The sequence below is a fragment of the Lacimicrobium alkaliphilum genome, from assembly GCF_001466725.1.
Taxonomy (GTDB): domain Bacteria; phylum Pseudomonadota; class Gammaproteobacteria; order Enterobacterales; family Alteromonadaceae; genus Lacimicrobium; species Lacimicrobium alkaliphilum_B.
Genome location: NZ_CP013650.1, coordinates 2,475,173 through 2,532,563 on the forward strand (window position 1 = coordinate 2,475,173; position 57,391 = coordinate 2,532,563).

Below are 57,391 nucleotides of genomic sequence, written 5' to 3' on the forward strand. Positions count from 1 at the left end.
CAACGGCGAGTTTGACCTGATGCTGGCAGAGCCTCTGGCCTGGGTCATCACTAAAGGCGAAATCAGCGAGGTTCATCGCCATGACCAATGCATCAGCAGCGACGCCGATCCGCTGCAACTGGTTGAGCAACTGATCGCAGAATATTTTCCACAGCCTGAACAGGCAACTCTGAGCGACTTTCCCTTTAGTTGCGGTGCCGCCGGGTATTTTGCCTATGATTTAGGCCGACGTTTTGAGTCCCTACCGGTCACGGCAGAAGCAGATATTCAGGCCCCGGAGATGGCGGTAGGGATCTACAGCTGGGCCGTGGTCAAATCCCGCCAGAGTGGCGAAAGCTGGTTGCTGAGTCACCCAGACTACCCAGCTCCTGACGCCACGCTGCTTAGTCAGCAGGCCAGTCAGGCAGGCTCCAACAACCAGGCTTTCAGTCTGACCAGCCCCTGGCAGGCGAATATGACAGAAGATGAATACTGCCAGAAACTGCGCCGCATTCACGAATACCTGCTGGCCGGTGACTGTTATCAGGTCAATCTTGCCCAGCGTTTTACTGCAGGTTACAAGGGGGACGAGTGGCAGGCCTATCAGAAATTGCGCGAGGCCAATCAGGCGCCCTTCTCTGCCTTTATAAGGTTAGAAAACGCCTGTGTAATGAGCATTTCGCCGGAGCGGTTTTTATCAGTGCAGGATGGCAAAGTACAAACCAAGCCGATTAAAGGAACCCGGCCACGCAGCCTTGATCAAAAAGAAGACAAGGCCCTGGCCGAAGCGCTGGCCACCTCGGAGAAAGATCGTGCAGAAAACCTGATGATCGTCGACCTTCTGCGCAACGATATCAGCAAACATTGCCAAAGCGGCAGCGTAAAGGTACCGCAGTTGTTTGCAATAGAAAGTTTTCCGGCTGTGCACCATCTGGTGTCAACAGTAGAAGGCCGCCTGAAGAGTGATTCCAGCCCGCTGGATCTGTTACGTGGTGCCTTTCCCGGCGGCTCAATTACCGGCGCACCTAAAATACGCGCGATGGAAATTATTGAAGAACTGGAGCCGCACCGGCGCAGTATCTACTGTGGTAGCATAGGGTATCTGTCCGCCGATGGTCGTATGGATACCAGTATCTGTATCCGTACTCTGTTATGTGAAAATCACCAACTCCATTGCTGGGCCGGTGGTGGTATCGTACTGGACTCCGATGCCGGGATGGAATATCAGGAAACCCTCGATAAGGTAAATAAGATTTTGCCTGTGCTGTCGCAGCACAGATAAAGGACACTGAACTCATCAGAAGATGGATAAGACAGAGTTTTTACATCAATTTTATAATGTCAGACAGGTTTGCTACGAATCGGATTATCCGCTGAGTAAGCCGGGCTATCCGGCAGCCGTACTTATGCCCCTGATCAACAGAGAGCAGATGACCATGCTGTTTACCCGCCGTGCCAGCCATTTACGCCACCATGGCGGCCAGGTCAGTTTTCCCGGTGGTCGCATGGAAATAGAAGATAGCAATCTGCTGGAAGCGGCGTTAAGGGAAACCGAAGAAGAAATAGGCATCAACAGCGAACAGGTTGATATTATCGGCCAGTTGGGGCGCTATCGCACCATCAGCGGATTTGAGGTCACGCCCTATATCGGCATTATTGAGCCGCCCCTGAAACTGAAACGGGATCACAATGAGGTGGCGTCTATATTTGAGGTGCCGCTGAGTTACCTGATGGATAAGCGGAATCATCTGGTTCATTATGCCAATCGTAACGGCCAGCCCCACCCCATCTACTTTATTCACTGGCAGCAACAACATATCTGGGGGGCCACGGCGGCCTTTGTGCGTAATCTTTCTAATCATTTGGGTGAGTGAGCCCGTGAGTGAGGTGAGAGGCGTCAGGGGTGAGGAGGAGCTCAGAGTAGCCCGGATGTAGCGCAACGGAATCAGCCCCATGGCTTTTGAACAACAGTAAACTACAAACAGTGTCTACTTTTCTGGGGCATACCATCATTACCCCTTACTCCTCACCCCTCACCAATACAGATCACACATTTCTTTACACTCCATTAACTAATCTAATCTGTGTGATTACTTTTGTCTGTTTGTCAGTTGCTGCACAATTCGCCATCCTATAACAAATAGAAATGCATTAAGAGAACCCTATGATCAGCGTATTTGACATGTTCAGCATCGGCATCGGCCCCTCCAGTTCCCATACCGTAGGTCCAATGCGTGCCGCGAAGGCCTTTATTGAGGAACTTAAAAGCCGGGATCTGTTCGCACAAACCGACAGGGTCAAAGTGGAACTCTGTGGCTCCCTGGGACAAACAGGTAAAGGTCACGGCACCGGCAAAGCCGTTATTCTCGGCTTACTCGGCCATGATCCGGAAACCGTCGATGTGGACAGGGTTGAACAGATGCTCAGTGAAATTGAGCAAAGCCAGAAGCTTAATCTTAACGGCGAAAAGCTGATTAAGTTTCCCCGTGAAGGCGCCATTGTCTTTCATCGCCGCAAAACCCTTAAACTGCATTCCAATGGCCTGAGCTTTTTCGCCAAACAAGGGGATGAACTGCTTTTCAGTCAGACTTACTACTCCATAGGCGGCGGTTTTATTATCAAAGAAGAAGACTTTGAGGATGAAAAAGCCACCGCACTCAAACATGCTGAAAAGCCCGTGCCCTACCCTTTTGAAACCGCCGCGGAGTTACTGGGTCATTGTAAAGAAACAGGTATGCGCATCAGCACCCTGATGCTTAAAAATGAACAGGTTTTTCAGTCAGAGCAGGAAATCCGCGCCAAGCTCTGGCATATCTGGAAAGTCATGGATGCGTGTATCGAAAAAGGCAAACAGACCGAGGGGATCCTGCCGGGTGGTCTGAAAGTCAGACGCCGGGCACCGGATCTGTATCGTAAGCTGCAAAGTGAAAAAAGCGCCGATCCAATGGCGGCCATGGACTGGGTAAACCTGTTTGCCCTGGCAGTGAACGAAGAAAATGCCGCCGGCAGCAGAGTTGTAACCGCCCCCACAAACGGAGCGGCCGGAATTATCCCGGCAGTGCTGTGTTATTTCGATAAATTTGTGCGCCCTGTTGATGAGGATACTGCAGTACGCTACCTGCTGACTGCGGCAGCTATTGGCATTTTATACAAGAAGAATGCCTCGATTTCCGGTGCCGAAGTCGGCTGCCAGGGGGAAGTGGGCGTGGCCTGTTCCATGGCAGCAGGGGCCCTTGCAGAGATTATGGGCGGCAGTGTGAATTCGGTAGAAAATGCCGCCGAAATCGGCATGGAACATAACCTGGGTTTAACCTGCGATCCAGTAGGCGGCCTGGTACAGGTACCCTGTATCGAACGTAACGCCATGGGTGCGATCAAAGCCATTAACGCTGCCCGCCTGGCCCTGCGCGGCTCCGGTGAACACAAGGTGTCACTGGATAAGGTGATAAAAACCATGTGGGACACCGGCAACGATATGAAATCGAAGTACAAAGAAACGGCCCGCGGTGGCCTGGCGGTTAATATCATTGAGTGTTAGGGCCGTTTCTTTGAGCAGCCAGGGATGGCTGCCCCACAGACCTGATGGCAAGAAAAACCACGCTTTTACGCCCGCATTCAGGTCTGTGCACCGAGGCGACTTTTCAGGATGAAAATCGACGTAGAATAAGTCAACGGCCCGTGGTGGTTTAGCTGTTAATATTATCGAGTGTTAAAGATTTACCGCGGAGCCGCCAAGAACACGGAGAAAACAGAGATTGGAGATTCAAACCTCTGCGTCCTCTGTGACTCTGCGGTGAATATGGCTTTTACTGTGGTGGTAAAAAAAGCCTTCAACCACGAAAGACACTAAAATCACGAACAAATAACTATCTCTCGCAGAGCCGCTGAGACGCAAAGTTGTAGTGGCAAATTTATTCGCCTGATACCGCCAGCCAAATCTTACAAGCCGAATAAATTCGACCCTACTTCCGGGAGACGGTCATGCCCGAGTGTCGTTATCGGGTATCCAGTGACCTTTGAGAAAGCTAAATTTACCACCCCAGAGGCACACAGAGCACAGAGGATTGAAGGGCTTAATTCCCTTTACCTCTCTGCGACTTAGCGTCTCTGCGAGACGCTTAAGCTTTTATTTGTTTGATCTCGCTGAGGCGCAAAGAACGCAGAGATATTGAATAGTTAAACATTTTGACTTCGGCGTGCTCCGGGACTCCGCGGTGAAAAGCTTTAAAGCTGACGACTGAAATCTAATAGCTGATCACTTTCTTTACTCAGGTACACAGTGTTGCAGGCGGTGATTCATATCCTTAACCACCCGGGCCTTAAAACTGCCCTCACCTTGTTGATTCAGCGCTGCTTTGTAATCGGCGATATCCAGCATTTCCATATTCACCCGCAAGGTTTTAAACAGCTTAGGCCAGCGTTGACCGGGTACCTGAACATGATGCAGGCCGCCACTGTACACAAACAGGATCTTGCCACTCTTTAAACGGGAAAGAATATCCGCCACCCCGCCACGTACACTCATGGGATTACCATCTTTATCCAGGCCATTTCGGCGTTTCATCCTGCCCTCCGGCAATATAGCCGTGATGACATCCTCTCTGACATGAGAAAGAAAGTGCTGCCAGGACTCATCCTGCTGACGGGTAATAGGAATACAACCAGGCAAAAGTACCTTAAGGATTCGGCCTGTCATGGGTCGTTCAAGGGTGATATCTGCGCCGGGAACCACCACTTTGTGAGCCACCTGCCAGACAAACCGCCAGGGCGCGAAGCGAATAAACAGAGGTTCGAACAAACTGGTGTGATTCAGAAACACCAGCAGCCTGACATCATTCAGGGACTCTTCTTTCTCCTGGCTGAGCCAGTTAACCCTGCCACGATAAAAAAGATGGGCCAGTAGTTTAACCTTTGCCATCAGCAAAAAACTAACAAGTTTATTCATACTTAACCGATGCAACCTCGTTGTTGTTTTCAGACCATGTTAGCCGAATTGGGTTCTGCTCAAGGATTTTTTTTCACTGCCGATAGCTTTCATGTAAGCAATATATCTGAGGTAACCGATAGCATGAAACATTTAACCCAACTAAAGAGTCTGATGGTCGCAGCGCTGACTGTATTGCTGTCAATGGGGTTAACCGCCTGCATGCAAGGCTTTTCAGTCGCAGAAACTGCCGCACAAGCCCCGGCCTCGGATAATATTCCTGAGCTGGCACTGAAAAGAGTTAACCAGACATTTAAAACCTCATTTATGATGGGCGACTGGTACTATCAGGGTGCCACTGCGGTAAAAGGCGGAATTGATGCCTATATCCAGATCCCCAGTGAGCTGGACATGGATCCTGAATACCAGCGTAACTATCTGCGCCAGTCAGTCTGCCCGAAAGCAGACAACCATCAACTATGGAAAGAACTGTCAGGCCTGTCCTTATCGGTTCATCTGTACACCTTCAATAAACGATTCAGTGTTCACGCTACCTGCAAGAACCCACTGGTTTCGTGATTCCTGTTTTGAATTAAAAAAGGGACCTTGTGTCCCTTTTTTATTTATTGTCTTATCAGTTCAGCCACAATTCAGGCAGATACCGTATCATGCTGATGATGGTTTTCTTGTTAGTTTTGGTTATTCTTTTTGATGATAGGTGCTTTGGCGGTAGTGATACCAGTACGCATAAATAATTACTCACTCAGCGCGACGACAATGTTCTCTGACAAGGCATGATCCTGAAGGTCTGGTGGGTCTAAATCAAAAGACCATAACACAACCAGCGGGCATTTTAGCCTCTCCCGGAGGGAGCAGCCAGAAGAGCTTATCTGTGCGTTGGCGCTTCTTGACGCAGAACCACTATGTCTGTGAAGCGCCGCCATGCTCTAAGCCATTCTGACTCGCTCTGAGAAAGCAATTATCTATGCGGACTGGTATAGTTACATTTAGTTTCAGTTTATTAATGAGGATATGATGAAAATGCTCAGACTACTGCCAGTGCTGCTCTGTATTTTTCTGGTTACACCAGCGATGGCGCAGGATCGCGAGCAGGAACAGATAGATAAGACCAGGGCAGCGCAAAAGGCACGCCAGCAAGTGAATGGCAGGGTACTCAAAGTCGATCGCAAAAAAGACAACTACAGAGTCAAAATGCTGAAAAAATCCGGCCGGGTGGTAACCGTCGATGTGGATTCCAAATCTGGTCAGGTCAGCAGCAAGGAAAAGAAAAAGAATGGCCGTTAACCCAGGCCTGTAAATCAGGATAGTTTCCAGAGCACCATACAGTTTAAAAAACGAATACCAGAGCTGCCTGAAAAAGTCTCAATCAAGGCGTGGTTGCGCAGGAATAGTGGTGCTCTTTTAAGCAACCAGAACGCAGAATGAGGCTTTTTCAGGCGCTCCCGGAGGGCGAGGCCCAAAAAACGCGCATCCGGCGGCAAATTTTCTTGATTTAGGCCCACTAAACCTTCAAAAATTTGCCTTGCCTGCGCGCTTTCTGAACTCTCGCTGGTGTTGTTTATTTAAACTATATGGTGCTCTAATGCGTATATTGATTGTAGAAGATGACAGTCGCCTGCTCACTCAGTTAGACCAGTTGATGCAGCAAAATGGCTACAGCGTTGATCTGGCCGATGATGGCGAGAAAGCCCTTTACCTGTTTAAAGAGTACCCCTATGACCTGGCGATTATCGATATCGGACTACCGATATTGGATGGTCTGGAGCTTATCCGCCGTGTTCGCCAGCAAAAAATACTCAGTCCAATCCTGATACTCACAGCGCGGGACAGATGGCAGGAGAAAGTCGAAGGCCTGGAAGCCGGTGCCGATGACTATCTGACCAAACCTTTTTACAACGAAGAACTGCTGGCAAGGGCTAAAGCCCTGATCCGCCGTGCAGCGGGGCAACCTAATCCTGCGCTTGAGAAAGGGCCGATCCGGCTCGATACCCTGTCAGAAGAAGTGTTCGTCGACGGGCAGGCGGTAGAGCTGACCGCTTACGAGTACCGTGTACTCGAGTACCTGTTAATGAATCCGAACAAGATCATTTCCAAGACCGAACTGACCGAGCATATCTATGATCAGGATTTTGATCTGGACAGCAACGTCATCGAGGTATTCGTCGGGCGGCTGCGCAAGAAACTGGATCCTGACAACCAAATCAAACCAATCGAAACCCTGCGTGGCCGGGGTTATCGGATCAATCGTCAGTTATGACCAAATGGTCCCTCAAGGGCCGCAGTCTGGCCGCTGGGGTACTGGTGCTGGTGATCTTTTTTCCCCTCGTTGCACTGGTTCTGGAACAAGCCTTCAGCAATAGCCTCAGTCAGTCCATGGAAGAGCAATTGAGATTGCAGAACCTGGGCCTTATCTCTGAATTTGAGGTGATACAGGGTGAGATCCAGATGCCTGAGCAGCTGTTTAACAATAGCCTCAACATCCCAGATTCAGGTACTTACGCGCTGATTTCCATGCACAAACTGCCGCTCTGGGAGTCAGATTCCACCCTCAACTGGAGTCATATCCCTGAGTTAGACCGGCCTGATGTGGGGGAGGAAATGTTTGTCTCACGGCAAATTGACGGGATAAAGTTCTTTCAGTTCAGCTATACCGCAGAGTTTGAGGATAGGGATTTTATGTTTCCTGTTACCTTTCATATTCTGCAGGAACGGCGGCTGTTTGACAGAGAAGTCAGTGCCTACCGGGCAACCTTGTGGCAATGGCTTGGGCTGATTTCTTTGTTACTGATCGCCTTATTGGTGTTCAGCCTGTATGCGGCTCTGAGACCGATAAGCCAATTGGTAAGCCAGATCAGTGATGTGGAAAAAGGCAAATGTCACCGTCTTTCAGGAACCTTCCCGCCGGAGCTGGAACACCTGAAAACAAGCCTCAACCACCTGCTGGATTCCGAACTGCAACAGCGTCAACGCTATTACAATAGCCTCGGTGATCTGGCTCACAACCTGAAAACGCCACTGGCGCTGCTAAAAGGTAACGACCAGGTGATGCAAGTCGCCAACCAGCCCGTAGAACAAATCGACAACATTATCAGTCGTCAGTTAAAACGGGCGGTAGCCGGTGCCGGCAGTGGCTGGCAGCAGAAAGTTGCCTTGTCGGACTTACTGCAACAGATTATCAGTGCGATGAAAAAGGTTTACGCTGATAAGAAGCTTGATATTGAGCTGTTGGATGACGCGCAAGCTGAACTGGCTGCTGACAAAACCGATTTAATGGAGCTTTTCGGCAACCTGATTGATAACGCCTGCAAGGCTGCGCGCAGACAGGTTCGTATCAGCTTGCAACAAAACGATAAGGTACTGGTGTTAATGATTGAAGACGACGGTCCCGGAATCCATCCGGAACAACGCCAGCAAATCCTCAACCGCGGTACACGGCTTGACAGTTATCCCGGCGGCCAGGGCCTTGGTATGGCCATTGTCACAGATCTTGTCAATGCCTATCAGGGCAAACTGGAAATAGCCGACTCATCCTTAGGAGGTAACCTTTTCAGGATCAGGTTTAGCACTGATTTCACTGCCATCACCGAGTAACACCGCAAACCAGTTCCCACCATGGGTTGATTCCAGGGCTATTTTCACAATCATGGTCAGAGGTACCGACAACAGCATTCCAACTGTACCTAACAGCCAGCCCCAGAATATCAACGACAGAAATACGACCAATGTGGACAAGCCCAGCCCCCGCCCCATAAATTTAGGCTCAATCATATTGCCCATCAGCGTATTCAGTGCAATATAAAACAACGCCACCACCCCTGCCATTGCCGGGCCAAGCTGAACAAAGGCAAGCAACACCGCTGGCACTGCGGCGAGAATCGAGCCGATATTAGGAATATAATTAAGTAAAAACGCCAGAACCGCCCATAACATAAAATGATCCAGTCCCAGGAGGTAGAGCACCACTCCCACGATAGCTCCGGTTATCAGACTGATTAGTGTCTTTATCACCAGATAGTTTTTAACGGATGTCAGAAACCTGTCTACCTGTTTAATTTTTATGTCCGGATTCGCCAGCGCAATATGCACTTTTTTCGGTATGGTGTCCGCCTCAAACAGCATAAACACCACTGTCAGCAGAATCAGAAAGAAGTTAGTCATCACCGAGCCCAGGCTGGTAAGCAGATTGCTCGCCATGTTCATCGCCAGTCCAGGATCCAGATAGGATAATAACTGGGTTCTGTCTATCTGAATATTCAGGGTTGATAACTGCGCCGCCATCCATGCCAGTTCATTAGCCAGTTGGGATTTATACTCGGGTAAGTTAAGGGTGAAATCGTTCATGGATTGACCAACCAGTCCGGCCAGCATAAATCCAAATATGACAATAATCAGTATTACTAATGCTACCGATACGGCTTTGGGTATTCGGTACTGCGTCGCCCGCCGGATAATGGGATTACAGGCGATGGCGATAAACATCGATAACAGGAAAGGGACAACGATAGCGCTGGCGGCCTTAATGCCTGCCAAAACAACGATCAGGGAGGCCATCGTCAACAATACCTTGAGACTGGAGCTGCTCTTTATTTCCATTATTCACAAGTCAACCGTGTGTGCTTGTGGCAAAATTAACAGAAATACCTGAGGTTTAATACCAATATACCAATCTGTAGATTACCTCAGGCAGACAAAGGAAATTAATAAAAATGACACTAAACCCGGCCACAATCCGTATTAAGAACCTGCGCTTACGCACTTATATTGGGATTAAACCCGATGAAGTAGATAATAAGCAGGACGTACTGATCAATGTTAAAATTCGCTACCGGGCTGAACAGGCAACCAGTTCTGATGATATGCAGGACGCGCTGAACTATCGCACCATCACCAAGCGCATTATTGAACTGGTGGAAAACAACCGCTTTTCTTTGTTGGAAAAACTCACTTCAGAGATACTGGCGATTGCCGCAGAACATCCATGGGTAATCTATGCAGAGGCCGAAGTAGACAAACCTCATGCCCTTCGCTTTGCTGATTCGGTCTCTCTGTGCTTATCTTGTGGTAACAGTGAATAACACTAAGCAAGTGAGAATCTTATGCAGATCCTGATGACAGGCGGTACCGGACTGATAGGTTCAAGACTTCTGTCCCGCTTCCCGGAAGGCCATCAGATTACGGTACTGACCCGCAACCTGGCGGAAGCACAAATGGCGCTGGGGCGACGGGCCCGCTGGCTGTCCTCACTCAAATCTCTGAGTAATCTGGATGAATACGACGCCGTCATTAATCTGGCCGGCGAGCCGATAGCAGACAGTCGCTGGAGCACCGAGCAGAAAGAACGTATTTGCCAGAGCCGCTGGGAAATCACCCAAAAACTGGTGGATCTTTGCCAGGCGGGCAACAATCCGCCAAAAGTGTTCTTAAGTGGTTCAGCGATTGGTTACTACGGGCGCCAGGGTGATGAATTTATCAGTGAATATCACCAGGATTGCTACGATGAATTCAGCCACAGATTGTGTAAGAAATGGGAAGAGATCGCCCTGCAGGCTGAATCGGATTCAACCCGGGTCTGTCTGCTGCGCACAGGTATTGTGCTAAGCCGCAGAGGGGGAGCACTGGTCAAAATGATGCCCGCCTTTAAGTTTGGCCTCGGTGGCCCTATGGGAAACGGGCAGCAGTATATGTCCTGGATCCATATCAGCGATATGGTTGCCGCTATCCTGTTTTTACTTGAACAGCCCGATTGCCAGGGGCCATACAACCTCACGGCTCCCAACCCGGTAACCAATCAGGAATTCAGCCAGATCCTGGCTAAGGCCCTGCACCGCCCTTGTCTGTTCAGAATGCCGGCCTTTGTGGTCAGAATCCTGTTTGATGAGATGTCTGATCTGTTGTTATACGGTCAGCGGGTGCTGCCGAAAAGGCTACAGGAAGCCGGCTTTCACTTTCAGCATCAACATCTTGATGAAGCACTAAAAAGCCTGCAGTTACGCTGAATAAAAGCGCAACTGCAGCATTCAGGTTAAACCATACGCCTTAGCAACTGACTGGTGTTCAGAGACAACAACCGCCAGCAGCTTATGGCGCCAAGCAGCCCCACCACAACGGCACCGCTCGCCGGTGCTAACAACCAATACTGCCAGTGCACAGTCGTTTGCATATTAAAGACCTGGCTTTGCAAAAGGTACAGCGCCAGTTCATTCGCCACTGCAGCCATGGCTCCGGCCACAATACCGATAATGATAAACTCGGCAATCACGCTCATGCGGATCATCAGGCCTCTGGCACCGAGAGTTCGCAATATGGCCAGCTCCTGCTGTCGCTCATCCATGCTTGATTGCACCTGAGCCACCAATACCAGGGCCCCTGCACATAGCACCAGAACCAGAATAAACTCCACCGCCAGGGACACCTGGGAAACAATACTGCGCAACTGATTAATCCGCGCATCCACATCAAACAGCGTCACTGTGGGAAAAGGCGACATTAACTGTCCGAGCATGGCTTTTTGCTCAGTGGGTAAGTGAAAACTGGTAATGTAGGTAGGCGAGAACGCTTCCATGGCGGCAGGCTCCAGCACAAAGAAGAAGTTAGGCTGCATGGTTTGCCAGTTTACTTCCCGCAAACTGCCCACCTCTGCCCTGACCACCTCACTGCCGATATTAAAATGCAACAGATCGCCCAGCTTAATATCCAGCCTCTCAGCCACCTGAGACTCCACAGACACCTGATAGGGTCTCTCTTCGCTGGTACTGTCACCATGCCAGCTACCAGCCACAATACGATTTTCATGCTGCAGCGTATCGCTCCAGGTCAGGTTGGCCTCTCTGCCCAATCCGCGTCGACCACTTTCATCCTCTTCTTTGGTCACTTCGGTGCGAATGGTGTCATCATTGATGGCCACAAAACGTCCGCGCACCACCGGATAAAACTTCTCCATCTGCAGGTTGCGCTCGGAAAAATGAGACTCTATCACCGGTCGCTGCTGATCAGTGATATTGATCATAAAATAATTCGGCGTGCCTTCAGGCAATTGGTCCTGCCACTGTTGCACCATGTCATTGCGCATCACCAGTACTACCAGCAGTAACATGATGGTAATGGCAAAGCTGATCAGTTGTACCGAGTTATCCATGGCTCGGCGCTGGATCCGCGCCCAGGCCAGTTGCCAGGCACCCATGCGACCCTGCCCCAGCTTACGCCCCAGCCATATCAGCACCATAGTCACAGCTAACAGCACCAAGGCCAGCACCAGTCCGGTCATCAGCAAAATCAGACTGATTTTCAGATCGCCGCTGTAGGCCCACATCAGCATAAAAATAGCGCTGCCTGCGGCAAGAAACTGGGTGATTCTGGAGCCCATACTGGCACCAAGATCACGCCTTAACACCCTTAAGGGCGGCACTGAAAACAGCTTCATCAACGGATAAAGGGAGAACAGCATGGCACAAACCACACCAGTGAAAACGGCAATGAAAAATGGCCGCCAGTGCCAGGCATCCAGTGCCACCGGCACCCTTTCTGCAATCAGCTGGGCCACCAGATGCTGTGCACCAAAGCCAATCCCGGCACCTATTACAATGCCCAAAGTGGCGATAAAGACAATTTGCAGCAGGTAGATCTTTCTGACCATATTACCGGGCGCACCCAGGGTTTTCATGATCGCTACAGGATCGTAATGACGATGGCTGTAACGCTGCGCTGCAACGGCGATAGATACCGAAGCCAGTACGATGGCCAGCAGGCTGGCCAGCAGAAAATACTGTTCGGCCCGGCGCACAGAACGCCCCAGCGGCGAATCATCGTCTTTTACCGAACGCCAGTAATGCAGTTCCCTGTCCAGCTGTGGTTCCAGCCATTCATAATAGGCATCCAGTGCACTGTCTTGGCCACTGAACATAGTGTCATAATCTGTGCGGCTACCCGGCCCGCTGATCCCCGTCGCAGCAAGATCCTGCAGCGGCATTAATACCAGCGGATCACCGCCAAACACGTTAAAGCCGCCATCGGGCAATTCGCTGATCACGGCGCTGACAATAAATTCCCGTTCGCCAATCTCAACCTTGTCGCCCTTTTTGATGCCAAGCACCTGAAACAGGCGGGAGTCCAGCCATACTTCACCGGATTGCGGCAAGGTGGTCACAGCTTTGCCTATGCCAAAGGGTTCATCGGCGAGTTTAATGGTACCTTTGAGGGGATAGGCATTGTCCACGGCCCGCACATCCGCGAGCATCAGTTCGTCATTGGCAAATACCATTGAGCGCATCTGCACCCTTTGGGCGGTGTTCAGGCCCTCCTGCTTTGCCTTTTCCAGCCATTCCTGTGGTACCGGCTTGTCTGAGCCCAGCAAGCGGTCGGCAGCGAGAAACTCGGCGGTTCTGTCGGTCAGTGCCGTTTGCAGTCGCTCACTGAACAGAGATAACGACAAAACTGCAGCCACAGACAGAATAATCGCCAGCAGAATAACCGTAAGCTCTCCGCGACGGGCTTCATGGTGGAACAATCGCCAGGAAAGAGTCAGGGCTGTGCGGTTGTGATTAGCCGACATAGCGCTGCTCCGCACTCTGCTGTTCACCGGTATCTTCACTCAGGGTACCGGCATGCATCTGCAACTGTCTGTCACAACGAGAGGCAAGCTCGGTGTCATGGGTCACCAGCACTAAAGTCGTACCGGCCTGACGGTTAAGTTCAAACAACAGTTTTTCTACTTTATCACCATTAGCTGCATCCAGATTACCGGTAGGCTCATCGGCAAACAGGATCTTAGGGCGGGTGATAAAAGCCCGGGCAATCGCCACACGCTGCTGCTCGCCGCCACTGAGCTGATTGGGATAATGACTGGCCCGATGATCCAGCCCTACCTGTTTCAGGGCTTCCAGTGCCGCCTCCCGGGGCCTGGGCATGCCACTGATCTCTGCCGGCAACATCACATTTTCCAGTGCCGTCAGACTTTGTACCAGCATAAAGCTCTGGAAAATAAAGCCGACCTTGTCACCGCGCATTCTGGCTCTGGCCTCTTCATCCAACTGATGCAGGGGCTCATCGTCGAGATAAATTTCACCTTCAGTGACCTGATCCAAACCGGCAAGCAGACCCAATAAAGTAGATTTACCTGAGCCGGACGCGCCGACGATGGCAACCGACTCACCGGAGTTGACATCAAAGCTGATTGGCTGAAGGATCTGTAACTCGCCTTCGGTGGTATTCACTATTTTGGTGATGGCCCTGGTACGAATCATACTTTTTGGAGTCCCATTCATTGTGTTGTCATTTCTCAAGATTATCTTAACCCTTATACCCTTGTTGTTGTTTTCAGATCAACTCAAGGCAGAACAGGTCAGGTTACTGATTCTGGGTGACAGCCTAAGCGCTGCCTACGGAATGAAGCAAGAGCAAGGCTGGGTAACATTGTTACAGGATGCGTTTGAACCAAAGGGCATCAGGGTAATCAATGCTGCCATAAGCGGTGAAACCACTGATGGTGGTCTGGCCCGTCTGCCCCGCTTGCTGGAACAGCATCAGCCCAGCCACGTATTAATTGAGCTCGGCGGCAATGACGGCCTGCGCGGTTATCCGGTCAGTAAATTAAAAACCAATATCAGTGCCATGATCACTATGGCCAAAGACCGGGATATCAAGGTGATACTGCAACAAATGCAAATCCCTACCAACTTTGGCAGGCGTTATAACCAGATGTTTACCAACGCCTTTACAACCCTGGCAGAACAACATGATGTTCCACTCGTGCCTTTTTTCCTGAAGGACATAGCCCTGGATGACAAAATGATGCAAAAAGATCGCATTCACCCCAGTGTTGAAGCACAGCCGGTTATCGCCCGCTTTATGCAGGAACAACTGGAACCGCTGCTGGTCCGGTGAAAGACAAAAGGCGGTGACATGGTCTATTATTAACGAACGGTTAAACAAAGAGGTCAGTAACTATGGAAATCGGTTCAGCGGTTGGCAACAATGTACAGACAGTCCAGCCTCAACCTGCACAGCAACAGCAAACACAATTAGCAGATCAGCAGCAGCGTCAGGCAGAAGTGGAAGTGGCGCAGCTGGAAACTCCGTCTCAGGCACCTGACCCGGGCCAGAGAATCGGCAGTGTAATCGACACCCAGGTGTGAAATTTATCCAGATTAAAATGTGAAAAAGGCCGGTATTGACCGGCCTTTTGCTTTGCTATGGCCTGATATAACCCTGGGGTTTATCCTGGCTCAGAGTCAGATAGCGGTCTCTGAGTTTGGTCTGACGGGACTCCAGTCTGATTTCCTGACCGCGGATAATCACCTGTTCCGGTGCTTCCATCACCTGCAGAGGATCGCCTGACCAGATCACCACATCTGCCACTTTTCCGGACTCAAGGCTGCCATACTCCTGTTCAATTCCCAGCAGTCGTGCCGTATTGATGGTCAGTGCTGCCAGCCCCTGTTGCCAGGGTAAACCGTTCGCCACGGCGTTACCGGCATGCTGAGTGGCCAGACGCAGATTGTGAGTATCCATACCAATGGAAACACTGACACCTGCGGCGTCCAGTCTGCCGGCATTGGCCATCGTTGCACCAAGCTGATCAAAGCTGCCGGGCAGATTGGCTTCAGGATCCAGCACAACAGGTATTTGCGCCTGTGCGATGGCATCGGCAACCCGCCAGGCTTCGGTGGCATACAATAAGGCCAGTTTCAGCTGCGGATGGCGCTGTTTAAGCGCAATCACCTGAAGAATATCGGCTTTGCGTCTGGCATCGATAAATAGCGGCATCTCACCGGATACAACCGGCAATAAGGCGTTGACATCTTCCTTACTGAGCTTACCGTGCCACTCATCTTTCGGGGCGAGGACATTACCTTGTAAGGACATCGCCTCGGCCAGCGCATTTTCCAGCTTTGGCCATAATGCCGCGCGGCTGCCGCCGTTATCATCGGCGCCGCCGTTATCCACCGCAAGGGTCATAAAAGCACTTCTTTTAACCAGATTATTATCATCCCCCAGACTGAAAACACCGCCCTGGCCACCAAAAAGACTATGGGTACCAGACATCCCTGAAGCGGTGACGGTAAAGCCTTCAATGCGGCTCACCGGGATCAGAGTAGAATCCGGGTTAAAGGCATAGCTGACATCCAGCGCCGCACCATAAGGTGAGTAATCTTCACTTTTGGCACTGGCGTCTACCGTTCCTGCTGACATGCCCACTTCCACCAGCCCCAGGGAGGTATACGCGCCAATCAATCCGGGCGTGACAATCTTATCGGTCGCATCGATAACCCGGTAGCCCTGAGGGGCATCCAGTTGCTCAGAAACCGACTCAACCCGGCCATCTTTAATCAGTACAGTGCCTTTCTCCACACTGCCCTGCTCAGACATGGTGTGCACATAACCACCAATGATGGCAATATTCTCTGCCTGGGCAGAAAAACAGCCCAGAGCTGTAAGTAATACTATGGCTGCCTGTTTCATTTTACGTCTCCTTCACCGGGTTGACCCAATTCAAAATCCTGTACCGGCCAGCTGTCCGGATCCTGGCGATCATAAGCCAGGCCACCGTCAATATAGACCCGCTCGGCCTGTGCATAGGTAGAGAAAGGATCGGTACTCCAAAGCACCAAATCGGCATTTTTGCCCGTTTCCAGCGAGCCGGTCTGGTCAAAGATTCCCAGTGATTTCGCAGGATTAGCCGACAACCACTGCCAGGCTTCGGCTTTGGATATTTCAATACCGGCCCGTAAGCCGTCACCCAGGGCTTTAGCCGCTTCCTGGTTGAGACGCTGAATACCCAGATCATCATCTGAGTGAACAATGGCGCAGGCACCGCCGTTGTGAACCATGGGGACATTCTCACGGATGCCATCATAGGCTTCCATCTTAAAGCCCCACCAGTCAGCCCACATGGCTGAACAGACATTATTCTCGGCTAATAAATCGGTAATCTTGTAAGACTCTACCGCATGCTGGAAAGAGGCAATCTGATACTCAAATTCTTTCATCAGATCCATCATGATGGCCATTTCATCTGCCCGATAGCAATGCATGTGCACCATGATCTCACCGTCCAGCACCCCGACCAGCGTATCCATGGTCAAATCCCGTTTAGGTGCCTTAGGATTCTTGCCTGCCTTATGTTCGGCACGATATTTTTCCCACTGACGTTTGTAATCCTGAGCGTCTGCCCAGGCCTGACGATACCCGGCCACATTACCCATGCGAGTCGCCGGGCCACCTTTGTCGCCGTATACCCGCTTAGGGTTCTCGCCACAAGCCATCTTCAGGCCATAGGGCGCATCGGGAAACTTCATCGACTGTACGGTACGATCGGGCAGATTCTTGACCGTTATTGCACGGCCGCCCACGAGATTGGCCGAACCAGGCAGGATCTGCAGCGCGGTGACTCCGCCCGCCAGGGCGCGACTGAAACCCGCATCCTGCACCCAGATAGAATGTTCGGCCCAGACCTCTGCCGTGACCGGCTTAGTCATTTCATTCCCATCAGAATGAGAATGGGTACCAGGCGAAGGGTAGACCCCTAAGTGGCTGTGCACATCAATGATGCCGGGGGTAACCCATTTATCAGTGCCATCTATAATTTGTGCATTTTCCGGGATCTGAATATCTGCGCCTACGGCCACCACTTTTCCGTTCTCAAATAGCACAGAGGCACCTTCCACCATACCGCCCACACCATCGAGCAGGGTCACATTAGTGATGGCGGTAGCAGGTGATGGCAAGGGAGTGTAGGTACTGGGATAGGGATCTTTGTCTATTTCTACCAGCGCGGGCTGATCTTTACTCGCCTGCTGCCCGCAGGCAGCCAGCATGGCCGCCGATACAGCGGCGAGCAGAATTCGGGTTGAACCTTTCATATTGTTATTTTCCTCAAAGGTGCATTATTGGCAACTACGTGCTGTCGTTGCCGCCAACTTGTAGACTTCAATAGAACAAAATAATCAATATTGATCAATAACAGTGCGACAGAGCGGCATAAATTACCGTTGAGTCAGGCAAGGCAGAATCTCACCGGCGGTTTTCAGCGTGCGGATCTGCTCAAACAACTGGTGGGCTTCGCTGTACTGTCTTTTCAGATACCCCAGCCATTGCTTGATGCGGTTTGGATAATAACGCCCCTTGTCGCCGTATATTTCATAACCTGAATAATTCACCAACAGGACTTTCACTTCATCCCAGCCCATGGGCGAGGCACCACGGATCACCTGTGCCAGGTTTGGCAACGCCAGTGCACCACGGCCAAGCATAATATCCTCGCAAAGGGATTGTTGCTGACAGGCCAGCGCATCCGCCCTGCTCCATATTTCGCCATTGGCCACCACCGGGACACTGACCTGCTCACGGATGCGGGCTATCCAGTCCCAGTATGCCGGTGGTTTATAACCTTCCGCCTTGGTTCTGGCATGCACAGTAATCAGATCTGCACCGGCGGCTTCCAGGGCCAGGGCATTGTCGATAGCCAGCGCTTTATCTTCAAAGCCCAGACGCATTTTTGCCGTCACCATATGCTGCTTATCTACAGCACTGCGCACCGCACTGACAATGGCGTACAGGCTCCGGGTTTCCTTCAGCAGAACGGCGCCACCTTTACTCTTATTGACTGTCTTGGCCGGACAACCGAAATTAAGATCAACACCATGGGAGCCGAGACTGACAGCACGTACGGCGTTTTCTGCAAGGTATCCGGGATCCTGTCCCAGCAACTGCACTCTCACCGGCGTACCGGCACTGGTGAGGCCCTGCTGTTTAAGCTCAGGACAAAGCCGATAGAACACTTTTGGAGGGAGTAGCTGATCAACAATCCTGACAAACTCAGTGACACAGAGATCATAGCCGCCGATTCTGGTCAACATATCGCGCATCAGATGATCAACTACCCCTTCCATCGGCGCCAGTGTGATATGCATACAGCCTGTACTTTTACTTGGTCTGAAAAGAGGCGCAGTGTAGCATGTGGGTAATGCCGGACAGTACCCAAAAGATTCACTCAAAATGACCATACTGGATTTTCTCGCCCTCGGCTGGTTCTTAATCATCTGGAGCGGCTATACCCTGTTTGCCAAGAAGCAGGCAAAGCACCGACACTGCCTTGCAGCAGAGCTGAGGGCTAAGCGCAATCAGTGGATGACGCAGATGCTGCTGAGGGAAAACCGGGTCGCAGATGTTTCAATTATCTCGACCCTGGAGCGCAATATTACTTTCTTTGCCTCCAGTTCACTGCTTATCCTCGCTGGCCTGCTGACGGCGATGGCCTCCGTGGACAAACTCAGTACCATGTTGCAGCAACTGGCGTTGTCTACACCCAATACCAATCTTCAGATCCAGCTCAAGTTGCTGTTACTGATCAGTATTTTTGTGTTTGCATTTTTCCAGTTTACCTGGTCTTTGCGTCAGTACGGTTTTGCCGGGGTACTGGTCGGAGCGGCGCCTGACGGCAGGAAGCTTTCAGAAGAAGAAGTGCAAAGTTATGCCAACCGCTCCGCTAAGGTCATCGATCAGGCCGGACACTCCTTTAATTACGGATTGCGTTCCATCTACTTCTCGCTGTCGACCCTGACCTGGTTTGTGGATCCCAGGCTGTTTATGCTGGCCTGTGTGGTAACCATGCTGATCCTGTATCTGCGGGAGTTTCATTCAAGGGTACTCAAAGCCCTTAAGGAATAGATAAATGGGTGCGCATACTTCGTCCTGTCACTAAATTTTACAACTACTTGTGGCAGGAATTGCCTTTGAAGCGACCTGCTGAGTAGCCAATAACAGCACCAAGGGTACCCAATGCAAAGGCATACAGGGGGGTAATGACAAAATCCATGTTAGTCGATGACAGGTTGACAGCCTTTACACTGCCCTGCCACAACCACATGCTGTGACAATACAAAAGAGCGATACTACATCCTGCGATAAACCCATTTACCCCGGCGTAATTCGCATCCTCACCAAGGGTATGCTCATGCTTGAGCCATAACCAGGCGACGATCAACGGAGAAATAACCCATGGAAACAACAGGTTAATAAGTACACCCTGAGTAATATAGCAACCAGCTGCAAGCACAATCATCCAGATCCTGACTGCCCTGTCCCCATTCATTGTTATCCCCCGCGATATGACGTGTTATTGACATTGGTATTATTTTTCACTAACGCAGGAGGAAACAAAGCAAGAAACAGTCCAGCATGTCACTGTAATATGCTACAAAATGTCTTTATCCTCAGTGATTAAGTACTTTTGCCGGTTCAATACGTGAGGCTTTTACAGCAGGATAAAGGGTCGCCAGTACGCTTAGTGATAATGCGATCACGGCGGTAATCATCACCTCCGCAGGTTTCACTTGTGAGGGCAGAAAATCGATAAAGTAGATATCTCCTGATAACAACTGAACACCGATAAGATTCTCCAGCCACAATGCCAGCTCAGACAAATAGACTGACACCAGCACCCCACTGAGAATGCCGGCCAGAGTGCCGATCAGGCCATTGAACACCCCCTGCAGCATAAAGCTCTGGATGATCAGGCTATCCCTGGCCCCCAGGGTTTTGAGCATGGCAATCTCATGCCTCTTGTCATTGACCGCCATCACCAGTGTCGAGACGATATTAAAACAGGCCACAGCGATCAGCAGCGTCAGCGCCAGATAAACCACTGCCCGCACCAGTTGAATATCCTGATAAAGATGACCATGAGTACGGGTCCAGTCAGAAATATATACATGCTGTTCAAAGGCAAATCCGAGCTCCCGCATCAACTCAGGGGCGACAAAGGGATCACTGAACCCAAATTCCAGCCCCTGTGCGCCATAATCAACACCGAGAACCTGTGACGCCTTAGCCAGATGAACCATAGCCAGATGGTTATCCAGCTCTCCGCCTATACGCAGCGTACCGGCCACTTCAAACCAGACTGACTTAGGTGGCTTAAATCCACCCTGCATACGTTGCTGAGGCATCAGCAGCTGAATTTTCTGGCCGGGTTGCACATCCAGTTTGTCCAATACACCCTGCCCCAGCAAAATACTATTGGCCTCCGATGAAAACCTTTGCCACTGTTCCGGGCTTGTCATTTCCCGGATACGGGCCTGTTTCTGGCTATCAGTCTGAATTCCCGTGACTTCCACCGCCTTCATCCTGGTGCCGGTTTGCACCATAGCCATCATCTTGGTCACTGGTGCCAGATAAGCAATACGTGGATCCTGTTGCAGCACATCGCTATGTTGCTGCCAGTTCTGCATACCTTTTGGCGATACGGCGATCAGTTCGCCGTGGGGAATAACCGCTAACAGACGATCTTTAAGCTCTTTTTCGAAGCCATTCATCACAGATAACAACAGGATCATCACAAAACAACCCAGTGCTATACCCACAGTAGAAGACGCTGAAATAAAAGAGGCGAAGCCATTCTGACCTTTGCCCTGACGAAAACGCCAGGCCAGCTGAATGCCGAGTAAACTCATGAGGCAACCAGCTTCCCATCGTGCAGGGTCAGAGAACGATCCAGGCGCTGGGCCAAATCCAGATCATGGGTGACCACGATAAAGCTGGTGCCGAGATCACTGGTCAGTCCGCGTAGTAATTCATACACGGCTTCTGCGGTTTTGTTATCAAGATTGCCGGTAGGCTCATCGGCCAGCACCAGCGACGGCTCATTCACCAGTGCCCTGGCAATCGCCACTCTTTGTCTTTCACCGCCTGATAGCTGCGATGGGCGGTGTTCACAGCGCAGGCCTAAGCCTACTTTGTCAAGCATCAGCCGGGCTTTGTCTTCCGCTTGTTGGGTTGGTTTACGGGCAATCAGAAGCGGCATCGCGACATTTTCAAGGGCCGTGAACTCAGGAAGAAGATGATGAAACTGGTAAATAAAGCCAAGACTCGCATTACGAAATGCCGCCTGCTGGGCGGCGTTAAACTGGTAAATATCCTGCCCTTTGAACAGCACCTTGCCTGCAGTGGGTGTGTCCAGCGCACCCAGCAAATGCAACAGCGTACTCTTACCGGAACCGGAACTGCCCACCACCGCAAGCTGCTCTTTGCGATTCAGACTAAAACTGATGTTATCCAGCACCTTTACCGGTGCCGGCCCTTCATCATATTGCTTGGCGAGTTGTTCACAAACTAATAACTGGGGTTCAGACATCTGATTTCCTATTCCGCTCTGAGCGCATCGGCCGGCTGCATTCTGATAGCGCGAATGGCCGGATAGAGAGTGGCAGCCACGCACAGCACCAACGACAGTATTACCATCACACTCACCTGCGACCATTGCAGGTCAATGGGCAGGCCCGCTCCGTTGCCGGGCATCACCTGAACCCCGAACAGGCCCAGAAGATTATTAAGCTGCAAGGTTAACAGGGCCCCAAAAATCAGCCCCAGCAAGGTGCCTTTAATGCCATTGTACAAACCGCTGAGCATAAAAATTCGCATCAGTCCCGGGCCGGTCATTCCCTGAGTACGCAGAATAGCGATGTCGCCCTTTTTCTCGGTGACCACCATCACCAGTGAAGAAACAATGTTAAACGCCGCCACGGCGATAATCAGTAACAACATCAGCGACATCATATTTTTCTCCATTTTTACCGCATCAAACAAAGGTCCCTGTCGCTGTCGCCAGTTCTGACTGCTAAGGCCCTGTTTATCCAGAGTTTCCTTAACGTCCTGCCAGGCAAAAGGCTCTTTCAGATACAGACGTGTTGAGGCCAGTTCTTCCGTCGAGCTGCGCAGCAACCTGGCCCCGTCCTGCAGGTGAATGAGGACCACTTTATCATCCAGTTCAGAGCCCACATCGAAAAGCCCCGTGACGGTGAACTGCCGTTGGCTCGGCATACGCCCGAACGGCGTATAAACACTGGCATCGGCGGAAATCAGCCGCACCGTATCACCGAGCCCCAGTGACAACGCCGCTGCCAGGGGCCGGCCGAGAACAACACCGTACTCGCCGGGTTTCAGATCGACCATCTCGCCAGCGAGCATACTGTTACTGATGATATCCTGCTGTGGCTGGGTTTGCGGGTCAACCGCCTGTATCATCACTCCCCTGAGTCCACCAGGAGACTGTAGCAGCCCTTCGGATTCAATCACCTGCGACTGGGCCTGGATAGCGGGAATTTGCTCAGATAGCTTGGCTATTCGGGCCTCAGGCTGGTTGCGGGTATCGACGATAAAATGTGGCGTGATACCCAATATGCGGGTTTTCAGATCCGCCTCAAAACCATTCATCACTGAAGAGATAGTAATTAATGCGGCCAGTCCCAGAGCAATACCTGCCACCGAAAAAAAATTGATAAAGGCAATAAAGGGATTGCCTTTACTGGCTCTGGCATAGCGGAATCCGATAAAAGCTGTGACTGGATAATACACTGTATAAAATAAGGCCGGGATACAGCCTGATACAGGCTGGATATTTATTGTTGGCCGATAATAGGTGTAAGCTAGGGCACAATCAAGGCCCGTATAGTAATGGAGTCTCCATGGAAAAACTGACGCTGGAACAGAAGCAGCAGCAATTTAATGATTTTTTCCGCATTAAACACCCGATCAAAGCCACGATGCGCGAGTTGGGCGAGGACTTTGTATTGCCAGAGCCCGACCAACTCAATGACGCTATGCCTTATGCTTTTCGTATTGCCAGTGAAATGTCCGCTCTGGAAACCGCGGCATTGAGGCCTCTGCGCAACCTGGGCGAACATGCTGCCGAACTGGTCAGTTTTCTGAATCATCAGTCCCGCAAAATAGATCTGATGATGTCCTATGTTCTGCAACAACAAATGGCCGATGAATATCAATACAGCACCGCGGCCTTTGGTGGCGGTGGACTGATCCTGGTCAGTGATAAGCCGGTAAATTTACAGCAACAATGTGAGTTGCGCCTGTTTCTGGAAGAAGAAGCCTGCGGTGTTTTCTGCTACGGCGAAGTTATCGCTTGCGAGAAAATCGAGGATCAGTACCATATCTCGCTGTTTTTCAGCTGTATCAGGGAAGAAGATCAGGAACTGCTGGTAAGAGCCAGCCTGCATCTGCAAACCCAACAGTTAAAGAAAAGAAAGCAGGCTGATAAAGATGCCTGACCGTCAAACATTGTATTGGCTTCAGGCCTGAATCAGATTGCGCTGACAGCGCTTCGCTACCTACCGAAGGGAAAGACAACCAGAGCATCATGAGCAGTATTTTCAGTCCCGACCTGCCGGCGAAGGCAGGAGATCATCAGCAATGGGGTAACTTGCAGGGCAGCAGCCTGGCACTGGCCATTGCTAACGCCTCAGAAAGGGTCAAAGGATCGGTATTGCTGATCACCGCTGATACCCCCTCAGCACTAAAGCTAGCACGCGAATTACAAAGTTTTGTCAGCGAGATAGAGGTGAAGATCTTCCCGGACTGGGAAACCCTGCCCTATGATAATTTTTCACCTCATCAGGATATTATTTCCCAGCGCCTGGAAACGCTTTTTCATCTGACTCAGCCTCAACCCTGTATTTACGTGGTGCCGGTCAATACCCTGTTGCAGCGACTGGCGCCTGTGGATTATCTGGCTAAATACCTGCTGTTGCTTGAGCAGGGCCAGCATCTGGATCTGGACAGCTTCCGCCAGGGTCTGGAGCGGGCCGGTTACACGGCGGTCAGTCAGGTTATGAGCCATAGTGAATTTTGTGTTCGCGGCAGTATCATTGACCTATTCCCCATGGGCAGTAAAACGCCCTATCGCATTGATCTGTTCGACGATGAAATAGACAGTATTCGGATTTTCGATCCCGATTCACAGCGCTCTGAAGATAAAGTTGAGCAGATTCGGATGCTGCCGGCCCATGAATTCCCCACCGACAAGGAAGCCATTGATCGCTTCCGGCTGCAGTTTCTGGACAGATTTGATGCCAGCAATGCCCGCGAGTCGGTTTACCATCAGGTCAGCAAGGGGCTGATGCCGGCCGGTATAGAGTATTACCTGCCGCTGTTTTTCGAGCACACTGCCACCCTGTTTGATTACCTGCATCAGGACAGCCTGGTGCTGATGCACGGTGATCTGATCAATGCCGCAGAGTTTTACTGGGCCGATGTGCAGGAAAGGTACGAACAGCACAAATATAACCCGCTTAAACCACTGCTCAGCCCGGCAGAAATCTTCCTGCGGGTGGAAGAGCTGTTTAATCTGATTAAGCAACGCGCCAGAATCAGCGTCGGCCATCAGAGCCTCGAACCCAAAGCCGGCAGAACGAATTTCGCCACCACTGCCCTGCCTGACATCGCGGTTAAGCCTCAGCTTAAAAGCCCGATGGCGTCGTTGCAGCAACAACTTAAGGTTTGGCAACAGCAAGGGGTCAGGGTGCTGTTTAGTGTCGAGTCCCAGGGGCGTCGGGAAAGCCTGCTGGAGATGCTGAAAAAGATCCAGATCAGCCCGAAGGAAGTCTCTGATCTTGGCACTTTTCTGTGTGGTCATCAGCAACTGGGCATCGTTATCAGCGATCTCGAACACAGCTTTATGCTGGATGAAAGTGACGGCCGGCTGGTACTGATCACAGAAACCGAACTGCTGGGTCATAAAATCAGTCAGCGCCGTCTGCGCAAGAAGCAACAGGCCACCGACGAAGCCGCGGTGATCCGGAATCTGGCAGAACTCAATATCGGTCAGCCTGTGGTGCATCTGGATCACGGTGTGGGTCGCTATCTGGGACTGCAAACACTGGATGCCGGCGGTATTGCCACAGAATACCTGACTATTGAGTATGCCAATCAGGCCAAGCTCTATGTGCCGGTATCTTCTTTGCACCTGATCAGCCGCTACAGTGGTGGTGATCTGGACTCAGCTCCCTTGCATCATCTGGGTACCGAAACCTGGGCCAAAGCCCGTAAAAAAGCCGCCGAGAAGGTTCGTGATGTGGCGGCACAATTACTTGATGTGTATGCCCGCAGGGCCGCCAAACCTGGTTTTGCCATCAAGATTAACTGGGATGAATACGAAAGCTTCGCCAACAGTTTTCCCTTTGAAGAAACTGCCGATCAACAACAGGCTATTAATGCGGTGATTCAGGACATGGGCAGCCCCATCGCCATGGACAGACTGGTATGCGGCGATGTCGGCTTTGGCAAAACTGAAGTGGCCATGCGCGCTGCATTTCTGGCCGCCAATGGCGGCAAGCAGGTAGCGATTCTGGTGCCTACCACCCTGCTCGCCCAGCAGCATTACGAGAATTTCAAAGACCGCTTCGCCGACTGGCCGTTTCGTATCGAAGTGATGTCCCGCTTTGGCAGCGGCAAAGAACATAAAGAGATTATTCAGGGACTGAACGACGGCAAAGTGGATATTGTGGTCGGTACGCATAAGTTATTGCAGGATGACGTTAAATTCGCCGAACTCGGTCTGGTCATCATCGATGAAGAACACCGCTTCGGTGTGCGCCAAAAAGAGAAGTTCAAGGCGCTGCGCGCCGATGTGGATATTCTGACCCTGACCGCCACCCCCATACCCCGCACCCTGAATATGGCTCTGTCGGGAATGCGCGATTTATCCATTATCGCCACCGCACCGGCCAAACGCCTGGCGATTAAGACCTTTGTACGCCAGCGGGATAAACAACTGATCCGCGAGGCCATCATGCGTGAAATTCTGCGCGGTGGTCAGGTGTATTTTCTGCACAATGAAGTGGAAACCATCGACAAAACAGCCGCCGAAATCGAAGAAATCGTCCCCGAAGCCAGAGTGGGTATCGGCCACGGTCAGATGCGCGAACGGGATCTGGAGCGGGTGATGTCAGATTTTTACCATCAGCGTTTTAATGTGCTGGTATGCAGTACCATTATCGAAACCGGTATCGACATTCCCTCGGCCAATACCATTATCATGGACAGGGCCGACCATCTGGGGCTGGCACAATTACACCAGTTACGGGGACGGGTTGGCCGTTCTCATCATCAGGCCTATGCCTACCTGCTCACCCCTCATCCCAAGCGCATGACCAAAGATGCCCATAAACGTCTGGAGGCCATCGCTTCGCTGGAAGATCTCGGCGCCGGGTTTGCACTGGCCACCCATGATCTGGAAATCCGCGGTGCCGGTGAACTGCTCGGTGATGATCAGTCAGGCCAGATTGCCACCGTGGGTTTCTCACTCTATATGGAGATGCTCGACAAAGCCGTTGAAGCCCTTAAAGAAGGCAAGGAACCCTCTCTGGACGAATCACTGTCCTCTCACACAGATATCGAACTGCGTATTCCGGCCCTGTTACCCGAGGATTACATCCATGATGTCAATATTCGCCTGTCGCTGTACAAGAAGATCGCCAATTGCAAAAATAAAGACGAGCTGGACGACGTCAGGGTTGAGCTGATTGATCGTTTTGGTTTGTTGCCCGATGCAGCGAAAAACCTGATGACAATAGCCGAACTGAAGCTGGAAGCGAAAAAGGTCGGAATCAGTAAAATAGAAGCCAGCAGCCAGGGCGGATTTGTCGAATTTGACCAGGATACCCCGGTTGATCCCGGTTTTATCATCCAGTTGCTGCAGTCCCAGCCCGCTGTCTACAAACTCGACGGTCCCCAAAAACTCAGGTTCAATATCAAAACAGAACAGCATCAACAGCGTGTTACACTGGTACAGGACATGCTTACTCAATTTAAACGGAAATTACAGGCGGCCTGATGAAGCACCTCATAGTAAAATCAGTATTGCTGCTCGGTATGCCACTGAGCTTAAGCTCTGCCGTACAAGCCAATGACTGGTGGTTTGATGTGGAAATACTGCTATACAAACAGGACCAGTCATTGCAGGCGCTGCAGGAGCACTTCCCACAACCGGCCTCTGTGGATATCAGTGACACGACCGATCTGCTCAGCCCGTTTTTGCGCCCGGATATCAGTGTGTTGCGCAATAGCCTGCCACTCTGTGATGCCCCCTTATCAGGGCACAATTTGCCAGCGATTGAGTTCACTAATACTGAGATCATTGGCTTGCTGAACCAGATTGAGCAAATTAATCAGCAAATTGAAAAGCCTGGCCCTGCATCAGAACCGGTCACGCCAGAAGCCGACGCCCAGATAGTGGGGCAATTGTCGGCGCCGGGTCAGCCGAATCAGGCAGCGCAACAATCAGGATTTAATATCAACCGCTGGCTGCGCAGTGATTGTGTATTAGCAGCAGAGCGCAGATGGCTGAAAGACCTGCTCTTTCCAGCACAAAGTTCTGAAGCCATGATCACCTCTGTACCGACTGTGATTAACGATAAAGAGCGACGATTTAACAATCAGCCCCATCTGTTACCGGCCAGCCAGATGAACCTGAAGGACATCGCCAGAGACCTGCACCGCCAGCGCGGTATTCGCCCACTTTTGCACCTGGTCTGGCGACAACCTGTGTTATTTGGCCGCGACGAAGCAGAGAAATACCGTCTGTTTGGCGGAGTTAACTTTGCCCAAAGTTACGACAACCTTGGTTATCTGCTGCAATCATCTGAACAGGCAGAATCAGAACAAACAGTGACCTCTGAAGCTACAGATACAGATTTAATCAGACGTGTGGAACAGGCTCTGGCCCAACCTCTGATTCTGGCTGAGCAGGATATTGAAGCCCTGCCCCAGGGCAAAAAGGTTGATCAGCTGTGGGAGCTCGATGGCTGGTTTAAAGTGTACCTGCAATATATTAACAGGGTGCCCTATCTGCATGTTGACTCAGAGTTAATCTATCGCGCCGAAGGCCCACCCGGGCTAATGCAACAGTCTTCTCTGGCAACGGAGTCACAATTTATCAGTCAGGACAATCTGTCAGCGGACGAAACTGAAAACCGCTACCAGCTTTATTCCCTGCCTTTTCAACAGCTAAGACGGGTCATCAGCACTCAGATTCATTACTTTGATCACCCCATGTTCGGAATGGTAGTGCAACTACGCCGCTATCATAAGCCTGAGCCGGCGGCAGAGGAGTCAGAATGAAGATTTATACCAGAGGCGGCGATCAGGGCAGTACTCAAATCTATGTGGATAAACCTGAAAAGCTGGATAAGCACGATATCGTACTGGAAACCTACGGCAGTCTGGATGAGCTGAACGCACAACTGGGATTACTGGCCAGTCAGCTGCAGGACAGGGAACTGGCTTTGGTGCAGCAGGTGCAGCAGTGCTTGTTTCAGATTGGTTTTGCGCTTTCGGCCAGCAGCAACCTCAAGGACAAGGATATCAGCAGTCTGGAACAACAGATTGATCGCTGGCAGGAACAGTTACCGCTACAGACTCATTTTATTTTACCGGGCGGCAATTTCAGCGGGGCGCTTTGTCATGTTTGCCGTACTGTTGCCAGACGAGCAGAACGTCAGTTAGTTGCAATGAGCAAGGTCCGGGATGTGCCACCAGTATGCCTTAAGTATCTGAATCGCCTGTCTGACTGGCTGTTTGTATTTGCCCGCTATTTAAACCAGCAAAAGGGTGTCGAAGAGGTTAAAGTTTAAGGCCTGGTGGCAGCTCAAGTATGTTGCTTATACCCGTGCTGCTTTATCACCTGTTGCAGCCCCTGACGCAACAGAGATGCGTAGAGCCGGCGAAACAGAAAAATCCCGCCACTGATCCCCATCAGCATGCCGATAATCCTGACGTAATATTCTGACCAGATAAACTGCGGTACCACTGCCACCAGGCAGGCTATGAGCAGGGTCATAATAAAAAAACAGGCCATTTTCAGGTTCATACCAGGCTGGCGAAAAGCGGCATATCTGGCCTTTGATAACAGAACCATCTGCTTGGAGGGCGGCATCCCTTTGAGCTCGGGGAAATAATTCAGATAGTTGTGCTCCATTTTTCCTCCATGCGTTACAGCAATCTCATTATGTGGCAGTCGTCTCACCCCATGGTATGCACTTTCAGACGTAAATACGCTCTGCAAAACCATAACCGATGATCTGTATCGATACCCAATTCAACGCGCCGATCATCATGTCTCTAAAGGTAAGACGCTAGCGGATCCAGCCACGATGTACAGTACGAAACACATCTGTATCGGCACCTTCGAGCCATTCAAAAGCCAGCATTTCCTTATTGATCAAAATAACCCCGGCCTGCTGCATCCGGGCCAGGGCCTGCTCCTTGTGATCAGGCTGTCGTGAGCCTGTGGCTTCAATCAGAACATACACGCCAAAACCCGCCTGCAACAGTTCCAGCGCCGTTTGCAACAGGCAAACATGGGCTTCGGTTCCCATCAGCACCAATTGTTGGCGCTGACATCGCCGGATACGCTGCTGGAACAGCGGCTCACGCCAGGCACTGAAACTGAGTTTGTTAATTACGGCATTCTCAGGCAAAAGTTCAGCCAGTTTCTCAGTGGTATGCCCAATTCCCTGCGGATACTGCTCTGTTGCCAGAATCGGTACGCCAAGTTGCAGTGCCACCTGCATGGCCCAGGCCGCAGCATTTTCTACCTCGTTACCCGCATCAATTGCCGGTAACAGTTTTTGCTGCATATCGATCAGCAGCAACAGACTCTGTGTTTTATCCAGTAACATAATAATCCACTGTGCTTGTGCTCATTACTGTTAAATGTTGTAACTGATTAGCATATACCATCAATCACAGGAAACCTGATGAAAAATTTGTTAGCCTGATAACATCTTCTGCATATCCACACACGAGCGTATGAGCCCCTCTACTCCTCCACCGCCTGTTCGCACTGCTGTCATCGGCTTTGGACTTTCCGCCAGAGTATTTCACTTGCCCTTTATCCGCACATCGGAGCGCTTTGAGCTGGTTGGTATCAGCACCTCACAAACACAGCAGGTTCGCCAGGCTTATCCTGATGTCGGCATATACAATGATGCAAAACAGCTGCTCAGCCAGTCAGGGGCTGATCTGGTAATTATTACTGCACCAAACCATGTCCATTATCCCCTGGCCGAACAGGCACTGGAAAAGGGCCTGCATGTGCTGATAGAAAAGCCGATGGTGATTGATACCGGGCAGGGGCATGCACTGATTGAGTTGGCGAAACAACGTAACCTGGTGCTGGCACCCTTTCATAACCGGCGCTGGGACAGTGATTTCCTTACCGTGCAGAAACTGATACAGGAGCAACGCCTCGGCGATATCAAAGTATTTGAATCCAGCTTCAACCGGTTCAGACCCACACCGCGCGAGCGCTGGCGGGAGCAGGACATTCCCGGTGCCGGGATCCTCTATGATCTGGGGCCCCATCTGATTGATCAGGCCCTGTGTTTGTTTGGTATTCCACAGACAATCAGTGCAACCTTGCGAAAATCAAGGCCGGGCTCACAGGCGGTGGATTATTTTCATCTGCAACTGCACTATGCCGATAAAGAGATACTATTACACAGCGATCCCTACAGCACCGGGCCTAATCCACGATTCCGGGTCAAAGGAACCAAAGGCACTTATATCAAAGACGGCCTGGATCCCCAGGAACAACGGCTGCGGGATGGAATGTTACCTGATCACAACGACTGGGCGGCGGAAAAGCCCTATGAATACGGTACGCTGTATACCGAAACAGGCAAACAGCGGGTTACCAGCGAATGCGGTGGCTATCAGCATCTTTACAACAACCTTGCCGATGCCATAGTCGCAGAGGCTCCTCTTGCAGTTAGCGCAGAGCAGGCATTGGATGGTATAAAGATAATCCAGCAGGCATGCACTATGCTGAGGTAACAATTTGTCTTTCAGTGCAATTGCCAATATTTAATATGATGATGTTTAAAGCAAAGGCTCTTGGTGTCTTGTTGTTGCTTATCGGACTGTTCAATACCGGTATTGCGGCCGAATTGCCTTTGTCCGAAGTGCAGTTGCACTTTAAACGCTTTTCACTCAACGAAGGCTTACCCTCCGCCTATATCAATACGCTGACTCAGACTGAAGAAGGGTACATCTGGATCGGCTCAAAATCAGGGCTGAGCCGGTTCGATGGCTATGATTTTCTTAATTTCAGACTCACCGATGAACTTGAAGGCACAGGCATCAGTAACGATGTTACCGCGTTGTTGGCCGATGACAGTCATAACTTATGGGTTGGAACCGACAGCGGTCTTCATCATTTTGATATACGCCAGCAACGCTTTACCTCCGTGCCTTTTCCAACAGAGCAGGACTATACCGTACTGACTCTTTACCTGGACGAGACGGATCGACTCTGGATCGGCACAGACAGGGGCCTGTATTATCTCGACACCGGCGCTCAGCCTTTCTCATTGTTAGCACAGGAATCCGTCCGTCAAAGCATTAAATTCCTTGCGCAGAGCGAGGATAAACTCTGGATTGGCAGCAAGTCCGGGTTGTTTGTGAAAGACCCTCAGAGCAATGACATACGGCAAATTATGCTCAGAGAAAACCCTGACTTTGATGTCAGATATGAGCGTATTTTCGATGCGGTTATTGATAAAGGTCGTCTTTACCTGGCTACTGATGGTGACGGCGTGCTGATTGTCGATACGACAACAGAAAAACTGTTGTCTCAACATCTGAAAGACCAGCCTTTTATTCAGTCAAACAGCATCTGGAGCATCAAGAAACAGGGAGAATGGCTGTGGCTGGGGTATTTCTATGATGGCCTGACAGCATGGCAGCCACAGAGCAATGACCATTTCCATAGCCGCTATCACGCGCAGATCAATTACAGTATTCCCTTTGACAACATCAGTCAGTTATTTTTCGATAACCAGGGGCTGCTGTGGATTGGAACCACCAACGGCCTGGCAGTTGGCGACATCAGTAACCGGCATGTTATCCATCTTGGTGAATTTCAGGCATCAGTGATAAGCATCTCTGGTCTGCCCTGTTCAGCGACAATGGGCTATGGTTTGGCAGCGAGAACGGTCTCAATTATTACGACTTAGAAGCCCATAAACTTCACACCTATAAGGGCGGCAACAAACAGGATCAGATACCCCGAACCATTTTATGGTCACTGGCCGACACCGAAACCCATCTCTATATTGGCTCTAATCAGGGACTGCTGAAATTTGACAAGCAAAGTACCGCTGTTTCCCATGTTGGCGTGCCCGATACTGATCTTGAATATGCTCCGGTTTACTCAATAAAACGGTTCGAAAAGGATCTGCTGGTCGCTTTTGACGAAGGAGGACTGGCGCGCTGGGATTTAGAACAGGAACAATACAGCCGTTTTATGGCCAATGCCGCTGACGAATACATTACCAGTATTGTTGAATATGACGGCGGCTATGTGGCCGGCAGTCGCCGTGGCCTGTATCAGATCGACAGGAATCTGACCAAATCTGAGCCGCTTAAACTGCAAAACACCAACTTATCGGTGCAACAGTTGCATATTACCAGCATAGCGGAACATCAGGGTACCCTGTGGCTGGCGACTATGAACCAGGGCATTGTCGCCATTGCTTATCAGGACGAAAGCTGGCAACTACTGCATCACATCACTAAAAAGCAGGGACTGGAAGAAAATCAGATTCGCTCGCTGGTGATAAATGACAGTGGCGTGCTTTGGATCGCCACCGCCACTCAGCTCATGCAGCTGGATATCAACACGCTGCAATTAAAGCATCTTAGCCACCTCACACACTGGCTGAATATGGAATACCATGCCAACGCAATGGCCTTGTCGGAAGACGGCTCCATTGCCTTTGGTGGCAATCAGGGGATATTAGTGTTTAATCCCGGGCGCCTGCCCGTTCAATCCTTCAACCCACCGCTCAATCTTACCGCCTATCAGGTTATGGATGAAACCTATCATCAGACTACCGACCAGCTGGAACTGAAACCAGGGCAAAGCTATATAGCGTTCACCCTTGCTGCACTCAACTTTCTGTCTCCTGAGTCAATGAAGTATCAATACCGGCTCAAGCCGTTACACGAAAACTGGCAAACCATGTCCTCAAGGCAGCTCAGTCTGAGCCAGTTACCTTATGATAGTTATTTGCTGGAGATTCGTGCTGCCGCCAACACGTCCCAATGGGATGGCACAGTATTCCGGCTGCCAATCGAAGTAACCCCACCCTGGTGGTGGTCACCTCTGATGCAGTCAGTGTATGGGGTACTGGCACTCATCGCGCTTGTCCTGGGGCTGTATTACGTTCACCGGCGATTGCTGTCGCTGCGGTTTTTCGCCCGTCATGACAGTCTGACGCAGTTACCCAACCGACATTATTTTCAGCAGATACTCAAACAGCGGATGCTGCAGGCATGCCGTCAGAAATCCCCTTTGGCGCTGGTGTACATGGATCTCAATGCCTTCAAGCAAGCCAATGACCAATTTGGTCACCAGGCCGGTGACAGAATGCTGATACATTTCAGTGAAACCGTACAACAGGCAATCCGGCATACCGATTTTCTCAGCCGCCTGGGTGGCGATGAATTTGTACTAATTCTTGATCAGGTTGAGCAGCGCCAGGCTATTGTTCAACTGATAGAGCGCATACATCAGAGCCTGCAGCAGGGCATAAACTGGCAGCAACAGCATTTAAAGGTAGAAGCCAGCTTTGGTATCAGTCTGTTTGAGCCCTCAGCGCCGGTAAGCGCAGAAGAGCTCATCCGCCGGGCCGATAAAGCCATGTACAACTGTAAGCAAAAACAACTGGCTTATTGCTTTTACCAGCATACCAACACGCCCTGAATAATTGATTTAGTGCTCTGTCGCCTCAGCCGCTTCCATTTCTTTCTCCAGTCGCAGGCTCTCATCGGCTCTGGGTTTGGTAAATCTGGCCAGCGCCAGATACAGCACAGGGGTCAGATACAGAGTAAACACCACTGCCAGCCCCAGCCCACCAAATACCACCCAGCCGATGGCATTGCGGGCTTCTGCCCCGGCACCGGAGGAGAGAATCAGCGGCAGACCGCCAAGAATGGTGGAGATCAGCGTCATCGCGATAGGACGCAGACGAATCTTGGCCGCTTCTTCTGCGGCTTTTCGCACCGTGAAGCCTTTATCCCTTAACTGGTCGGCAAACTCCACCAACAGAATTGAGTTCTTGGCCAAAAGACCAATCAGCATCACCAGTCCGATTTGTGAGTAGATATTGATTGAGGTATTGGTCAGAAACAGCGCAAACAGTGCTGCGGCGATACCAAAAGGCACCGTCAGCATCACCACCACGGCGCTGTTAACACTCTCAAACTGTGCTGCCAGTACTAACAACACAATCACAAAAGCCAGCACATAGGTCAGCATCACCTCCTGAGCGGTTTCCTCAAAGGTCAGCGCCTCCCCCTTAAACACCATATTGACGCCATCGGGAAGGTGTTGTTGAGCCAGTTGACGCAGTGAGTCTACCGCATCTTCCATCGCCACTTCATCGGGCAGATCCATATCCATCTCGATGGCGCGGCGCTGGGCATAGCGCTCCAGCTCAGCGGCGACACCTTCTTCGGAAATATTGGCAAGGCTGGACAAGGGCACCAGATTATTGGATGCAGATTTAACGTACAGATTAGCCAGGTCGCTGGGGTCGTTGATAATCATATTCTGCGCCTGCAACATAATTGGCACAGACTGATCACCCACATTCAGGTCAGCCACATCATCACCATTAATGGCCACTCTCAGGGTGCTGGAAATATCTGACAACGCGACCCCAAGCTCCTGCGCACGACGGCGGTCAATATTGACCCGTAATTGTGGCTGGGTCGGTTTGTAGGAGATATCCACCCTTCCAAGCTGTGGCAGATTCAGCTCAATCTGTTTAGCGAAGAGTTTTGCGGCCGCATAGATTTGCTCATAAGTGTTACCGGTCAGCGCCAGTTCCAGACCGCCTCCCTGCCCGCGCAGATTAAGGCTGTTTGATCCTCCGGCTCTTGCCGGAGCACCGGGAATAGCGGCCAGAGGTTCGCGTATCTCGTCAATAATTTGCTGCTGAGAGCGCTCCCGCTCTTCCCAGTCTTTCAGTGGCACGGTAATAAACACAATGTTGGGATCCCACTGGCCAACCCGGGTGTAAATCGAATCGATCTCACCCTGATTCACATAGGGCAATAAGATCTCCTCCATTTTTCTGGCCTGACGATCCATAAAGTTAAGCCCTACCCCGTCCGGGCCTCTGGCAAATATGCGAATACTGCCCCGGTCTTCTGTGGGCAATAACTCATTTTCAAGCTGAAAATAGATACCCGCGGCACCGCCTGCGGCCAGCAAACAGATCACAAAGGTGGTTTTGGCATGATCCAAAGCCCAGTGCAACGAACGGGAATAGACGCCCAATAAGTAATGACCGGCACCGGCGAATATATGCTCACTGTCTTTTTTCAGCGGCAGCCTCGCGGTCAGCGCCGGCACCAGCGACAGGGCTACGAAGGAGGAAATAATCACGCCGCCGGCCAGCACACCACCAAATTCGCGAAACAACCGGCCCGCCGTAGAGGGTAAAAAGGCAATCGGAACAAATACCGCCACCAGCACGGCGGTAGTGGCCACCACCGCGAAGAACACCTCACGGGTGCCGATGACCGCTGCAGCTCTGGCCCCTAAGCCCATGGCCCGACGGCGCTGAATGTTCTCAGACACCACAATGGCATCGTCCACAATCAGACCGGTAGCCAGCACCAGCGCCAACAGGGTCAGAATATTGATAGAAAAACCCATGGCCCAGATAATCGCCAGCGCACCAACCAGAGACACAGGTATCGACAAGGCCGGCACAATGGTGGCCCGCCAGGAACCGATAAACACCCACAGGGTAGCGATCACCAGCAGGATAGTCAGTCCAAGGGAGGTAATCACCTCAGTCACTGAACCACGAATAAACTCAGCATCGTCAGAGGTCACCTGGAGCGTGATTTCGGGGAAGCGTTGCTGCAACTGCCCAACCATTTTCAGCACTTCGTCGGAGATTTCTATGGTGTTGGAGCGGGCCTGGCGGATCACGCCGATACTTAAAACCGGTTTGCCGTTAAGCCTGACCATAGAGCGGGCATCGGCCGGGCCGAAATACACATCCGCCACATCACCTATGCGGGTGTCACCGCTGATAATGATGTTCTCCACCTGCTCTGCGGTCACAGAAGTGGCATCGGCGCGCACGATCAGTTGCTGATCGGTCGATTTCAGGCTGCCTGCCGGCACATCAAAAGGTGCCTGGCGCAGCGCAGCAGCCACATCGGTCACCGCCAGATTAAAACTGGTCAGACGCAGGGGATCCAGGCGCACTCTCAATACCCTTCGACGATCACCGTTCAGGCGCACATCGGCAACACCGGGAATACTCAGAAATTGTGGTGCCAGATCCGTTTCAACTCTTTCTGTCAGGGTTTCCAGGTCCAGTGTTTCACTGGATACCGCCAGGCTCACTACCGACTGGGCATCGTTATCGGCCTTGATAATGGCTAATTGTTCCACTTCATCGGGCAACCGCCGCTGTACCCTGCTCACCGACTCCCGGGTCTCATTGGCAGCAGTATCCAGATCTGTGCCTGGACGGAACTCCACCACAATACGGGCATTATTTTCTTCACTCTGAGCCCGGATAGATTTCACTCCGCTGACTCTGGCCACCGCGCCTTCAAGATGACTGGTGACTTCCGTATCTACGGTTTCAGGGGATGCCCCCGGAAAGCTGGCCGTCACCGAGACAATGGGCCTGTCCACATCCGGCAGTTCGCGAACCTCCACGCCATTAATTGCCGCAAACCCGGCAATAATAATCAACAGATTGAGTACAACAATGAGTACCGGGCGACGAATAGCCAGTGAAGGTAAATCACTGGTTTGCAGATATTGCTTTAAGCTCATACTGTTTACACCTCAGAAGAGAAGAAAACAGGCTGATCTTCACGAAGACTTTGCACCCCTTCGACGATCAGTAAATCTTGTGGTGAGAGATCCGCAGCCACCAGAATATAGCCCTTAAAACGCTGTTTGATCTGCACATCGACCCGTTTGGCTTTTTCATTTTCCGCTACCCAGACATAAGCACCGGTTTCCCCCCACAACAACGCCGCTTCGGGTACCACGGCGTAGCGATCGCCCATAATTTCCAGGTTTACCCGAAAGCTCATGCCAGGGCGATATTTGTCTTCACTGTTATCAATAATCGCCCTGACTCTCACCGTGCGGCTTTGAGCATCAATACGCGAGTCAATCTGGGCCAGCGCGGCGGGTATACTCTGTGAGGGGTTATTCCAGGGCCGCAGCGTCAGAGAGCTGTCTGCCTGTAGCATATTCAGTGCGTCTTCCGGGGCCTGAAAATGCACATAGAGTTCTTTCCTGCTGTCGATACTGGCGATGGCCGTCTGCAGATTAATCCGGTCTCCCACTTCCACATCCGTCAGCCCCATTACCCATCAAAGGGGGCCTTAATAAACCTATCTTCCAGCTCAACCTCAGCCTCACTAAGTTCCACTCTGGCGATATTGCGCAGTGTTATGGCATCATCCAGCTGACTCTGCGGCACCGCCCCCTGCTTACGGCTCTCCTGCAAACGTTTGACGGTACGCTCGGCGTCTGCAAGTACAATCCTGGCCCGCTCCAGGGCCACCTTTTGCCGTCTGGCATCCAGCTCCACCAGGACATCACCGGCTTTGACCCAATCCCCTGGTAAGAAATGCACCGCCGTCACTCTGTCAGCCACGGCCGGATACAGCACCACGGACTTGGTCGCTTCCGCTGTGCCGACGGCTTCAACTCTGGAGCTCTGACGCTCAAACTGCACCGGGCTTACCACCACCTGAACCTGACGGGCTTCGGTTGACTGCGCCTGTGCAGCACCGCTAATCAGAAAAAAAATAGACAGGCTGCAAATTAGCGACACCGGTGACAGTTTCATTCAAAATCCTCGGGAAAAATTAAAATACAGGGGAGGTACGCACTATGCCACAGAGATGATCAACTTCTTACAGGGGATACGACCAACAGGGGATCAGACTGGACGACCTGCCTTAATCTGATCAATTCCCCGTCAAAACCCGATTATCACACCAGCACCAGATACACCACTGCAGTAGTGACCAGTGCAATCATCACATTCAGCACCATCCCTTCTTTGGCCATAGTACGGATAGAAACCTTGTCGGTGCTGTAGACAATGGCATTGGGCGCCGTGGCGACCGGTAACATAAAGGCACAGCTTGCACTGATGGCCGCCGGTATCATCAGCAACTTGGGATCCACACCCACTGCAATCCCTGCGGTAGCCAGAATCGGCATCAGCAATGTTGCGGTGGCCGTATTAGAGGTAATCTCGGTTAAGAAGGTGACAAACAAACAGAGTGTCAGGATCAGCAGAATCAGTGGTAAGTGAGATAACCCTGTCAGGGCTTCACCCATGGCCACGCTTAAGCCTGAGCTGTCAAAGGCCTTTGCGATACAAATACCACCGGCAAACAGCAGCAACATCCCCCAGGGAATGTCATTGGCGGTGTTCCAGTCCAGCAGTTTTTCTCCTGGTATCTTACCCGTTGGTGTCAGAAACATGGCCACCACGCCCGCCAGCGCAATAGTGCTGTCGCCCACCGCATCAAGTCCCAGCCAGGCAGTCCAGTAAGGCCGGAAAATCCATGCCATAGCCACGGTGGCAAACACCATCAGCACCCGCTTTTCCTCGCTTTGCCACTGCCCTGCCTGTGGCAATTGCAGATTATCCAGACGCCCCAGCCCACGGGTCAGCCACAGCGCCATCAGCGGAATACCGATCAATACAATCGGCATACCAAAACGCATCCATTCGAGGAAGCTCAGTTCCTGCCCCTGCACTTCGGCATACACGCTCATAAAAATAATATTCGGCGGTGTACCAATGGGCGTGCCCACCCCGCCAAGGCTGGCGGAATAAGCAATACCCAGTAAGATTGCGGCGGCCAGACGGGGCTCCTGCAGTCGCTGGATCACAGCAATAGCAATAGGCAACAACATCAAAGTGGTCGCGGTATTGGAAATCCACATGGATAAAAACGCTGCGGTCAGCATAAAGCCCAGTACCAGCCTGCGCGCACTATGGGCGCCGGTCAGGCTGACCATGTAAAAAGCAAAGCGGCTGTGTACATTGGATTTTTCCAGCGCCTTTGAAAGCATAAACGCCCCCATCAGCAGGATAATCACGTGGCTGCCCAGAGAGGATGCCGCCTGCTGATGGGACAATACACCAGTCAGAGGAAAGGCAGCAAAGGGGATCAAAGATGTCGCCGGGATCGGCAGGGCCTCGGTGATCCAGTAAAAGGCGGTCAGCAAGGTAATACTGGCGGTCCAGACAATCAGCAGAGGCTGACCCTGCCAGTACAACGCCAGTCCAAGTGCCAGAGCCAGCAAGGGCCCACTGAGTATCAACAGGGCCTTAGTCTGCATAAAACGCCTTGAGGGCTTGCTGAGCCCTTTGCCATTGTGGGGACTGCTGAAGCTGTTGCAGATCAGAAGTGCTGCTCTTAGCCATGGCGCTCAGTCTCGGGTTATGCGGATAATTGGTGTCCAGCCGGTCTAGTACCTGAATCGCGCCTGCCCGGTCATTACATACCAGCAGCATGTCGCAACCGGCACCCAGTGCGGCGCTGGCGCGATCTTCAAAGTCCCCCACTATCACGGCACCCTGCATGGACAAATCATCAGAAAAAATTGCGCCATCGAATTTCAGTTCTTCACGCAGGATGTGCTGCAGCCAGCGCCGGGAGAAACAGGCCGGCAACTTATCCACTTCGCTGTAGATAACGTGGGCGGGCATGACTGCATCCAGCACACCTTGTTGTTGCAGATTAACAAACACCTGCATATCCAGGCTGCGAATCTCAGATTCCGCTCGCTTGTCCACCGGCATAGCAATATGGGAGTCCTCCAGCACACTGCCATGACCGGGGAAATGTTTACCTGTGGTCTTCATGCCGGCGTTGTGCATACCTTGCATAAACCGACCCGCCAGTAGGGTGACCTGCTCAGGTTGTGACGCAAAGCTGCGATCGCCAATCACCTCAGAGATCCCTCTGACATCCAGCACCGGCGCAAAGCTGATGTCGATATCCAGGGCTAACACCTCTGATGCCATCAGCCAGCCAAACTGTTCGGCCCAATTTCCGGCTATATTATTGTCGCCACCGGCTTTCTCAATCAAGGCACCCATGGCTGGAATCGCACTGAACCCCTCACGAAAACGCTGTACCCGTCCGCCTTCATGATCCACTGCAATCAACAGAGGTTTGCCGGCAGCGGCCCGGATTTCCCTGATCAGTTGCTGTAACTGAGCCAGACTTTCAAAATTGCGGCTAAACAGGATCACACCACCGGTCAGGGGGTGCGCCAACAGTTCCTTTTCTTCCGCGGATATCCGGCCGGCGGCCAGATCCAACATCAATGGGCCCATAGATTTAACGTATTGATATAAAAGAGGCTTACTTTACGTGATTGACGCTAAAAGGCAAAGCCATGGCAACACCTCTGGAGTCTGGGAGGATTGCAGGGCTATACGCAGGAACTCGCCTCAAAGAGCTTTCAGAAAAGCCTCCAAAGAACAAACAGGTGAGCTGTTAATCGGCAATATCTGTGCTAGGGTTATTGTGAACTTTTTCAAAAGGAGCGATCATGTCAACAGCTACAGACAACGATATCAAGGAACTTAAAGAAGAGCTCAACAGCCTCAAGTCGGACATCTCCGCACTGGGCAAAACTTTATCAAAGTTCGCCAGGGACAGCGCTAATGACGGACGTGAAACCCTGCGCAATGCAGCGGAACAGTCAAAGAAACATGTCCAGGAAGGTTACCACACCGTAGAAAGGCAAGTAGAAGAGCGGCCGATGACCAGTCTCGCTATAGCACTGGGGCTCGGCTTTATCCTTGGCCGGTTACTCGATCGCTAATGGCCGTTATGCAGTCCTCTAATGCTACGTTCAGAGCGATGCAATACCAGTGCTGAAACGTTTTAAGAAAAAGCTTGAAACGCAGGCAATTGCGTCACTGATCATCGTGCCGATGGTCTTTTTTGTCATCGCGTTTCTGGCTCTGGCGTGCTACCTGAGCTTGCGCGAAACACTGTCTCCGCCATTATCGGCACTGGTTACTGCTGCCGCTGGCATTGTAGTGATTGCGATTGTGCAGGTGCTTGCCAGATTCTCATATCGTCGTTCGACACTGAGACGACCTCCGCCGCAATCCCCGGAGCCGGAACAGGAGTTCGAGAAACTTTTACTCGAACACGCGGATCCGGTGCTGGCAAAATGGATAGGTGATAATCCGGATAAGGCCGCAATAACGACCTTATTACTTGGCGTGGCAGCAGGTTACAGCGAAGCGGTGCGACGGGCATTGCTGGATATGTACATGCGTTACTCCGAAGCTGAAATACAGCGAAGGAATGCCAGCGAAGGGGATTGATGCTTGCCGGTCAGACCTCAGGCCGGCAATCAGGCCGTCTGTTCAAAGTCAGGGTTTAATTCATCGAACTGAATACCAATACTGAGTAAATTGTCCTGATAGCGTGAGTTTCGGACTTTACCAGGCACTTCTCTGTCCACCGATCCATCTTTACTGAGCAAGGTGATGATAACAGGCAGCAGATTAACCTTACGTCCGGTGTGAGACTCATCGAACTGAAAGCGACAACCGCCGGGTGAGATATCCTGCACAATGCCATCGAAAGGCTGCCCTCGCAGCCCGTTTTCACCAAGCATTCGGATCGTCGCACGTACATGGGCGAGCTGGCGTTTCTTTTCACGCAGCGCGCGGCGGTGTATTTCCTTGGGAAAATCGAGAAATAGCAGGCGATCCGGCCGACGCATCATATTGACGATTTCGGTTTTAAAGGCGAAACACTCTCCGAGGCTGTCCTCTATCAAAAAGCGACAGATGGCCACCATCCCGGCCACGCCTTCATGCTGGGGAAAGTTACCGTCTTCGAAACGGATAATTACATAGCGACCAAATCGATAACCCACCATTTCACTGTGGAAACGGCTGTCGAAATGGTCGAGAAACTGTACTTCAAGCCTGGTACCTACGGCCACCTGACTAAACCAGTCCTTGTCCTGTTCAGAAAAAGTCTGAACAACTACCTTTTGCATATAAGCCAGCCTGTTGATCCCTTACCAATATTTAGCCTAGCAGAATTACCTCTTTGCAAAATCTAAATTAAATAAAAATTCCAATTTCCACAAGCACAAAGAATATTTATTTACCAGGGAAGGTTGTCTCCGTTGGCATGCCAGAAACTACCGCTGTTCTGAAGTGTCAGGTCATCGATCCGCTTAATCAGACGCTCAGCCGACACCTCTGGTGATACATCACCGCCGTAGCTGACCATTTCTGTCTGCACATAGCCCGGATGCAGCAGTGCCACTGCAATCCCCCGTGGCTGAAGATCTCTTGCCAGTGAGACACCGGCCGCATTCAGCGCCGCCTTGGACATACGATAACCGTAATAGCCACCAGAGCCGTTATCAGCCATGGAGCCCATACGACTGGTGATCATGGCCACCTTAGAGCCCTTGTGCAGATGTGGTGCAAGAATCTGTGTAACCAGCAACGGGCCAAGGGCGTTAACCCTGAACTGCTGTTCAATACTTTGCGTATCGGGATTTTCCAGTGAATCTCTGCCCAGTACCCCGGCGTTATTAATCAGCACATCAATTTGCACGCTCGACAGAGGTGACATGGCCCGGGCCAGATTATCCGCATCGGATGCCACATCAACACCTTCAACCACCTCTGCGCCCGACTCATGCAGTTCCTTTGTCGCCTTGCGGCATAAGCCGTAAACCTTATCGCCACGATCAAGATAATGTTTTGTCAGGGCCAGCCCGATACCCCGTCCTGCTCCGGTAATTACTATGGTCGCCATAATCTTCTCCTTAGCAATATTCGCCATTAACCATTGAGTATACGCGCAAGATCTGCCGGTGTGTCTATACCCGCTGGCGGAGTTTCGGCGGCGATATCCACATGAATTTTTTCACCGTGCCAGAGCACCCGCAACTGCTCCAGCGATTCAATCTGCTCCAGCCCGGAGGGTGTCATATTCACATACTGACGAATAAAACCGGCACGATAAGCATAAATACCGATATGCCTCAGGTAATAGTCCCCCACTTCATCAATATTGTCTTCATCCAAAAAACGACTGCGATCATAGGGCACAGTGGCTCGGCTGAAATACAGCGCATAGCCGAGTTTGTCGGTCACCACTTTTACCACATTAGGATTAAACACCTCTTCCACCTCTCGCAGCCTTACCGCCAGGGTGGCCATTTCAGCCTGCGGGTGAAGATTGAGATTCTCAGCCACCTGCTGGATATTTTCAGGCGGAATAAAGGGTTCATCGCCCTGCACATTCACCACCAGTTCATCGGCGTCCAGCTCGAGTATGTCCACCACCTCGGCCAGACGTTCGGTGCCGGATTCATGATGCCTGGACGTCATACACACCTGACCACCAAAATCCCTCACCGCTTCAGCGATACGCTCATCATCTGTCGCCACAATCACCTGAGCGGCACCGCAATCAAGCGCCCTTTCTACCACACGCTGGATCATCGGCTTGCCATGAATATCGGCCAGCGGTTTGCCCGGAAAGCGGGTCGAGCCATAACGGGCAGGAATAATAACGGTGAATTTCATGGTTGTTACTTACCTTTAAGTTTTTCCACTTCTTCACTGCTCATTTGTCTTGCTTCATTTTCCAGCATCACCGGAATATTATCGCGCACGGGGTAAGCCAGGCGATCAAAGCGACACACCAGCTCGCTCTCTTGTGCGTTCCAGTACAACGCCCCTTTGCAAACAGGACAGGCAAGGATATCGAGTAATTTCTTGTCAAAGGCCATGGATTCTTTCCAGCAGTTGTTGTTTGAATTGTTCAGTTAACTTAGCACTTACCGGCAGGTACCACCATTGAGAACTGGCGAAGGCACGGCATTTGACCGCATCTTTTTCTGTCATTAACACCAGGTCATCGGGGATATCTCCCGCCTTAAACGCATAATGATCCGCATACACCCGTGTTTCTTTCAGTTTCACCTGACGGTGTCTGAGCAGATTAAAAAAGCGCTGGGGATTACCAATGCCGGCCAGGGCAATAGCGGGCTTTTTCAGTGCCGACAGCGGCTGGGTTTTACTCGGGTATTTGAGATTCACCAGTTGCCCGGTTTCCAGCGACATCAGGTGTTCACCCGGTGCAGCAATGCCGCCATTGACTACCACAAAATCTACTGTCGATAATCGCCACTTTCCCTCGCGCAGCGGCCCCATGGGCAGTAAATGGCCGTTGCCCAGACGGCGTTCGCCGTCCATCACCAGAATTTCCAGGTCACGAGCCAGGCGGTAGTGTTGCAGCCCATCATCACAGAGAATGACATTACAATGATGTTTTTCAACCAGATAAGCGGCCCCTCGCACCCTGTCAGGATCCACCACCAGCGGGCAGCCCAGATGCTGACGCATCAGTACCGGCTCATCCCCCACTGTGGCCGCATCACTGTCTGGCAACACTGTGTATGGGTAAGCCGGGGCCTTACCACCATAACCACGGCTGACCACTCCGGGATGATACCCTTGTTGCTTCAGCCACTGGCACAGACGGATCACCAGCGGGGTTTTACCACTGCCGCCCACCGTAATATTTCCCACCACAATAACCGTTGCACCCACCTTATGGGATTTTTTCAGGCCAGTCCGGTAACACCAGCGCCGCAACGCTGAGACCAGATAAAACAACAGCGCCAGCGGCGCTAACAACCACAGCCATATGCCGCCCTGATACCAGGCTTTCTCCAGTGCCGTCACTAAATACTCAATCCATCTTTAAATTGCAGTTTATGCAGTTGTGCATAAGCGCCATTTTTTCCAGCAACGTTCTATGGTCGCCCTGCTCGACAATACACCCCTGATCGATGACCAGAATTTTATCGGCATTCTCGATGGTGGATAAACGATGTGCCACCACCAGGCTGGTGCGGTTTTGCTGCAACTTGTCCAGCGCATCCTGAATCAGGCGCTCAGATTCTGTGTCCAGCGCTGAAGTGGCTTCATCCAGAATCAGAATTGGCGCATCCCGGAGGATAGCGCGGGCAATGGCAATACGCTGTCGCTGGCCGCCAGAGAGCATCAGACCATTCTCACCAATATTGGTATCCAGCCCTTCTGGCAAATCTTCAACAAACTCCAGCACATGGGCGATACGTGCCGCTTCAATGATATCCTCCCTGGAAACCTTATCTTCAGCCCCATAGGCAATATTGTTAGCGATGCTGTCATTAAACAGCGTCACATGCTGGGATACCAGCGCAAACTGGCGGCGCAAATCTTCGAGATTGATCTTATTAAGATCCTCACCATCGAGCAGAATACGGCCCTGCTCCACCTGATAGAATCGGGTCAGCAAACTGGAAATGGTCGACTTGCCGCTGCCGGAACGGCCCACCAGTGCCAGGGTCTGACCGGCATTGATATCAAAGCTGATGTCTTTGAGGGCTTCCTGCTCTTTGCCCGGATAGCTGAAGGTGACCTGATCAAACAGAATATCGCCTCTTGCCCGATCAAGATGCAACGAACCGGTATTGGGCTCAGGCTGCTGATCGAGGATCTCAAAAATACTGCCACAGGCAGCCATACCACGCTGAAATTCGCTGTTTACCGTGGTCAGTTGCTTCAGGGGTTTTAACAGCATGGTCATACAAAATACCACTGTGGTGAAGATACCGGCGGTAAGTTGTTCGAGCATATCGGGCAGGCTGGAGATATACAGCACCACCGCCAGGGCAATGGAAGCAATAACCTGAATCGAAGATTCGCTGAACAGCCTGGACACCACCAGCTTCATATTTTGCTGGCGGTTATGATTATTGCGCTGATCGAAGCGCTTTTTTTCCATTTCCTGACCACCAAACATCAGTACCACTTTATGACCCTTTATGACCTGTTCAACGGTACTGGTCAGATTGCCCATGGCCTGCTGAATACTGCGGCTGACAATACGAAAACGCTTGCTGACCACATACACAATTGCCGCCACCACCGGGCCGATCAGCATAAAGATCAGCGACAACTGCCAGGAGTAGTAAAACATCACGCTGAGCAGACCAATCACCAGTGCCCCTTCGCGAACCAGTGTCAGCAGGGCCTTGCCCGCGGCATTAGTAACCTGTTCAGTGTCATAAATCACTTTGGAAATCATCTGACCGGATGAATTGCGGTCATGGAAGGCCACCGGCAGGTGAATAAACTGATCAAACAACTGGCGACGCATTTTCATCACTACCTGATTGGCGATCCAGGCCAGGGTATAGGTACCCATAAAATTGAAAATACCGCGCAGAATAAAAATCGGTACGATCAGATAAGCGGCCATGCGCAGATAACCAAAATCCCCTTTAACCAGACTGTCGTCAATCAGAGGCTTTAGCTGGGAAAACACAAAGGCATCCACGGCCGAGTATCCAATCATCCCGAGAATCGCCACGGCGAACGCCAGCTTGTAGTCTTTTTGATAGCGCAGAAAACGCCTGAATACCGTAGGTGAAGGCTTATTTTTATTCATTTATTCACTATTTGGCAGGCCCCTGACGGGCAGAATGCCCACATTGTACCGTCCCGATGCGGATTACCCAACTACCAATCTGATTGGTCAGAAATGAAGCGGGGGTGGTTGGTACCAGTATCGGTGATAGTAACGCCGGTATGTCTGCACTCTGATGCCACCATCCCCGAGTACAAAATCTGTCTGCCCTTCTATGGACGTCTGTAACATCTTAACCCCTTGTTCCTGGTAACGCTGCACCACAGCTTCGGCCGGAAAACGCCAGCGATTCAGATAGCCCTGGCTGAATACCACATACTCTGGTGCCACCGCACGGATAAACTCAGAAGATGACGAAGTATTGCTGCCATGATGCGGCGCGATCAGAATATCAGCCTGAATATCCTCACTGGTGGCCAGTAGCCGCTCAATGTCACTGTCGATATCCCCCGGCAGTAACAGGGTATTCCTGCCATCTGTAATGCTCAGCACACAGGAAAGGTTATTTTCAGAATCCTGATAGCCGGCCGGCGGCCACAACACACCGATAGTGAGCTCCTGCCATTGTTGCTGCCATCCACGCTTACATAGATCCTCATGTTTAATCACCTTTTTAAGAGGAATGCCCTTAGCCAGTTGAGTCAGACTGCCGGCATGGTCATTATCATTGTGGCTGATAACGACCTTATCTAACTGGTTAATTCCTCTGGCTTTTAACAGCGGCAAAATATGATTATCGGCGCTGTTATAACCCGATGGATAAGCCGGGCCGGTGTCATAGAGAATGGCCCTGCCCTGTTTTTCGATTACCACTGCCAGCCCCTGGCCCACATCCAATACTCTGACAATCCAGTTGGGATCCCGTGACGGCAGCGTCCAGCTAAGCAAAGGCAGAATAAACAACGCGCAAAGCAACCAGCGGCGCCGGCAAACAGGCAGAGTCAGTAACGCTAACGCCACGACCATCAAAACCCAGACCATTAACGGAATCTGGCTGACCTGCGAAAAGGCCGGCGGCAGGCTGGCAAACCAGTGCAGCCCCTCAATACCAAAGCCAATAAGCGAATCGGCCAGACTAAACACCAGATTACCGGCCGCCGGCCAGATAAACAGCAGCAACAGCCCAAGCAGACACAAGGGCACCAGCACCAGAGTTACCACCGGCACCGCCAGCATATTCACCAGAGGTGAGATCAGCGACACCAGATTAAATTCCCAGGCCACCAGTGGCAGCATCAGTAAGCTCAGTGCCAGTTGCATACGCAGCAAAGATATAAAAGCAGTGCGCCAGTCCACTCTGGCGCCGGCGACCGGCCAGCGCCAGAACACCAGCCAGATAATCAGAATGGCGCAGAAGCTGAGCCAGAAACTGAAGGAAAACAGACTTAAGGGGAACAGCAGAATAAAAACCAGCAGGGTAGTCAGAAAAATCTGCCGGGGCCGCCAGTGCCTGTCACTCAGCCACAGCCAGGTTACCAGCGCCAGCATGACCCAGGCTCTGGCCGTTGGCAGGCTGAAACCGGCCAGTGCCGCATAGCCAAAGGCCGCCACCAGTGCCCCACCCATCGCGACTTTAAACAGGTTAATGCGCTCGCTGCGGCCACATAATAGATACCCGCTGCACCACAGCAACACAGACAAACTCAGACCACTGATGATCCCCAAATGTAAGCCGGAGATGGCAATAAGATGGGCGATACCGGTACGTTGCACCAGTTGCCAGTCAGACTGTTCCAAAGCGCCGCGGTAGCCCAGCGTCAGCGCCTGTAGCCAGGCGCCGTGTACAAGATCCAACTCCAACATCTTATCCAACACCTGCTGACGCAGGCTGATGTGGTTCTGCAACAACTTATTGGACGGCTTAGCGACCACATAGCCGGTGGCGCGGATACCACTGGCAAACAACCAGCGCTGATAATTAAAACCACCCAGGTTAAGGCTGCCATGGGGCGGTTTCAGGCGTACCGCCAGACGGACCTGCTGCCCCTGCTTAATATCCCAACCCGGCTGCCGGTAACTCAGCCGCACCTTTACCCCTGCAGGTACCGCCTGACCATCCAGAGTATCGAGGCTTAAATTAAAGCGCTGAGTCGATTCAGGGCGGCTCAGAGTCTCTATCCAGCCTGTTACCATGACAGTTTGCTGAATCTTTTCTTCAGGCAGTTGCCAAGCCTGCTGCCAATGCCCTACACTCGCCATCCAGAATATGGCAGCCAGCGCCCCTGACAGCCAATATCTTTGGTAGTAAAGGGCGAGGATAATTGCCAGAATAAGTAAAGGCGGCAAGATCCACACAGGCGGCAGTGCAGACCAGAGTAAAACGGTCATACTCAGTGTAATGAAACTGAAACGCCAAACATCCATATTTGCAGCCTTATCTGTTCATTCCCTGGCCGGAATGACGTGAATCAGAGAGCCTTATGCCAAAGAAAATTATCGGGCGTTTTTTGCCCGATCACAAAACAATTAAGCGACAAAAAGCCCTGGCCGTGTTTGGCAGCCTGCTGCATGATCCCAATTTGTGGCATCTGAATCGCCGTTCGGCCTCCGGCGCCTTTGGTATCGGCATGTTCTTCGCTTTCTGGCCTGTGCCTTTTCAGATGTGGCTGGCCGCGGCACTGGCCATTCCTATGCGGGTCAACCTGCCCCTATCCGTAGCAACAGTCTGGATCACCAACCCGCTGACCATGCCGCCGATCTTCTTTGCTGCCTATAAGGTGGGTGTGTGGCTGCTCGGCGCCCCGGCTGAACCCTTTTACTTTGAGCTGAGCTGGGAATGGGTAGTCTCCAGCCTCAATACCATCGGCCCGGCCTTTTTGCTCGGCTGTGGTGTATGTGCAGTGGTATTTGGCGCGCTGGGCTATTTTGCCATGAACCTGCTATGGCGCTTTTCTGTTAACAAAGCCTGGAAAGCCCGCCGTGAAAAGCGCCAGCAGAAGTAAGGCAAACAGGACTTAGCCAGACTTTATCCTGCATGCATTCGCCTGACACAAAGCCCGGTTTTTGACTAACGGATAATGTGCAGCTCGTTCCCCTGATGCCCTGTCTTCCATTGCGTTATTGACGGTTATTGCAATGCAGGAAAGTGCCGCACCACCTTCCTGCTGCGCGTTGATGGTGGTGCCCTAACGGCTATAGCTAACCGCCACGCTCAGGCCTTTGCGGTCGTTTGCGAGGCAAGTGTCGCTGCAAAGTTGCGATAACTGTGCAGCGGTCGGCCCAGGATTCGGGTCAGACGCTCTACATCGCCTGACTGGGGGAGCATACCCTCGCTGACATAACGCTCGGCCATCAGACGCATTTCATAGGCGGTCCACTTCGGCATGAAAGTCGCCATGTTTTGCTCGAATTCACTGGGATCATCGCCGCCATAGTTAATAGTGCGGCCGAGGATTTCCGACCAGATCGCGGCCACATCCGCACCCGTCAGCGTATCAGGACCGACTACATTGATGGTTTCAGCAGGCAATATTTTCAGGGCCTGATCGCGACGGATTAATTCGATCGCAGCAACCTCAGCGATGTCTCGGACGTCAACCATGGCAATCCCTTTACTACCAATCGGCATCGGATAGACGCCATAATTGAAAATCACATCGCTAATCATTTGTTCGTTGTCAATAAAATAGACTGGACGCAGAATAGTCGCACTGAAACCCATCTGCTCTAGCATCCGCTCAGCACCGTACTTCACGGCAAAATGAGGCACGTTTACTGCTTTATCAGCATCGAATACCGACAAGTAGACCACACGTTCAACCCCCGCCTCGCGGGCGATGTTCAAAGTGATGAGGGCCTGAGTGAATTCGTCGCCGGTGACCGCATTGAGCAGGAACAGACTATTGATACCGCTAAACGCGTTGCGCAGCGACTCAATATCGAGCAAATCGCCTTTCGCGACTTCCACTCCGTCCGGAAATGTAACCTTAGAAGGGTCACGGGTGAGCACGCGCACATTTGCGCCGCGATTAACGAGTTGATCTACCACGTGTTGGCCAACACGGCCAGTAGCGCCAGTTACCAGAATAGTCATGAGGTTTACTCCTAATAAATTAAAGATAAAGGTATTGTCTTACTGCTTACTACGACTCTCACTCTAATCGTTTCATAATCGGTTCGATAGGTGCTATATTTGGACAAAGGGTCTCATTTATGGAACACTATGAATCTACTTGCTATCGCTGATTTCAATCTGGTCGCCCGTCATGGCGGATTCGGGCGAGCTGCACGGGCAACTGGACGCCCCAAGGCAACCTTGTCACGTCGGATTGCAGAGATGGAGAACAGCCTTCAACTGAGGCTCTTCGAGCGCGGCTCGCGCAAACTCAAGCTGACTCAGGAGGGAATGGCACTTTACGAGCGAACCAGAACGTTGCTTACCGATTTGGATGAGACCGTCAATTCAATTGCTTCCGGCGCAGCCCGGCCCTCTGGCCGCTTGCGCATCAGTGCGCCACTGCTGTTCTGCCAGCTCGCAATGGGCAAGCTTGCTGCCGAGTTCGCCGTGAAATACCCGGATGTACAACTTGAGGTAACGACTGAAGACCGGCCCGTGGATATGGTTGATGAGGGTTATGATCTGGTGATTCGTGTGAATCCTGAAATCGATGAAAACCTCTACGGGCGGATATTTCTGCGGGATCGATTAGTGGTTGTTGCCAGTCCCGACTTGATACGCCCCTCCGGCAATCAACAAGTCCCGGCTGTTGTTCGAGGATCCGGGCAGCAAACGTCCGCATGGGATTTAATCACGGCTGGCGGGAAGGAGCGCCTGGCAGTAAATCCAATTCTTCATCTTTCGTCGATGATCATGGTGCGCGACGCGGTACGTGCTGGCGCCGGGGCCGGTCTGCTTCCGGTTTCATTGGTTAGTCAGGATCTGGACGCCGGGCGACTCGTGCGCTGGGGTGAAACCGGGAGCCCGGAAATCGCCCTGTGGGCGCTCTATCCGTCACGCCGACTGCTCAATGCACGCGTTTCAGCCTTCCTGAAACTGCTAAAAGAAGTGTTTCCATCAGGTGAGCCAGAGGAACTCGCTGCCTATGCCGGGGCGTAGTCCTTGGCCTTTAGCGCCGCCGCCCTTTTGTTTCATTCAGGCCAAAAACAGATAATGTGCACGATACAAGACCTTGTATCCCCTTAAAGTGCCCCGCCGCCTATACGTCCGGTTGATGTCATTCTTGTGTTTGATCCTTCTTAATTTTCGGATATCAGCAGCCGCGTTTTTTTACTTCTATGTCAATCCTTGCCCAAAACAAATGTCTGGTCTACATTACATTATGTAATCTTAAAGTTACGTTAAACTTCGTTAAGAATCATACAATCGGGAGATACCCAGATGGGCTTTCAGGAGAAAAATGCATGGGCATGCGGCTGTTCTATTCTTGTGGTATTCATGCCGTATTTCGGGTTTGTTTTCAGCTATCCGATGGCCTATATTCCGTTGTTCGCCATCGCCGTTTTCGCTCTGGTGGCTTTATTGGTTGGTTTTCACATCATCAATTCAATTGCCACCGCTTCCATCCGAAAATCAGGGGCGGTACCGCCCACTGACGAACTGGATCGAATTATTGAATTACGCGCTGCCAGATTGGCAGGAATGGTCCTGGCAATAGTAGTGCTGAGTTGGTCGATTGCCGCCATGGTCGGGATACCCGCTGAAGGCGTCAACAACGTCGTCGCAGCGAACGCTAAACAAGAGCTCACCCACTCAGTTTTTGCGATTCAGGTTACCAGCGCGATATATTGGATCCACCTCCTTTTTGCAGGTTTTGTTATCTCTAACATCGTATATTACGGCAGTATTGTTGCGGGATATCGAAGGCTGGCAAATGGATAAGATGGTGATTCGCAACCGAATTCGCGAACTACGATTCAATGCTGATGAAATGACTCAACAAGCTTTAGCCGATCGGGTCGGAATCACCCGACAAACAGTGATCGCGCTGGAGAAAGGCAGATACTACCCATCACTTGAACTGGCATTTCGCCTCGCCGAAACATTTAATGTTCCGCTGGAAGATATTTTCAGACTGGATAAATAGCTCTTCCATGGCGACAAATGGTGCAGGAAAAACCACTGGCCAGGGCTCAGATCCGCGGGCGTGGGTAATGCCGGTGTACAAGAGTTTGCAGCTGACAAACTGGCTCGGATCATCACCCAGGCATAACTGTACAACCTGGAAAGCCTGCATTCGGCCAACATGAGTGAAAGGTCTACAAAACATTACGTTTTTAGTAATTTCGTGTAAACCTGTGCATTGCCAACAGAGGGGATCCTGGTTCCTGTGCAATCGCTACAAGAAGCGCTGGCGGACAAACTGATCGCATTAGCCTATCGTGCAAGACGAATAAAACCGCGTGATATATGGGATTTAGTCTGGATCAAACAACGCGGTATCAGTCTGTCAAAAGAGCTGGTTGAAAAGAAATTATCAGCCATAAACAAGCAAACAGACGACTTTCGTCAAACACTTGCCATGCAACTCGCTAAACTGATGCAGGAAGGTGAAGTACACGATGATTTTAATATGGAAATAAGCCGCTTTATTCCTGAACAAATCAAGCAAAGAACCCTGGATAACCCCGAATATTGGACTTATGTGCAGGCGGAAGTAAAAGAAATAGCCACTGAACTGCTAAATGACAATGCGCCGAAGAACAAATTCGATATGGGGTGGTAGATAACAAAATGTGGCGGTAATACATCATAACGAGGCTCGATAACACGCCCGTCTTTTTTTCGACGCCGCCTTTTTATTCTATTCAGGCCAGAAACGGATTATGTGCACGGTGCAAGACCGGACCCCGCATCCGCATGCTGGCCCTTTTTATGCAGCATTCAGTGGCTTGATCCGCTCCACTTCATCCTTGACTGACTGAGCGGCAGTCCACAGATCGACAGATCGCTGCGCGTTCAGCCAGAATTCCGGCGAATTACCAAACAAACGGGCAAGCCGGAGCGCCATTTCAGGACTGACAGCACGACGTTCGCGCAGTAATTCGTTAACTGACTGGCGTGAGACGCCCAGAGATTTAGCCAACCCGGCAACGGTCAGGCCATAGTCCACCAGGAAATCTTCTCTGAGCATTTCACCAGGATGAGTCGGTTTGCGCTGCATGCCGGCAGTGTTAAGAATAGCCATAGTCATCACCTCACTCAGTGGTAGTCACACACTTCGACCTCGTACGCATCACCATCTTCAAAACGAAAACAGATACGCCACTGATCATTTATTGATATTGCGTGCTGCCCCTGCCTGTTTCCCGTCAGCGGGTGAAGGCGATTGCCGGGCGGCACCTTTAAATCCTCCAGCTGCACAGCCAGATCCACGTACTCGAGTTTTCTGGCGGCTCTCGGTGCAACATCCGCAGGAAATTTCTTTGACTTACCTTTGGAGTACAGTTCTTGGGTTCGTTTGTCAGCGAAGGATTTGATCATCAACCAGAGTGTATTGCGTCACGTGACAGTTGTCAAAGAACGCTTTGGAATGGCTGCATAACCTATCGTCTTTACGGCACTTACGCACACTTTAGCTGCAGGCCAGCAAAAGGGAGCGTACGTAATGGCTCTGCTATGTGTTTGATGCATAAATGGCGGCCACACCAACGAGCAGAAAACAGATCCAGGACAGATGCCTGCCCTTCGAACCAAACAGGGCGATGACGAAATGAATCAGGAAGGTAACGCCAATAATATTGCCTACCACTTTGGCATCCGCCCCTGACCGAGCAAGATGGAACAATATAGCCGCAAAGCCCCACCACGCCACCGTGGTTATATGCCAGGCAAAACGCAGAGTGTTTTTGGTGAACTCACTGCCACCAAATAATTTCGGCAAGTCATCCCGGCGGAAGAGGCGGATAAGAATATAACGTTCGCCCAGATATGAATGCGCAACGCCTATTATCACAAGTAAAATGGATCCTATGTAATACACTTGTGCTCCTTACTCCCTACCCTAGACTATAACCGTCAACATAGATGCGCCGTTTGCACATCTGTGCCAGCGTTGTTGCTGGCGTTTTCGCTGAAGCGTTTTATGAATCAATAGTCTCGTACTCGAACTCAAAGCCCCCAAATCTAGGTGATAACAGGTTATACAGCCATAGTCCCACACGAACCATTATGTAGCCAAATATACCCTGGAAAATCGGCATTAATATGAAGAGCGCCGAAAACCCAAAAGAACTGCTTCCACCCGTGGGTGTAGGTACGAGTGACGACAGAAACATAAATGGCAACATAAATAACAATGAGGTGACTACCATCAATAGTGCAAAAATCTTAGCGGTTTGATGTGTAGAAAATCGACTAATTTGAATTTTCACTTTTTCTCTCCTTGATTTCATAACCTTAGATAACAGGACTCTTTCTGTCCCAAACTTAACGGATGACCTATTACTGACAAAACTTCCGGCCAATAGCCTTTGGTTTGTCGCTTTCGGTGCTATGCGGATCCGATTCCATGCTGTGAGTTTACTATGCCCCAGCCTTAGAAGCAGCGCAATTCTCAGGTGTAGGAAATACCGGGCATTACATTGACAAGATCGCCAATGTAGCTACAATGTATATACTCTGACCAACAAATCTGAACGAGGTTATTATGACCGCATCAATTGCAAAATGGGGTAATAGCGCGGCCCTTCGGCTGCCTAAAAATATTCTTGATGCGCTATCTTTGAATATTGGCGACAAGGTGAATATTGTTCAGAAAGGCGGATGTGTTGTGATTGAGCCCTGCAAGCCCTCGCTGGACGAACTGCTCGCGCAAGTCACGCCTGAGAACCGGCACGAAGAGGTGTTCAACGACCAGACCGGGCGTGAACTCCTGTGAGCCGCGCTCCGGATGTGGGGGATATTGTAATAGTTGATTTTGATCCGCAGGCTGGCCACGAACAAGCGGGAAAGCGCCCTGCTCTGGTATTAAGCCCGGCACAGTTCAACAAAATCACCGGCTTTGCCTGGCTCTGTCCTGTGACAAATCAGCAAAAAGGCTATCCATTCGAAGTTAAAGTTCAGGGAACTAAAAGAACTAAAGGGGTTATTCTTACCGATCAGCTGAAAGCGTTGGATTGGTCGGCAAGAAACCTTCACAAAGTAGATAAAGTCAACGCCGGGTGTTTGACAGAAGTAAAGAGTCTAGTCTCGACTATCCTGGATATATAACCCAGAACATACGAATGGATGTGGAGCGACATCTTTAAAAACCAATGAGTCATCATCAGATAAGCAGCTTGATCTGACTTCAACAACCCCGCCCTTTTATTCGATTCAGGCGAGAAACGGATAATATGCACGGTGCAAGACCTGACCCCGTATCCGAGATGGCTGATTAAAAAACGTTCACGCGGTTGCCCTGTCTAAATATCGGGATGGGTATCGTTGTTTACTTGACACGGCTGATTAATGGGTGACCCCGTATCTAATATCTAATTAAACGAAGTGGCTAACAACGTAATCCAGATTGGTTTTTGCCTTTATTACCGACCCTTGTCCGGACAAGTTCAACTCTCTGTCCTCTACACCGGTTTCAATCGCGTTGAGCATGGATCTGCATGCATGTTGGAACGCATTTTGATTCTTTCTAGATAATTTAGAATAGCAAGACTCATAAAAATCCCTATACTTTTCAACCTGCCTAAATTTATAAATATCGTTTTCTAATTTTCGGAGAAGATTGTGGCACTTTTCAAACCCAGCATACATCTTAGCAGCATCATCCCTTTCTTGAATCGAAACCAGCAAGTGTAGCCGCGCTTGTTGGGTGTCTATATTGCTGGTGTAGTATCCAGCTTTTTTATGTGCTAATGAATACGCCTGATCCAAATATTGCTGCGCCTTACCATATTCTTTAAACGGCATATTTGCCATAGCGTACTGAAGCCAGAAATGTGGATCATTTTTTAGCCAGGGCACTATAACTTTAAGATTTTGATAATACCCTCTAAGATTGTTTTTCTTGTTTTCTTCAGGAAGGACACGCTCAACAAACGAGAAACGTAGCGCTGATTTAAATATTCTTGTGTGTTCGTACCCCTTATCCTCTCTTCGATCGAGAAGTTTGGCAATAGCTTGAAGCTTTTTGATTACATAGGATGGAGGAAAATGATCTC

At 51.1% G+C, this 57,391-nt stretch carries 55 protein-coding genes and 2 pseudogenes (2 of these 57 cut by a window edge); 28 read left to right on the plus strand and 29 right to left on the minus strand.

Annotated elements, in window-relative coordinates; all coding sequences use genetic code 11:
• The 3 genes from pabB to AT746_RS11275 form a co-directional block, all read left to right on the plus strand.
• Positions 1-1,261 carry the 3' portion of an aminodeoxychorismate synthase component I gene (gene pabB, locus AT746_RS11265; protein ID WP_231730922.1) on the plus strand. It extends 107 nt beyond the left edge of the window, so only the last 1,261 of its 1,368 coding nucleotides appear in the window; the start codon falls outside the window, past its left edge; the stop codon is at positions 1,259-1,261.
• 22 nt (positions 1,262-1,283) lie between these two features.
• The gene (locus AT746_RS11270) at positions 1,284-1,853 is read left to right on the plus strand and encodes a CoA pyrophosphatase (protein WP_062480356.1); all 570 of its coding nucleotides are present in this window, start codon (positions 1,284-1,286) and stop codon (positions 1,851-1,853) included.
• Between the two features lie 290 nt (positions 1,854-2,143).
• A complete protein-coding gene (locus AT746_RS11275; protein ID WP_062480358.1) occupies positions 2,144-3,517 on the plus strand; it encodes an L-serine ammonia-lyase in 1,374 nt (457 codons plus the stop codon).
• Positions 3,518-4,243: 726 nt separating this feature from the next.
• On the opposite strand, the gene AT746_RS11280 is transcribed toward AT746_RS11275, so the two are convergent.
• The gene (locus tag AT746_RS11280; protein ID WP_062480360.1) at positions 4,244-4,924 is read right to left on the minus strand and encodes a 1-acyl-sn-glycerol-3-phosphate acyltransferase; all 681 of its coding nucleotides are present in this window, start codon (positions 4,922-4,924) and stop codon (positions 4,244-4,246) included.
• 123 nt (positions 4,925-5,047) lie between these two features.
• On the opposite strand from AT746_RS11280, the gene AT746_RS11285 reads away from it, so the two are divergent.
• The 4 genes from AT746_RS11285 to AT746_RS11300 all read left to right on the plus strand — a co-directional run bounded on the left by AT746_RS11285 (position 5,048) and on the right by AT746_RS11300 (position 8,515).
• A complete protein-coding gene (locus AT746_RS11285; protein WP_156413678.1) occupies positions 5,048-5,482 on the plus strand; it encodes a hypothetical protein in 435 nt (144 codons plus the stop codon).
• 453 nt (positions 5,483-5,935) lie between these two features.
• Positions 5,936-6,208, plus strand: a complete 273-nt coding sequence (locus AT746_RS11290; RefSeq protein ID WP_156413679.1) for a PepSY domain-containing protein — start codon at positions 5,936-5,938, stop codon at positions 6,206-6,208.
• Between the two features lie 298 nt (positions 6,209-6,506).
• On the plus strand, positions 6,507-7,181 hold the full coding sequence (locus tag AT746_RS11295) for a response regulator transcription factor (protein WP_062480364.1): 675 nt from the start codon (positions 6,507-6,509) through the stop codon (positions 7,179-7,181).
• The gene (locus AT746_RS11300; protein WP_062480366.1) at positions 7,178-8,515 is read left to right on the plus strand and encodes an ATP-binding protein; all 1,338 of its coding nucleotides are present in this window, start codon (positions 7,178-7,180) and stop codon (positions 8,513-8,515) included. The genes AT746_RS11295 and AT746_RS11300 overlap by 4 nt, the downstream gene beginning before the upstream one ends.
• On the opposite strand, the gene AT746_RS11305 is transcribed toward AT746_RS11300, so the two are convergent.
• The gene (locus tag AT746_RS11305) at positions 8,456-9,517 is read right to left on the minus strand and encodes an AI-2E family transporter (RefSeq protein ID WP_082633245.1); all 1,062 of its coding nucleotides are present in this window, start codon (positions 9,515-9,517) and stop codon (positions 8,456-8,458) included. The two genes, AT746_RS11300 and AT746_RS11305, sit on opposite strands and share 60 nt — an antisense overlap.
• A gap of 113 nt (positions 9,518-9,630) precedes the next feature.
• Here AT746_RS11305 and folX point away from each other — a divergent pair, with 113 nt between their 5' ends.
• Both folX and AT746_RS11315 read left to right on the plus strand, forming a co-directional pair.
• Positions 9,631-9,999 (plus strand): dihydroneopterin triphosphate 2'-epimerase, encoded by a 369-nt coding sequence (gene folX / locus AT746_RS11310; protein WP_062480370.1) that lies wholly within the window; start codon positions 9,631-9,633, stop codon positions 9,997-9,999.
• 21 nt (positions 10,000-10,020) lie between these two features.
• Complete coding sequence (locus AT746_RS11315) at positions 10,021-10,920, plus strand: TIGR01777 family oxidoreductase (RefSeq protein ID WP_062480372.1); 900 nt, start codon at positions 10,021-10,023, stop codon at positions 10,918-10,920.
• Between the two features lie 26 nt (positions 10,921-10,946).
• On the opposite strand, the gene AT746_RS11320 is transcribed toward AT746_RS11315, so the two are convergent.
• Complete coding sequence (locus AT746_RS11320; RefSeq protein WP_062480374.1) at positions 10,947-13,472, minus strand: ABC transporter permease; 2,526 nt, start codon at positions 13,470-13,472, stop codon at positions 10,947-10,949.
• A complete protein-coding gene (locus AT746_RS11325; protein WP_062480376.1) occupies positions 13,462-14,163 on the minus strand; it encodes an ABC transporter ATP-binding protein in 702 nt (233 codons plus the stop codon). Before AT746_RS11325 ends, AT746_RS11320 begins: the two co-directional genes overlap by 11 nt.
• Before the next feature lie 22 nt (positions 14,164-14,185).
• Here AT746_RS11325 and AT746_RS11330 point away from each other — a divergent pair, with 22 nt between their 5' ends.
• Complete coding sequence (locus AT746_RS11330) at positions 14,186-14,803, plus strand: arylesterase (RefSeq protein ID WP_420480293.1); 618 nt, start codon at positions 14,186-14,188, stop codon at positions 14,801-14,803.
• A gap of 62 nt (positions 14,804-14,865) precedes the next feature.
• Entirely contained in the window at positions 14,866-15,054 is a 189-nt protein-coding gene (locus AT746_RS11335) for a hypothetical protein (RefSeq protein ID WP_062480378.1), read from the plus strand.
• A gap of 55 nt (positions 15,055-15,109) precedes the next feature.
• Here the strand turns inward: AT746_RS11335 and AT746_RS11340 are convergent, their stop codons facing one another.
• From AT746_RS11340 to AT746_RS11350, 3 genes are all read right to left on the minus strand, one after another.
• Positions 15,110-16,381, minus strand: coding sequence for an amidohydrolase family protein (locus tag AT746_RS11340; RefSeq protein ID WP_062480381.1), 1,272 nt, complete (start codon positions 16,379-16,381; stop codon positions 15,110-15,112).
• On the minus strand, positions 16,378-17,781 hold the full coding sequence (locus AT746_RS11345) for an amidohydrolase (protein ID WP_062480382.1): 1,404 nt from the start codon (positions 17,779-17,781) through the stop codon (positions 16,378-16,380). Before AT746_RS11345 ends, AT746_RS11340 begins: the two co-directional genes overlap by 4 nt.
• Positions 17,782-17,904: 123 nt before the next feature.
• Entirely contained in the window at positions 17,905-18,831 is a 927-nt protein-coding gene (locus tag AT746_RS11350) for a tRNA-dihydrouridine synthase (RefSeq protein ID WP_062480384.1), read from the minus strand.
• 85 nt (positions 18,832-18,916) lie between these two features.
• Between AT746_RS11350 and AT746_RS11355 the strand changes: the two genes are divergently transcribed.
• Entirely contained in the window at positions 18,917-19,588 is a 672-nt protein-coding gene (locus AT746_RS11355) for a DUF599 domain-containing protein (RefSeq protein ID WP_062484164.1), read from the plus strand.
• Positions 19,589-19,631: 43 nt separating this feature from the next.
• Here the strand turns inward: AT746_RS11355 and AT746_RS11360 are convergent, their stop codons facing one another.
• From AT746_RS11360 to AT746_RS11375, 4 genes are all read right to left on the minus strand, one after another.
• Positions 19,632-19,982 (minus strand): hypothetical protein, encoded by a 351-nt coding sequence (locus tag AT746_RS11360; protein WP_062480386.1) that lies wholly within the window; start codon positions 19,980-19,982, stop codon positions 19,632-19,634.
• A 151-nt stretch (positions 19,983-20,133) separates the two neighbouring features.
• A complete protein-coding gene (lolE, locus tag AT746_RS11365) occupies positions 20,134-21,372 on the minus strand; it encodes a lipoprotein-releasing ABC transporter permease subunit LolE (RefSeq protein WP_062480388.1) in 1,239 nt (412 codons plus the stop codon).
• Complete coding sequence (lolD, locus tag AT746_RS11370; protein ID WP_062480390.1) at positions 21,369-22,052, minus strand: lipoprotein-releasing ABC transporter ATP-binding protein LolD; 684 nt, start codon at positions 22,050-22,052, stop codon at positions 21,369-21,371. The genes lolE and lolD overlap by 4 nt, the downstream gene beginning before the upstream one ends.
• 8 nt (positions 22,053-22,060) lie before the next feature.
• The gene (locus AT746_RS11375; RefSeq protein WP_062480392.1) at positions 22,061-23,272 is read right to left on the minus strand and encodes a lipoprotein-releasing ABC transporter permease subunit; all 1,212 of its coding nucleotides are present in this window, start codon (positions 23,270-23,272) and stop codon (positions 22,061-22,063) included.
• Positions 23,273-23,382: 110 nt separating this feature from the next.
• On the opposite strand from AT746_RS11375, the gene AT746_RS11380 reads away from it, so the two are divergent.
• The 4 genes from AT746_RS11380 to AT746_RS11395 all read left to right on the plus strand — a co-directional run bounded on the left by AT746_RS11380 (position 23,383) and on the right by AT746_RS11395 (position 29,340).
• Positions 23,383-23,979 (plus strand): PilZ domain-containing protein, encoded by a 597-nt coding sequence (locus AT746_RS11380; protein ID WP_062480394.1) that lies wholly within the window; start codon positions 23,383-23,385, stop codon positions 23,977-23,979.
• Positions 23,980-24,068: 89 nt separating this feature from the next.
• Complete coding sequence (mfd, locus tag AT746_RS11385) at positions 24,069-27,542, plus strand: transcription-repair coupling factor (RefSeq protein WP_062480396.1); 3,474 nt, start codon at positions 24,069-24,071, stop codon at positions 27,540-27,542.
• Positions 27,542-28,828 carry a CsiV family protein gene (locus AT746_RS11390; RefSeq protein WP_062480399.1) on the plus strand — a complete coding sequence of 429 codons (1,287 nt, stop codon included), beginning with the start codon at positions 27,542-27,544 and terminating at the stop codon, positions 28,826-28,828. Before mfd ends, AT746_RS11390 begins: the two co-directional genes overlap by 1 nt.
• Positions 28,825-29,340 carry a cob(I)yrinic acid a,c-diamide adenosyltransferase gene (locus tag AT746_RS11395; RefSeq protein WP_062480401.1) on the plus strand — a complete coding sequence of 172 codons (516 nt, stop codon included), beginning with the start codon at positions 28,825-28,827 and terminating at the stop codon, positions 29,338-29,340. The genes AT746_RS11390 and AT746_RS11395 overlap by 4 nt, the downstream gene beginning before the upstream one ends.
• Before the next feature lie 14 nt (positions 29,341-29,354).
• Here AT746_RS11395 and AT746_RS11400 read toward each other — a convergent pair whose 3' ends face one another.
• Positions 29,355-29,684: a hypothetical protein gene (locus AT746_RS11400; protein WP_062480403.1), complete on the minus strand. Its 330-nt coding sequence runs from the start codon at positions 29,682-29,684 to the stop codon at positions 29,355-29,357.
• A 157-nt stretch (positions 29,685-29,841) separates the two neighbouring features.
• The gene (locus tag AT746_RS11405) at positions 29,842-30,387 is read right to left on the minus strand and encodes an isochorismatase family protein (protein ID WP_062480405.1); all 546 of its coding nucleotides are present in this window, start codon (positions 30,385-30,387) and stop codon (positions 29,842-29,844) included.
• Between the two features lie 130 nt (positions 30,388-30,517).
• Here AT746_RS11405 and AT746_RS11410 point away from each other — a divergent pair, with 130 nt between their 5' ends.
• From AT746_RS11410 to AT746_RS11420, 3 genes are all read left to right on the plus strand, one after another.
• Complete coding sequence (locus AT746_RS11410; protein WP_062480407.1) at positions 30,518-31,543, plus strand: oxidoreductase; 1,026 nt, start codon at positions 30,518-30,520, stop codon at positions 31,541-31,543.
• A gap of 35 nt (positions 31,544-31,578) precedes the next feature.
• Entirely contained in the window at positions 31,579-32,724 is a 1,146-nt protein-coding gene (locus AT746_RS11415; protein WP_197414250.1) for a ligand-binding sensor domain-containing protein, read from the plus strand.
• Positions 32,725-32,885: 161 nt separating this feature from the next.
• Positions 32,886-34,475, plus strand: coding sequence for a GGDEF domain-containing protein (locus AT746_RS11420; protein ID WP_062480411.1), 1,590 nt, complete (start codon positions 32,886-32,888; stop codon positions 34,473-34,475).
• A 9-nt stretch (positions 34,476-34,484) separates the two neighbouring features.
• Here the strand turns inward: AT746_RS11420 and AT746_RS11425 are convergent, their stop codons facing one another.
• The 4 genes and pseudogenes from AT746_RS11425 to nagZ form a co-directional block, all read right to left on the minus strand.
• A complete protein-coding gene (locus tag AT746_RS11425) occupies positions 34,485-37,583 on the minus strand; it encodes an efflux RND transporter permease subunit (RefSeq protein WP_062480413.1) in 3,099 nt (1,032 codons plus the stop codon).
• Between the two features lie 5 nt (positions 37,584-37,588).
• Positions 37,589-38,616 (minus strand): annotated as a pseudogene (locus AT746_RS20285) (efflux RND transporter periplasmic adaptor subunit).
• Positions 38,617-38,762: 146 nt separating this feature from the next.
• Positions 38,763-40,130 carry an SLC13 family permease gene (locus tag AT746_RS11435; protein ID WP_062480415.1) on the minus strand — a complete coding sequence of 456 codons (1,368 nt, stop codon included), beginning with the start codon at positions 40,128-40,130 and terminating at the stop codon, positions 38,763-38,765.
• A complete protein-coding gene (nagZ, locus tag AT746_RS11440) occupies positions 40,120-41,133 on the minus strand; it encodes a beta-N-acetylhexosaminidase (RefSeq protein WP_062480417.1) in 1,014 nt (337 codons plus the stop codon). The genes AT746_RS11435 and nagZ overlap by 11 nt, the downstream gene beginning before the upstream one ends.
• Before the next feature lie 218 nt (positions 41,134-41,351).
• Between nagZ and AT746_RS11445 the strand changes: the two genes are divergently transcribed.
• Positions 41,352-41,627, plus strand: a complete 276-nt coding sequence (locus AT746_RS11445; protein ID WP_062480419.1) for a DUF883 family protein — start codon at positions 41,352-41,354, stop codon at positions 41,625-41,627.
• Between the two features lie 49 nt (positions 41,628-41,676).
• Positions 41,677-42,141 carry a hypothetical protein gene (locus AT746_RS11450; protein ID WP_062480421.1) on the plus strand — a complete coding sequence of 155 codons (465 nt, stop codon included), beginning with the start codon at positions 41,677-41,679 and terminating at the stop codon, positions 42,139-42,141.
• Between the two features lie 29 nt (positions 42,142-42,170).
• Here AT746_RS11450 and AT746_RS11455 read toward each other — a convergent pair whose 3' ends face one another.
• The 7 genes and pseudogenes from AT746_RS11455 to AT746_RS11485 all read right to left on the minus strand — a co-directional run bounded on the left by AT746_RS11455 (position 42,171) and on the right by AT746_RS11485 (position 49,639).
• Positions 42,171-42,827 (minus strand): PilZ domain-containing protein, encoded by a 657-nt coding sequence (locus AT746_RS11455; protein WP_062480423.1) that lies wholly within the window; start codon positions 42,825-42,827, stop codon positions 42,171-42,173.
• Positions 42,828-42,937: 110 nt separating this feature from the next.
• Positions 42,938-43,603 carry an SDR family oxidoreductase gene (locus AT746_RS11460; RefSeq protein WP_062484166.1) on the minus strand — a complete coding sequence of 222 codons (666 nt, stop codon included), beginning with the start codon at positions 43,601-43,603 and terminating at the stop codon, positions 42,938-42,940.
• A gap of 26 nt (positions 43,604-43,629) precedes the next feature.
• Positions 43,630-44,379 (minus strand): 3-deoxy-manno-octulosonate cytidylyltransferase, encoded by a 750-nt coding sequence (gene kdsB / locus AT746_RS11465; RefSeq protein ID WP_062480424.1) that lies wholly within the window; start codon positions 44,377-44,379, stop codon positions 43,630-43,632.
• A gap of 5 nt (positions 44,380-44,384) precedes the next feature.
• A complete protein-coding gene (locus AT746_RS11470) occupies positions 44,385-44,585 on the minus strand; it encodes a Trm112 family protein (RefSeq protein WP_062480426.1) in 201 nt (66 codons plus the stop codon).
• Entirely contained in the window at positions 44,575-45,543 is a 969-nt protein-coding gene (gene lpxK / locus AT746_RS11475) for a tetraacyldisaccharide 4'-kinase (RefSeq protein ID WP_062480428.1), read from the minus strand. Before lpxK ends, AT746_RS11470 begins: the two co-directional genes overlap by 11 nt.
• Positions 45,543-47,296: pseudogene (msbA, locus tag AT746_RS11480) on the minus strand (lipid A export permease/ATP-binding protein MsbA). The gene lpxK and the pseudogene msbA overlap by 1 nt, the downstream one beginning before the upstream one ends.
• An 87-nt stretch (positions 47,297-47,383) precedes the next feature.
• Complete coding sequence (locus tag AT746_RS11485) at positions 47,384-49,639, minus strand: DNA internalization-related competence protein ComEC/Rec2 (RefSeq protein WP_062480430.1); 2,256 nt, start codon at positions 49,637-49,639, stop codon at positions 47,384-47,386.
• Between the two features lie 56 nt (positions 49,640-49,695).
• On the opposite strand from AT746_RS11485, the gene AT746_RS11490 reads away from it, so the two are divergent.
• The gene (locus AT746_RS11490) at positions 49,696-50,217 is read left to right on the plus strand and encodes a DUF2062 domain-containing protein (protein WP_062480432.1); all 522 of its coding nucleotides are present in this window, start codon (positions 49,696-49,698) and stop codon (positions 50,215-50,217) included.
• Between the two features lie 209 nt (positions 50,218-50,426).
• Here AT746_RS11490 and AT746_RS11495 read toward each other — a convergent pair whose 3' ends face one another.
• A complete protein-coding gene (locus AT746_RS11495) occupies positions 50,427-51,308 on the minus strand; it encodes an SDR family oxidoreductase (RefSeq protein WP_062480434.1) in 882 nt (293 codons plus the stop codon).
• A 129-nt stretch (positions 51,309-51,437) separates the two neighbouring features.
• On the opposite strand from AT746_RS11495, the gene AT746_RS11500 reads away from it, so the two are divergent.
• The 4 genes from AT746_RS11500 to AT746_RS11515 all read left to right on the plus strand — a co-directional run bounded on the left by AT746_RS11500 (position 51,438) and on the right by AT746_RS11515 (position 53,958).
• Positions 51,438-52,331 carry a LysR family transcriptional regulator gene (locus AT746_RS11500; protein ID WP_062480436.1) on the plus strand — a complete coding sequence of 298 codons (894 nt, stop codon included), beginning with the start codon at positions 51,438-51,440 and terminating at the stop codon, positions 52,329-52,331.
• Between the two features lie 282 nt (positions 52,332-52,613).
• Complete coding sequence (locus AT746_RS11505) at positions 52,614-53,114, plus strand: hypothetical protein (RefSeq protein ID WP_062480438.1); 501 nt, start codon at positions 52,614-52,616, stop codon at positions 53,112-53,114.
• Complete coding sequence (locus AT746_RS11510) at positions 53,107-53,319, plus strand: helix-turn-helix transcriptional regulator (protein WP_062480440.1); 213 nt, start codon at positions 53,107-53,109, stop codon at positions 53,317-53,319. The genes AT746_RS11505 and AT746_RS11510 overlap by 8 nt, the downstream gene beginning before the upstream one ends.
• A 243-nt stretch (positions 53,320-53,562) precedes the next feature.
• Positions 53,563-53,958 carry a nucleotidyl transferase AbiEii/AbiGii toxin family protein gene (locus tag AT746_RS11515; RefSeq protein WP_231730924.1) on the plus strand — a complete coding sequence of 132 codons (396 nt, stop codon included), beginning with the start codon at positions 53,563-53,565 and terminating at the stop codon, positions 53,956-53,958.
• A 147-nt stretch (positions 53,959-54,105) separates the two neighbouring features.
• On the opposite strand, the gene AT746_RS11520 is transcribed toward AT746_RS11515, so the two are convergent.
• The 3 genes from AT746_RS11520 to AT746_RS11530 all read right to left on the minus strand — a co-directional run bounded on the left by AT746_RS11520 (position 54,106) and on the right by AT746_RS11530 (position 55,215).
• On the minus strand, positions 54,106-54,420 hold the full coding sequence (locus AT746_RS11520; protein WP_062480442.1) for a HigA family addiction module antitoxin: 315 nt from the start codon (positions 54,418-54,420) through the stop codon (positions 54,106-54,108).
• A 14-nt stretch (positions 54,421-54,434) separates the two neighbouring features.
• A complete protein-coding gene (locus tag AT746_RS20290; protein WP_062480443.1) occupies positions 54,435-54,716 on the minus strand; it encodes a type II toxin-antitoxin system RelE/ParE family toxin in 282 nt (93 codons plus the stop codon).
• A gap of 133 nt (positions 54,717-54,849) precedes the next feature.
• Positions 54,850-55,215 carry a hypothetical protein gene (locus AT746_RS11530; protein ID WP_062480449.1) on the minus strand — a complete coding sequence of 122 codons (366 nt, stop codon included), beginning with the start codon at positions 55,213-55,215 and terminating at the stop codon, positions 54,850-54,852.
• Between the two features lie 666 nt (positions 55,216-55,881).
• On the opposite strand from AT746_RS11530, the gene AT746_RS11540 reads away from it, so the two are divergent.
• Both AT746_RS11540 and mazF read left to right on the plus strand, forming a co-directional pair.
• Positions 55,882-56,112, plus strand: a complete 231-nt coding sequence (locus AT746_RS11540; protein ID WP_062480454.1) for an AbrB/MazE/SpoVT family DNA-binding domain-containing protein — start codon at positions 55,882-55,884, stop codon at positions 56,110-56,112.
• On the plus strand, positions 56,109-56,444 hold the full coding sequence (mazF, locus tag AT746_RS11545; protein ID WP_062480455.1) for an endoribonuclease MazF: 336 nt from the start codon (positions 56,109-56,111) through the stop codon (positions 56,442-56,444). The genes AT746_RS11540 and mazF overlap by 4 nt, the downstream gene beginning before the upstream one ends.
• A gap of 267 nt (positions 56,445-56,711) precedes the next feature.
• Here mazF and AT746_RS11550 read toward each other — a convergent pair whose 3' ends face one another.
• Positions 56,712-57,391: the 3' end of an SIR2 family protein gene (locus tag AT746_RS11550; protein ID WP_062480457.1), read on the minus strand. It continues 1,780 nt past the right edge of the window; the window shows 680 of its 2,460 coding nt (coding positions 1,781-2,460); the start codon falls outside the window, past its right edge — the gene reads right to left on this strand; its stop codon occupies positions 56,712-56,714.

Excerpts from the sequence above, each read along its gene's own strand:
- AT746_RS11270 (WP_062480356.1), top strand. The coding sequence starts at position 1,284 with ATGGATAAGACAGAGTTTTTACATCAATTTTATAATGTCAGACAGGTT.
- AT746_RS11275 (WP_062480358.1), top strand. The coding sequence starts at position 2,144 with ATGATCAGCGTATTTGACATGTTCAGCATCGGCATCGGCCCCTCCAGT.
- AT746_RS11280 (WP_062480360.1), bottom strand. The coding sequence starts at position 4,924 with ATGAATAAACTTGTTAGTTTTTTGCTGATGGCAAAGGTTAAACTACTG.
- AT746_RS11285 (WP_156413678.1), top strand. The coding sequence starts at position 5,048 with ATGAAACATTTAACCCAACTAAAGAGTCTGATGGTCGCAGCGCTGACT.
- AT746_RS11290 (WP_156413679.1), top strand. The coding sequence starts at position 5,936 with ATGATGAAAATGCTCAGACTACTGCCAGTGCTGCTCTGTATTTTTCTG.
- AT746_RS11295 (WP_062480364.1), top strand. The coding sequence starts at position 6,507 with ATGCGTATATTGATTGTAGAAGATGACAGTCGCCTGCTCACTCAGTTA.
- AT746_RS11300 (WP_062480366.1), top strand. The coding sequence starts at position 7,178 with ATGACCAAATGGTCCCTCAAGGGCCGCAGTCTGGCCGCTGGGGTACTG.
- AT746_RS11305 (WP_082633245.1), bottom strand. The coding sequence starts at position 9,517 with ATGGAAATAAAGAGCAGCTCCAGTCTCAAGGTATTGTTGACGATGGCC.
- folX (WP_062480370.1), top strand. The coding sequence starts at position 9,631 with ATGACACTAAACCCGGCCACAATCCGTATTAAGAACCTGCGCTTACGC.
- AT746_RS11315 (WP_062480372.1), top strand. The coding sequence starts at position 10,021 with ATGCAGATCCTGATGACAGGCGGTACCGGACTGATAGGTTCAAGACTT.
- AT746_RS11320 (WP_062480374.1), bottom strand. The coding sequence starts at position 13,472 with ATGTCGGCTAATCACAACCGCACAGCCCTGACTCTTTCCTGGCGATTG.
- AT746_RS11325 (WP_062480376.1), bottom strand. The coding sequence starts at position 14,163 with ATGATTCGTACCAGGGCCATCACCAAAATAGTGAATACCACCGAAGGC.
- AT746_RS11335 (WP_062480378.1), top strand. The coding sequence starts at position 14,866 with ATGGAAATCGGTTCAGCGGTTGGCAACAATGTACAGACAGTCCAGCCT.
- AT746_RS11340 (WP_062480381.1), bottom strand. The coding sequence starts at position 16,381 with ATGAAACAGGCAGCCATAGTATTACTTACAGCTCTGGGCTGTTTTTCT.
- AT746_RS11345 (WP_062480382.1), bottom strand. The coding sequence starts at position 17,781 with ATGAAAGGTTCAACCCGAATTCTGCTCGCCGCTGTATCGGCGGCCATG.
- AT746_RS11350 (WP_062480384.1), bottom strand. The coding sequence starts at position 18,831 with ATGCATATCACACTGGCGCCGATGGAAGGGGTAGTTGATCATCTGATG.
- AT746_RS11355 (WP_062484164.1), top strand. The coding sequence starts at position 18,917 with ATGACCATACTGGATTTTCTCGCCCTCGGCTGGTTCTTAATCATCTGG.
- AT746_RS11360 (WP_062480386.1), bottom strand. The coding sequence starts at position 19,982 with ATGATTGTGCTTGCAGCTGGTTGCTATATTACTCAGGGTGTACTTATT.
- lolE (WP_062480388.1), bottom strand. The coding sequence starts at position 21,372 with ATGAGTTTACTCGGCATTCAGCTGGCCTGGCGTTTTCGTCAGGGCAAA.
- lolD (WP_062480390.1), bottom strand. The coding sequence starts at position 22,052 with ATGTCTGAACCCCAGTTATTAGTTTGTGAACAACTCGCCAAGCAATAT.
- AT746_RS11380 (WP_062480394.1), top strand. The coding sequence starts at position 23,383 with ATGGAAAAACTGACGCTGGAACAGAAGCAGCAGCAATTTAATGATTTT.
- mfd (WP_062480396.1), top strand. The coding sequence starts at position 24,069 with ATGAGCAGTATTTTCAGTCCCGACCTGCCGGCGAAGGCAGGAGATCAT.
- AT746_RS11390 (WP_062480399.1), top strand. The coding sequence starts at position 27,542 with ATGAAGCACCTCATAGTAAAATCAGTATTGCTGCTCGGTATGCCACTG.
- AT746_RS11395 (WP_062480401.1), top strand. The coding sequence starts at position 28,825 with ATGAAGATTTATACCAGAGGCGGCGATCAGGGCAGTACTCAAATCTAT.
- AT746_RS11400 (WP_062480403.1), bottom strand. The coding sequence starts at position 29,684 with ATGGAGCACAACTATCTGAATTATTTCCCCGAGCTCAAAGGGATGCCG.
- AT746_RS11405 (WP_062480405.1), bottom strand. The coding sequence starts at position 30,387 with ATGTTACTGGATAAAACACAGAGTCTGTTGCTGCTGATCGATATGCAG.
- AT746_RS11410 (WP_062480407.1), top strand. The coding sequence starts at position 30,518 with ATGAGCCCCTCTACTCCTCCACCGCCTGTTCGCACTGCTGTCATCGGC.
- AT746_RS11415 (WP_197414250.1), top strand. The coding sequence starts at position 31,579 with ATGATGATGTTTAAAGCAAAGGCTCTTGGTGTCTTGTTGTTGCTTATC.
- AT746_RS11425 (WP_062480413.1), bottom strand. The coding sequence starts at position 37,583 with ATGAGCTTAAAGCAATATCTGCAAACCAGTGATTTACCTTCACTGGCT.
- AT746_RS11435 (WP_062480415.1), bottom strand. The coding sequence starts at position 40,130 with ATGCAGACTAAGGCCCTGTTGATACTCAGTGGGCCCTTGCTGGCTCTG.
- nagZ (WP_062480417.1), bottom strand. The coding sequence starts at position 41,133 with ATGGGCCCATTGATGTTGGATCTGGCCGCCGGCCGGATATCCGCGGAA.
- AT746_RS11445 (WP_062480419.1), top strand. The coding sequence starts at position 41,352 with ATGTCAACAGCTACAGACAACGATATCAAGGAACTTAAAGAAGAGCTC.
- AT746_RS11455 (WP_062480423.1), bottom strand. The coding sequence starts at position 42,827 with ATGCAAAAGGTAGTTGTTCAGACTTTTTCTGAACAGGACAAGGACTGG.
- AT746_RS11460 (WP_062484166.1), bottom strand. The coding sequence starts at position 43,603 with ATGGCGACCATAGTAATTACCGGAGCAGGACGGGGTATCGGGCTGGCC.
- kdsB (WP_062480424.1), bottom strand. The coding sequence starts at position 44,379 with ATGAAATTCACCGTTATTATTCCTGCCCGTTATGGCTCGACCCGCTTT.
- AT746_RS11470 (WP_062480426.1), bottom strand. The coding sequence starts at position 44,585 with ATGGCCTTTGACAAGAAATTACTCGATATCCTTGCCTGTCCTGTTTGC.
- AT746_RS11485 (WP_062480430.1), bottom strand. The coding sequence starts at position 49,639 with ATGGATGTTTGGCGTTTCAGTTTCATTACACTGAGTATGACCGTTTTA.
- AT746_RS11490 (WP_062480432.1), top strand. The coding sequence starts at position 49,696 with ATGCCAAAGAAAATTATCGGGCGTTTTTTGCCCGATCACAAAACAATT.
- AT746_RS11495 (WP_062480434.1), bottom strand. The coding sequence starts at position 51,308 with ATGACTATTCTGGTAACTGGCGCTACTGGCCGTGTTGGCCAACACGTG.
- AT746_RS11500 (WP_062480436.1), top strand. The coding sequence starts at position 51,438 with ATGAATCTACTTGCTATCGCTGATTTCAATCTGGTCGCCCGTCATGGC.
- AT746_RS11505 (WP_062480438.1), top strand. The coding sequence starts at position 52,614 with ATGGGCTTTCAGGAGAAAAATGCATGGGCATGCGGCTGTTCTATTCTT.
- AT746_RS11510 (WP_062480440.1), top strand. The coding sequence starts at position 53,107 with ATGGATAAGATGGTGATTCGCAACCGAATTCGCGAACTACGATTCAAT.
- AT746_RS11520 (WP_062480442.1), bottom strand. The coding sequence starts at position 54,420 with ATGGCTATTCTTAACACTGCCGGCATGCAGCGCAAACCGACTCATCCT.
- AT746_RS20290 (WP_062480443.1), bottom strand. The coding sequence starts at position 54,716 with ATGATCAAATCCTTCGCTGACAAACGAACCCAAGAACTGTACTCCAAA.
- AT746_RS11540 (WP_062480454.1), top strand. The coding sequence starts at position 55,882 with ATGACCGCATCAATTGCAAAATGGGGTAATAGCGCGGCCCTTCGGCTG.